This window comes from Cohnella pontilimi, from assembly GCF_005049045.1.
Classification (GTDB): domain Bacteria; phylum Bacillota; class Bacilli; order Paenibacillales; family Paenibacillaceae; genus Cohnella; species Cohnella pontilimi.
In genome coordinates this window covers 517,770-575,226 of the sequence record NZ_SUPK01000002.1, presented here as the reverse complement: position 1 = coordinate 575,226, position 57,457 = coordinate 517,770, and the positions used below count along the sequence as shown (strand labels likewise).

General features: G+C 56.8%; 59 protein-coding genes (1 of these 59 running past the window's edge). 49 read left to right on the top strand and 10 right to left on the bottom strand.

What is annotated here, in order from left to right:
* The 19 genes from E5161_RS06775 to E5161_RS06685 form a co-directional block, all read left to right on the top strand.
* Positions 1-849: the 3' portion of a sedoheptulokinase gene (locus E5161_RS06775; RefSeq protein WP_246042134.1), read on the top strand. The gene continues 492 nt to the left of window position 1, outside the view; the window shows 849 of its 1,341 coding nt (coding positions 493-1,341); its start codon lies off the left edge, out of view; it ends in the stop codon at positions 847-849.
* Positions 850-867: 18 nt separating this feature from the next.
* A complete protein-coding gene (locus E5161_RS06770; protein WP_136776931.1) occupies positions 868-3,021 on the top strand; it encodes a Sip1-related alpha-galactosidase in 2,154 nt (717 codons plus the stop codon).
* 52 nt (positions 3,022-3,073) lie between these two features.
* Positions 3,074-4,288, top strand: a complete 1,215-nt coding sequence (locus E5161_RS06765) for an ROK family transcriptional regulator (RefSeq protein ID WP_136776930.1) — start codon at positions 3,074-3,076, stop codon at positions 4,286-4,288.
* Between the two features lie 296 nt (positions 4,289-4,584).
* Positions 4,585-5,466 (top strand): carbohydrate ABC transporter permease, encoded by an 882-nt coding sequence (locus tag E5161_RS06760; protein ID WP_136776929.1) that lies wholly within the window; start codon positions 4,585-4,587, stop codon positions 5,464-5,466.
* Positions 5,467-5,476: 10 nt separating this feature from the next.
* On the top strand, positions 5,477-6,301 hold the full coding sequence (locus tag E5161_RS06755; RefSeq protein ID WP_136776928.1) for a carbohydrate ABC transporter permease: 825 nt from the start codon (positions 5,477-5,479) through the stop codon (positions 6,299-6,301).
* Positions 6,302-6,434: 133 nt separating this feature from the next.
* Positions 6,435-7,775 (top strand): ABC transporter substrate-binding protein, encoded by a 1,341-nt coding sequence (locus E5161_RS06750; RefSeq protein ID WP_169306591.1) that lies wholly within the window; start codon positions 6,435-6,437, stop codon positions 7,773-7,775.
* Positions 7,776-7,956: 181 nt separating this feature from the next.
* Positions 7,957-8,631 carry an aspartate/glutamate racemase family protein gene (locus E5161_RS06745; protein WP_136776926.1) on the top strand — a complete coding sequence of 225 codons (675 nt, stop codon included), beginning with the start codon at positions 7,957-7,959 and terminating at the stop codon, positions 8,629-8,631.
* Positions 8,624-10,159: an FGGY-family carbohydrate kinase gene (locus E5161_RS06740; RefSeq protein ID WP_136776925.1), complete on the top strand. Its 1,536-nt coding sequence runs from the start codon at positions 8,624-8,626 to the stop codon at positions 10,157-10,159. The genes E5161_RS06745 and E5161_RS06740 overlap by 8 nt, the downstream gene beginning before the upstream one ends.
* On the top strand, positions 10,156-11,073 hold the full coding sequence (locus E5161_RS06735; RefSeq protein ID WP_136776924.1) for a class II fructose-bisphosphate aldolase: 918 nt from the start codon (positions 10,156-10,158) through the stop codon (positions 11,071-11,073). The genes E5161_RS06740 and E5161_RS06735 overlap by 4 nt, the downstream gene beginning before the upstream one ends.
* A 13-nt stretch (positions 11,074-11,086) precedes the next feature.
* A complete protein-coding gene (locus E5161_RS06730; RefSeq protein WP_211246698.1) occupies positions 11,087-12,892 on the top strand; it encodes an MBL fold metallo-hydrolase in 1,806 nt (601 codons plus the stop codon).
* 34 nt (positions 12,893-12,926) lie between these two features.
* Positions 12,927-15,362, top strand: coding sequence for an alpha-mannosidase (locus tag E5161_RS06725; protein ID WP_136776923.1), 2,436 nt, complete (start codon positions 12,927-12,929; stop codon positions 15,360-15,362).
* Positions 15,359-17,926, top strand: a complete 2,568-nt coding sequence (locus E5161_RS06720) for a glycoside hydrolase family 2 protein (protein WP_136776922.1) — start codon at positions 15,359-15,361, stop codon at positions 17,924-17,926. The genes E5161_RS06725 and E5161_RS06720 overlap by 4 nt, the downstream gene beginning before the upstream one ends.
* 15 nt (positions 17,927-17,941) lie before the next feature.
* On the top strand, positions 17,942-18,604 hold the full coding sequence (locus tag E5161_RS06715; protein WP_136776921.1) for a class II aldolase/adducin family protein: 663 nt from the start codon (positions 17,942-17,944) through the stop codon (positions 18,602-18,604).
* A complete protein-coding gene (locus tag E5161_RS06710; RefSeq protein WP_136776920.1) occupies positions 18,601-19,896 on the top strand; it encodes a four-carbon acid sugar kinase family protein in 1,296 nt (431 codons plus the stop codon). Before E5161_RS06715 ends, E5161_RS06710 begins: the two co-directional genes overlap by 4 nt.
* A gap of 26 nt (positions 19,897-19,922) precedes the next feature.
* The gene (locus E5161_RS06705; RefSeq protein WP_136776919.1) at positions 19,923-20,561 is read left to right on the top strand and encodes a D-sedoheptulose-7-phosphate isomerase; all 639 of its coding nucleotides are present in this window, start codon (positions 19,923-19,925) and stop codon (positions 20,559-20,561) included.
* Positions 20,558-21,577 carry an ROK family protein gene (locus E5161_RS06700; protein WP_136776918.1) on the top strand — a complete coding sequence of 340 codons (1,020 nt, stop codon included), beginning with the start codon at positions 20,558-20,560 and terminating at the stop codon, positions 21,575-21,577. The genes E5161_RS06705 and E5161_RS06700 overlap by 4 nt, the downstream gene beginning before the upstream one ends.
* A gap of 41 nt (positions 21,578-21,618) precedes the next feature.
* Positions 21,619-22,890, top strand: coding sequence for a 6-phospho-beta-glucosidase (locus E5161_RS06695; RefSeq protein ID WP_136776917.1), 1,272 nt, complete (start codon positions 21,619-21,621; stop codon positions 22,888-22,890).
* Between the two features lie 5 nt (positions 22,891-22,895).
* A complete protein-coding gene (locus E5161_RS06690; protein WP_136776916.1) occupies positions 22,896-23,906 on the top strand; it encodes an N-acetylglucosamine kinase in 1,011 nt (336 codons plus the stop codon).
* Complete coding sequence (locus tag E5161_RS06685) at positions 23,903-24,934, top strand: SIS domain-containing protein (RefSeq protein WP_136776915.1); 1,032 nt, start codon at positions 23,903-23,905, stop codon at positions 24,932-24,934. Before E5161_RS06690 ends, E5161_RS06685 begins: the two co-directional genes overlap by 4 nt.
* On the opposite strand, the gene E5161_RS06680 is transcribed toward E5161_RS06685, so the two are convergent.
* Positions 24,928-25,935: an LLM class flavin-dependent oxidoreductase gene (locus E5161_RS06680; RefSeq protein WP_136776914.1), complete on the bottom strand. Its 1,008-nt coding sequence runs from the start codon at positions 25,933-25,935 to the stop codon at positions 24,928-24,930. The two genes, E5161_RS06685 and E5161_RS06680, sit on opposite strands and share 7 nt — an antisense overlap.
* A 152-nt stretch (positions 25,936-26,087) precedes the next feature.
* Here E5161_RS06680 and E5161_RS06675 point away from each other — a divergent pair, with 152 nt between their 5' ends.
* From E5161_RS06675 to E5161_RS06665, 3 genes are all read left to right on the top strand, one after another.
* On the top strand, positions 26,088-26,864 hold the full coding sequence (locus E5161_RS06675) for a phospholipase D family nuclease (RefSeq protein ID WP_136776913.1): 777 nt from the start codon (positions 26,088-26,090) through the stop codon (positions 26,862-26,864).
* A gap of 89 nt (positions 26,865-26,953) precedes the next feature.
* Positions 26,954-27,343: a phage holin family protein gene (locus E5161_RS06670; protein ID WP_136776912.1), complete on the top strand. Its 390-nt coding sequence runs from the start codon at positions 26,954-26,956 to the stop codon at positions 27,341-27,343.
* Between the two features lie 149 nt (positions 27,344-27,492).
* Entirely contained in the window at positions 27,493-27,867 is a 375-nt protein-coding gene (locus E5161_RS06665) for a cupredoxin domain-containing protein (protein ID WP_136776911.1), read from the top strand.
* 45 nt (positions 27,868-27,912) lie between these two features.
* Here the strand turns inward: E5161_RS06665 and E5161_RS06660 are convergent, their stop codons facing one another.
* Complete coding sequence (locus E5161_RS06660) at positions 27,913-28,167, bottom strand: hypothetical protein (RefSeq protein WP_136776910.1); 255 nt, start codon at positions 28,165-28,167, stop codon at positions 27,913-27,915.
* Positions 28,168-28,254: 87 nt separating this feature from the next.
* Between E5161_RS06660 and E5161_RS06655 the strand changes: the two genes are divergently transcribed.
* The 4 genes from E5161_RS06655 to E5161_RS06645 all read left to right on the top strand — a co-directional run bounded on the left by E5161_RS06655 (position 28,255) and on the right by E5161_RS06645 (position 29,914).
* The gene (locus E5161_RS06655; protein WP_136776909.1) at positions 28,255-28,542 is read left to right on the top strand and encodes a Dabb family protein; all 288 of its coding nucleotides are present in this window, start codon (positions 28,255-28,257) and stop codon (positions 28,540-28,542) included.
* Positions 28,543-28,552: 10 nt separating this feature from the next.
* On the top strand, positions 28,553-28,690 hold the full coding sequence (locus E5161_RS20715) for a hypothetical protein (protein ID WP_169306569.1): 138 nt from the start codon (positions 28,553-28,555) through the stop codon (positions 28,688-28,690).
* A gap of 17 nt (positions 28,691-28,707) precedes the next feature.
* Positions 28,708-29,133, top strand: a complete 426-nt coding sequence (locus tag E5161_RS06650; protein ID WP_136776908.1) for a DUF86 domain-containing protein — start codon at positions 28,708-28,710, stop codon at positions 29,131-29,133.
* 124 nt (positions 29,134-29,257) lie between these two features.
* Complete coding sequence (locus E5161_RS06645; RefSeq protein WP_211246697.1) at positions 29,258-29,914, top strand: helix-turn-helix transcriptional regulator; 657 nt, start codon at positions 29,258-29,260, stop codon at positions 29,912-29,914.
* A 346-nt stretch (positions 29,915-30,260) separates the two neighbouring features.
* Here E5161_RS06645 and E5161_RS06640 read toward each other — a convergent pair whose 3' ends face one another.
* Together E5161_RS06640 and E5161_RS20710 are read right to left on the bottom strand one after the other, a co-directional pair.
* A complete protein-coding gene (locus E5161_RS06640) occupies positions 30,261-31,190 on the bottom strand; it encodes a transposase (protein WP_136776907.1) in 930 nt (309 codons plus the stop codon).
* A 608-nt stretch (positions 31,191-31,798) separates the two neighbouring features.
* Entirely contained in the window at positions 31,799-31,972 is a 174-nt protein-coding gene (locus E5161_RS20710) for a hypothetical protein (protein WP_169306590.1), read from the bottom strand.
* Positions 31,973-32,191: 219 nt separating this feature from the next.
* On the opposite strand from E5161_RS20710, the gene E5161_RS06635 reads away from it, so the two are divergent.
* From E5161_RS06635 to E5161_RS06605, 7 genes are all read left to right on the top strand, one after another.
* Entirely contained in the window at positions 32,192-32,641 is a 450-nt protein-coding gene (locus E5161_RS06635; protein WP_136776906.1) for a hypothetical protein, read from the top strand.
* Positions 32,642-32,684: 43 nt separating this feature from the next.
* Entirely contained in the window at positions 32,685-33,035 is a 351-nt protein-coding gene (locus E5161_RS06630; RefSeq protein WP_136776905.1) for a YtxH domain-containing protein, read from the top strand.
* Between the two features lie 167 nt (positions 33,036-33,202).
* Complete coding sequence (racE, locus tag E5161_RS06625; RefSeq protein WP_136776904.1) at positions 33,203-34,024, top strand: glutamate racemase; 822 nt, start codon at positions 33,203-33,205, stop codon at positions 34,022-34,024.
* Positions 34,025-34,076: 52 nt separating this feature from the next.
* Positions 34,077-35,288 carry a M14 family metallopeptidase gene (locus E5161_RS06620; protein WP_136776903.1) on the top strand — a complete coding sequence of 404 codons (1,212 nt, stop codon included), beginning with the start codon at positions 34,077-34,079 and terminating at the stop codon, positions 35,286-35,288.
* Positions 35,289-35,395: 107 nt separating this feature from the next.
* Positions 35,396-35,665: a hypothetical protein gene (locus tag E5161_RS06615; protein WP_136776902.1), complete on the top strand. Its 270-nt coding sequence runs from the start codon at positions 35,396-35,398 to the stop codon at positions 35,663-35,665.
* 16 nt (positions 35,666-35,681) lie between these two features.
* Complete coding sequence (locus E5161_RS06610) at positions 35,682-35,984, top strand: iron-sulfur cluster assembly accessory protein (RefSeq protein ID WP_136776901.1); 303 nt, start codon at positions 35,682-35,684, stop codon at positions 35,982-35,984.
* A gap of 19 nt (positions 35,985-36,003) precedes the next feature.
* The gene (locus E5161_RS06605) at positions 36,004-36,225 is read left to right on the top strand and encodes a YuzB family protein (RefSeq protein ID WP_136776979.1); all 222 of its coding nucleotides are present in this window, start codon (positions 36,004-36,006) and stop codon (positions 36,223-36,225) included.
* A gap of 67 nt (positions 36,226-36,292) precedes the next feature.
* Here the strand turns inward: E5161_RS06605 and E5161_RS06600 are convergent, their stop codons facing one another.
* On the bottom strand, positions 36,293-38,257 hold the full coding sequence (locus E5161_RS06600; protein WP_136776900.1) for an LTA synthase family protein: 1,965 nt from the start codon (positions 38,255-38,257) through the stop codon (positions 36,293-36,295).
* A 145-nt stretch (positions 38,258-38,402) separates the two neighbouring features.
* Here E5161_RS06600 and E5161_RS06595 point away from each other — a divergent pair, with 145 nt between their 5' ends.
* Positions 38,403-39,035 (top strand): O-methyltransferase, encoded by a 633-nt coding sequence (locus E5161_RS06595; RefSeq protein ID WP_136776899.1) that lies wholly within the window; start codon positions 38,403-38,405, stop codon positions 39,033-39,035.
* A gap of 10 nt (positions 39,036-39,045) precedes the next feature.
* On the opposite strand, the gene E5161_RS06590 is transcribed toward E5161_RS06595, so the two are convergent.
* On the bottom strand, positions 39,046-40,266 hold the full coding sequence (locus E5161_RS06590) for an MFS transporter (RefSeq protein ID WP_136776898.1): 1,221 nt from the start codon (positions 40,264-40,266) through the stop codon (positions 39,046-39,048).
* 208 nt (positions 40,267-40,474) lie between these two features.
* Between E5161_RS06590 and hemE the strand changes: the two genes are divergently transcribed.
* The 12 genes from hemE to E5161_RS06530 all read left to right on the top strand — a co-directional run bounded on the left by hemE (position 40,475) and on the right by E5161_RS06530 (position 51,604).
* Positions 40,475-41,530 (top strand): uroporphyrinogen decarboxylase, encoded by a 1,056-nt coding sequence (gene hemE, locus E5161_RS06585; protein ID WP_136776897.1) that lies wholly within the window; start codon positions 40,475-40,477, stop codon positions 41,528-41,530.
* A complete protein-coding gene (gene hemH / locus E5161_RS06580; protein ID WP_136776896.1) occupies positions 41,530-42,471 on the top strand; it encodes a ferrochelatase in 942 nt (313 codons plus the stop codon). Before hemE ends, hemH begins: the two co-directional genes overlap by 1 nt.
* Positions 42,468-43,913 carry a protoporphyrinogen oxidase gene (hemG, locus tag E5161_RS06575; RefSeq protein WP_136776895.1) on the top strand — a complete coding sequence of 482 codons (1,446 nt, stop codon included), beginning with the start codon at positions 42,468-42,470 and terminating at the stop codon, positions 43,911-43,913. The genes hemH and hemG overlap by 4 nt, the downstream gene beginning before the upstream one ends.
* A gap of 112 nt (positions 43,914-44,025) precedes the next feature.
* Positions 44,026-44,637 carry a molybdenum cofactor guanylyltransferase gene (mobA, locus tag E5161_RS06570; protein WP_169306589.1) on the top strand — a complete coding sequence of 204 codons (612 nt, stop codon included), beginning with the start codon at positions 44,026-44,028 and terminating at the stop codon, positions 44,635-44,637.
* A gap of 17 nt (positions 44,638-44,654) precedes the next feature.
* The gene (locus E5161_RS06565; RefSeq protein WP_136776893.1) at positions 44,655-45,923 is read left to right on the top strand and encodes a molybdopterin molybdotransferase MoeA; all 1,269 of its coding nucleotides are present in this window, start codon (positions 44,655-44,657) and stop codon (positions 45,921-45,923) included.
* On the top strand, positions 45,920-46,429 hold the full coding sequence (gene mobB, locus E5161_RS06560; RefSeq protein WP_136776892.1) for a molybdopterin-guanine dinucleotide biosynthesis protein B: 510 nt from the start codon (positions 45,920-45,922) through the stop codon (positions 46,427-46,429). Before E5161_RS06565 ends, mobB begins: the two co-directional genes overlap by 4 nt.
* A gap of 28 nt (positions 46,430-46,457) precedes the next feature.
* The gene (locus E5161_RS06555) at positions 46,458-46,784 is read left to right on the top strand and encodes an ArsR/SmtB family transcription factor (protein ID WP_136776891.1); all 327 of its coding nucleotides are present in this window, start codon (positions 46,458-46,460) and stop codon (positions 46,782-46,784) included.
* Between the two features lie 94 nt (positions 46,785-46,878).
* Complete coding sequence (locus E5161_RS06550; protein ID WP_136776890.1) at positions 46,879-48,594, top strand: SulP family inorganic anion transporter; 1,716 nt, start codon at positions 46,879-46,881, stop codon at positions 48,592-48,594.
* 91 nt (positions 48,595-48,685) lie between these two features.
* A complete protein-coding gene (locus E5161_RS06545) occupies positions 48,686-49,918 on the top strand; it encodes a CapA family protein (protein WP_136776889.1) in 1,233 nt (410 codons plus the stop codon).
* Positions 49,902-50,747: a glycerophosphodiester phosphodiesterase gene (locus tag E5161_RS06540; RefSeq protein WP_246042120.1), complete on the top strand. Its 846-nt coding sequence runs from the start codon at positions 49,902-49,904 to the stop codon at positions 50,745-50,747. Before E5161_RS06545 ends, E5161_RS06540 begins: the two co-directional genes overlap by 17 nt.
* A 7-nt stretch (positions 50,748-50,754) precedes the next feature.
* A complete protein-coding gene (locus tag E5161_RS06535) occupies positions 50,755-51,381 on the top strand; it encodes a fumarylacetoacetate hydrolase family protein (protein ID WP_246042119.1) in 627 nt (208 codons plus the stop codon).
* A gap of 37 nt (positions 51,382-51,418) precedes the next feature.
* The gene (locus tag E5161_RS06530; RefSeq protein ID WP_136776887.1) at positions 51,419-51,604 is read left to right on the top strand and encodes a DUF6954 family protein; all 186 of its coding nucleotides are present in this window, start codon (positions 51,419-51,421) and stop codon (positions 51,602-51,604) included.
* A gap of 71 nt (positions 51,605-51,675) precedes the next feature.
* Here the strand turns inward: E5161_RS06530 and E5161_RS06525 are convergent, their stop codons facing one another.
* Positions 51,676-53,007, bottom strand: coding sequence for a TrkH family potassium uptake protein (locus tag E5161_RS06525; protein WP_246042118.1), 1,332 nt, complete (start codon positions 53,005-53,007; stop codon positions 51,676-51,678).
* Between the two features lie 111 nt (positions 53,008-53,118).
* Here E5161_RS06525 and E5161_RS06520 point away from each other — a divergent pair, with 111 nt between their 5' ends.
* Positions 53,119-53,622 carry a DNA-deoxyinosine glycosylase gene (locus E5161_RS06520; RefSeq protein ID WP_136776886.1) on the top strand — a complete coding sequence of 168 codons (504 nt, stop codon included), beginning with the start codon at positions 53,119-53,121 and terminating at the stop codon, positions 53,620-53,622.
* A gap of 66 nt (positions 53,623-53,688) precedes the next feature.
* Here E5161_RS06520 and pepF read toward each other — a convergent pair whose 3' ends face one another.
* From pepF to E5161_RS06510, 3 genes are all read right to left on the bottom strand, one after another.
* Entirely contained in the window at positions 53,689-55,485 is a 1,797-nt protein-coding gene (gene pepF / locus E5161_RS06515) for an oligoendopeptidase F (RefSeq protein WP_136776976.1), read from the bottom strand.
* Positions 55,486-55,710: 225 nt separating this feature from the next.
* The gene (locus tag E5161_RS20705) at positions 55,711-55,887 is read right to left on the bottom strand and encodes a hypothetical protein (protein WP_169306588.1); all 177 of its coding nucleotides are present in this window, start codon (positions 55,885-55,887) and stop codon (positions 55,711-55,713) included.
* Positions 55,888-55,918: 31 nt separating this feature from the next.
* Positions 55,919-56,152, bottom strand: coding sequence for a hypothetical protein (locus tag E5161_RS06510; protein ID WP_136776885.1), 234 nt, complete (start codon positions 56,150-56,152; stop codon positions 55,919-55,921).
* Positions 56,153-56,410: 258 nt separating this feature from the next.
* Between E5161_RS06510 and E5161_RS06505 the strand changes: the two genes are divergently transcribed.
* Together E5161_RS06505 and E5161_RS06500 are read left to right on the top strand one after the other, a co-directional pair.
* Positions 56,411-56,608, top strand: a complete 198-nt coding sequence (locus tag E5161_RS06505) for a cold shock domain-containing protein (RefSeq protein ID WP_027091239.1) — start codon at positions 56,411-56,413, stop codon at positions 56,606-56,608.
* A 181-nt stretch (positions 56,609-56,789) separates the two neighbouring features.
* Complete coding sequence (locus E5161_RS06500) at positions 56,790-57,314, top strand: YebC/PmpR family DNA-binding transcriptional regulator (protein WP_169306587.1); 525 nt, start codon at positions 56,790-56,792, stop codon at positions 57,312-57,314.
* The last annotated feature ends 143 nt before the right edge of the window (positions 57,315-57,457 follow it).

Genomic DNA, 57,457 nt, shown 5'->3' with positions numbered 1-57,457 from the left:
TCCCCGCTAATCGATTCGACGAATGCTGCAGCGCTCGGACTTTTCGATCTGAAAGCGCTCAAATTTGATCAAGCGGCTCTCGCCGCCTGCCGGATCGATCCCGCCATGATCCCCGAAGTGGCAATGTCCGGCTCTGTGATCGGACATACCGCGGACGGCGTTCCGGTGAGCTGCGCGCTGGGAGACAATCAAGCAAGCTTCCTAGGTTCGGTGCAGGACGTACGCAGCACTTTACTGCTGAATATAGGGACCGGTGCACAGCTTTCGGCGTATATCGATGAATACGTATCTGTCGACGGGCTGGATACCCGCCCGTTCCCGGGCGGCGGATATTTGCTTGTCGGAGCTTCCTTGAGCGGAGGGAAATCATACTCGCTGCTGGAACGTTTTTTTCGAGAAGTTTGCTCCATGTTCGTCGGTTATGACGGGGCCGAGCTCTACGAGATCATGAACCGTGTGGCCGAAGAGCAGGCGGACAAAGAGGGGGCCGCGGTCCGCGTAAACACCCAATTTTTCGGAACCCGCCAAAATCCGCTGCAACGCGGATCCATCGCGGACATTGGCCCGGACAATTTTACGGTGCGGAATTTGGTGCACGGATTTTTAGACGGGATGATCGACGAGCTTCACCGATTTTACGAGGCTTTTCCTGCCCCGATTCGGGATCGGATTCGCACGCTGGTTGCCTCCGGCAACGGGATTCGAAGGAATCCGGCGCTGAGGCGAAAGCTGGAACAGGTTTTCGGTTATTCGCCCACGATCCCGGCCAGCCGGGAGGAAGCCTCCCGCGGGGCTGCGCTCTGCGCCGCCGTAGGCTTCGGCAAGTCTGCGGACTTCTTCCACTTATAAATTGAAGGAGAGAGATTGATGTTCCAGGTCCACGAAAATGAGAAACAACTGCACATCCTGTACCGGGAAACGCCGGTGTTGGCCGACATCACGATCTCGGTGCGATTGAACGATTTGTCCGAGCTTCCGCTGGAGCTGCAATCGGTCGTCACGCTGGAACCTTCCGCCTCCACGAAGGGGGCCGTCGAGCAAGTGTTGACTTACTCCGATGCCGGCAGCATAGCAACGGCAACGCTCAATATCCGCAGCGAGTTGTCCGCGGTCCACGTGTCGATGTATGCGGAAGTGAAAAATGAACATCTCTTCGGCAAGCAGCGCTACTTGGCAGGGGAGAACGGCATTATGATCCGGATCGGCCGGACCGTGCCGGTCGACGGCGTCATGGCCATTTACCAGCATAAAGACTGGTGGACAAGGCCCAGCTTCGAACGCGATTTGACGAAGCTCCCCGAGCGCACGCAGTCGATGCTCCTGCAAAGCGGAAATCTCTATTATCATCTGCTTCCGGTCACGAGCGGGCACGTGCGCTCTGATCTCCGGGGAACGCCCGAAGGGCTGCAGGTGGTACTCTCCACTTACCGGGACGGTTTCGACAGATACGATGCGTACGCATTCGTGCTGGCGGCCGGCACCGATCCGTTCGAGCTTACCCGAAGCACGGTGCGTTCCGCTTTGTCCAGGCTCGACGTTCCCGCTTATCACCGGGAGGACAAGGAATATCCGGAAACGCTCGATTATTTGGGCTGGTGCAGTTGGGACGCCTTTTACCACAAGGTGAATGCCGATGGCTTGCGCGAGAAGCTCGGGGAACTGCAGGATATGGGCTTGCCTGTGAAATGGGTCATGATCGACGACGGCTGGTCAGACGTGAAAAATTTGCGTTTGAACGCGTTTGAAGCCGACACGGAGAAGTTTCCGTTCGGGTTGGAGCCGGTAGTGGCCGAGCTCAAACAGCGCTTCGGAGTCCGCTGGGTTGGCGTGTGGCACACCATTATGGGTTATTGGGCGGGCATCGAACATTCCAGCCAGCTGGCGGCGGATTTCAAACAGTACTTGTTCGAAACCTACAACCACCGCATCATTCCTTCCCCGAGCGCGGCTGACGCTTTCGGCTTCTGGAACGCCTGGCATTCGTTCTTGAAGAAGAAAGGCATCGATTTCGTCAAGGTGGACGGGCAAAGCTCGGTATTTAACTTCATGAGGTACTACCGCTCTGTCGGCGAATCCGCGAGAGCCGCCCATACCGCGCTGGAAGCTTCGGTCGGCCTGCACTTTAACCGGACGATGATCAACTGCATGGGGATGGGTGCTGAAAATATTTGGAACCGGCAAATGACGGCCGTTTCCCGCAACAGCGACGATTTCGTACCGCAGGAGGAACGGAGCTTCCAAGAGCATGCCCTGCAAAATGCGTATAACTCGTTGTATCACGGCCAGTTTTTCTGGGGCGACTGGGACATGTTCTGGACGATCAACCCGGATGGGCGTCAGAACGCCGTTCTTCGTGCGGTGAGCGGAGGGCCGGTGTATATCAGCGATCCCGTCGGCCGTACCGACCCCGAGCAAGTATGGCCGTTAGTCTTCCGTGACGGGAAAATCGTCAGAGGAGAGCAGCCCGGTATGCCGACCGCGGATTGCTTGACGATCGATCCGACGGTGGAGCGCGCGCCTCTGAAGGTATGGAACCATTCGAACGGCTCGGGTCTCATCGCCGCCTTCCACGTGAACAAAGATTCGTCGTCTGTGAGCGGCTCCGTACGACCCTCGGATGTGCCGAAGCTTCAGGGAGAACGTTTCGTCGTTTACGATTATTTCAATAAAACCGTGTTCACGCTGGGCCGGGAGGAATCACATCCATTTGAACTGGCGGACAACGGCGTCGCATTGTTTGTTATCGTGCCTGCAGATGCTTTCTTTACCCCGGTCGGTTTGTTGAACAAATATATTCCGTCCGCCGCCGTGCTGAACCATTGGACCTCCGGCCCACGGCATTATGTGCGCTTGAGAGAGGGCGGCGTGTTCGGATTCCTCTCCGAGCGGCAGCCGCAGACAGTTACGGTGAACGGAAGCCTTGCGGAGTTGGTCGTTTTCGATCCCGCGTCGCGGCTATATACGGTCGACTGTTCCTCTGAAATCGGTGAAGTGTTCGTTGAATTTATCTATCAATCATAGTAAGCTAGAAAATGCCCAAAAATAGGAACGGTTTACACCGAAAGAGGTTGCTATGATCGATAACAAAGGCAAAAACATCCGCCACGTCAAAAATATGAACCGGTACGTGATCCTGCAGTGTATTCGGGATCAAGGTCCGATCACCAAGGTGGAAATCGCCGCGCGGACCCATCTGTCTTTCACTGCGATCAATAACCTCGTAGACGAGCTGATCCGGGAGCACTTGATCAGCGAAGCCGGGTTCGACATTTCCAGCGGGGGCCGAAAGCCGATATTGCTGGAGCTCAACCCGGATGCCGTCTACACGGTAGGGATTCATCTGAGTGCATCTACGATCAAAGCGGCGGTCATCAACTTCAAAGGCAGGCCCGTCGTGCAAGAGCAGGCGAAGCTCCGCAGCAAAGAGGACCGCGAGGCGATCGTGGCCCAGATTGTGCATGCCGTCGAATCGATCATGGCGAAGTCCAAATTGCCTCGGGATCGATTCGTAGGCATCGGCGTCGCTTCTCCGGGCCCGCTGGATCCGAGCAGGGGCGTGATCTTATCCCCGCCGAATATTCCGGGTCTGGCTTCGGTGCCGCTTCGCGACATTTTGCAGGAACGGTTCGGCATGAACGCTTCGATCGAGAAGGACGCGAACGTGATGGCGCTCTCCGAGCTGTGGTTCGGAGCAGGCCGCGGATTGAACAACATGATATACGTGGATGCGGACGTTGGGATCGGAAGCGGGATCATCTTTAACCGCAAAATCTATCAAGGCTTCCCTTACGGCGCGGGAGAAATCGGACACGGCACGATCGAGCTGGACGGGCCGCGCTGCAATTGCGGCAACTACGGCTGTCTGGAGGCAGTGGCATCCGGCATGGCGATGATTCGCCGGGCCGGCGAAGAGATTCGCCGGGGGGTTGCCAGCGAGCTGGCTCCGATGTACTTGGACAACGAAGACGCCGTCGATATTCACGCGATTATCGATGCCGCCAAGAAAGGCGATGCGCTCGCCGTGAATTTGTTGAACGAGTCCGCCCGGTACATGGGAATCGCCTTGGCGAACGTCATCAATATGATCACGCCGGAAACCATCGTGATCGGAGGCCTGCTGGTCAACGAAATTCCGGAATACTTCGAGCAGATCAAGGGGATCGCCCAGGCCAGGTGCTTCGCCACTTTCCACAAGGACATCCTGCTTCAGTCGTCGCAGCTCAAGCTCCAAGCGGGTGTCGTCGGTGCGGGAACGCTCGGAATCGAGCAGTATTTGTCGAGCGAGTAAATCGGCTGTCTAAACCGGCTGTCTAAATCGGTCGTCGTCTCATTAGTTTTTGAACATTATTTAAAATGTTTAATCCAATGGTTGCGTTTTCGATAGACAAATCTACCATGTAAGCATTATAATACGGACATAAAGAGATTCCTCCTTGCCACTTTTTAATAATGATTCAAAAAGTGTCATGCATGCGCTTCCAAGGTTATGGATTAATAAGCACCATGAACCTATTTTTATAAAGCCCCATGAAAGCGCTTTTCACCCCGGTGCTTCACGACCGATTCCCGTTAAGGAGGAAGACCATGAAATCTAAGGTGAACAAGTCAGCATACGGTTATCTGTTCATCTCCCCGTTTTTCATCGCCTACGCCCTATTCGGGCTGGTGCCCATTTTGTATACGTTGTACTTAAGTTTGACCAAATGGGACGGATTTTCGGATCCGGTATATGTCGGACTGGCCAACTACGAAAGACTTGTGCACGATTCGTTTTTTTGGCAGACGATCAGCAATACCCTGATTATCTGGATCATGTCGATTGTCCCGCAGTTAATTTTGGCCCTTCTTCTGGCGCTCATACTCCACGAAAAGTTCGTGAAGGGCAAACATTTTTTCCGGGCAGTCTACTACTTTCCCAATCTGATTTCCACGGTCACGCTCGGCGTCATTTTCAGCTTGATGTTCGACTGGCAGACGGGAAGCATCAACAAGCTGCTCATCAATATCGGTCTCATTCAAGACCCGATTAACTGGTTCAACAGCCCTTGGTGGACAAGAGCGATCATAGCTTCGATCACCATGTGGCAATATTTCGGCTTTAACTTGATCGTGTTCGTCGCCGGTCTTCAGTCGATTTCCTCAGAAGTGTTCGAGGCGGCGGAAGTAGATGGAGCAACGAAAACACAGATGGTATTCAAAATCACGCTTCCGCTGTTACGTCCCGTTTTCGTCTTTACCTTCATCACTTCCGTAATCGGAGGGTTGCAGTTGTTCGAAGGACCGCTCGTCATCGGCAACGGCGGGGACGGTCCCGGAAACTCGGCACGAACGATGATCCTGTACCTGTACGAAACCTCGTTCAAAGCGTTCGATTACAGCTACGGGGCAGCGATCGCCTACGGCGTCTTCATCGTCATCATGATCTTCACCGCCATTACTGCCAGAGCCTACAGGCTTAAGGATTAGGAGGATCGACATGAAAGGAAATATCTTCGTCCGGACGATCTGTTACCTGTTCCTCATTGCCGTGGCCATTACGTGTCTGCTGCCGTTTTACAGCATGATCATCACGTCGACCCATAACAACACCGATATCGCGCAAAAGCTGCTTCTTGCACCGGGCGATCAGCTGGCCGCCAACTACGAACGGCTTATGCACTCCGTCAATATTTGGAGAGGGTTGTGGAACACCGCATTTGTTACGGTGGCCGCTACCGCATTGAATGTGTATGCCTCCGCGATGGTAGGATACGGATTTTCCAAGTATAACTTCCGGTTCAAAAATGTGTTGTTTATCGGCCTGCTCGCTACGATGATGATCCCGGGACAGCTTGGGATTATCGGGTTCTACAAATTAATGGAATCCTTCCATATGCTCAATACTTACTGGCCGCTCATCCTGCCGTCGATCAGCAGCGCCTTCGGGGTGTTCATGATCCGCCAGTTCGTCGATTCGTCGGTTCCGACGGAAATATTGGAATCCGGCCGCGTCGACGGTTACGGGGAAGTGCAAATCTTCCACAGAATTATCCTGCCGCTCATGACGCCGGTGTTGGCGACATATGCGATCTTCTCTTTCATCGGAAAGTGGAATGACTTCCTGACGCCGATGATCATTCTGTTCGACAACAACAAGCAGACGCTGCCGGTCATGATCGCGAGCCTCAGGTCCGCGTTCGTATCCGACTTCGGGGCGCAGTACGTAGGGCTTGTCGTATCGGTTGTGCCGATTCTCGTTTTCTTCTCCGCCATGTCGAAACGCATTATAAGCGGAGTGTCGGCGGGTGCGGTCAAAGGTTAAGTTTACATGTCGGACACTTGAAAGGGGTGATGCCTCGACGCTGGTTCTGTTCAGCGTGTCATCGCAAGCGATTGGCAGAAAGAGGCTTATGACCGTACCGTACTACACTTAAACGAAGAAGGGGCGAATGGTTTTGAAGGCAAAAAAATGGTTATCCGGCTTCCTCGCAGCCACCATGATTATCGTACTGCTCGCGGCTTGCGGCAAAGGCAACAGCAATAACGACAGCTCTCCTTCCGCTTCACCGGCGGCATCTCCGAGCGGTTCCGCTTCTGCGGCACCGAGTGATTCCTCGGCTCCTGCTAAGCTGGAAGGCAACCTCGTCGTTTGGACTTATTTCGATCAGGTCAAAATCCTGGCTGAATCTTTCATGGCCAAAAACCCGGGCGTGAAGGTCGACGTACAGATTTTCCCGGGCGACCAGTATGAAACGAAGCTGATGACCGCGCTGCAAACCGGTCAAAACGCGCCTGACATCGTGGACCTGGATAGAGGCTACATCGGCAAATTCCTGGAGTCTCCATACCTTGCCGACCTGTCCGCTATGGGCGGAGACGATGTGGTCAAGGATCATATTCCTTATGTCAAAGAATACGGCAAATCCGCTGACGGCAAGCTCCGTGCCATCTCCGACAACTCTTCGCCGGGCGGCTTCTGGTACGTTCGCGAGAGCGCGAAAAAATGGCTGGGCACCGACGATCCGGACCAAATCAGCGCGATGGTCGACTCCTGGGATAAAATCGTCGACCTTGGCAAAAAAGTCGCGAAAGACAGCGGCGGCAAAGTACATCTGATTCAATCCGCCGGCGGCTTGTTCGACATCATGGCTTACAATACCCAGCCGTGGGTGCAAGACGGCAAGTTGGTTATCGATCCGAAATGGAAAGAAACCTATGAAACGCAACTGAAAATCCGCAATGAAGGCGTAGACGCGAAGCTGGGCTTCATGTCTTCCGGATGGGGCAGCGCGCTCAATAACGGAGACGTCGTCCTGACCTCCATGCCTTCCTGGGCAACGTTCATGATCGACAACAAAGACGGCAAAGCGAAAGGCAAATTCGGCGTGGCCAAGACGCCGGAAGGCTGGTTCATCGGCGGACGCTATGAAGGCATCTATGAAAAATCCAAGAACAAAGAACTGGCATTTGAATTCCTGAAATACGTCGCCAGCCCGGAATGGCAGCTGGAAAACCTGCAGAAGACGGGCAACATGCCGTCCAACGCGCTCGTATTCGATCAAAACCAAGACTCGTTCAAGATGGATATGCTCGGCGATCAATTGATCCTGAAGGCATACGCCGACCAAATGAAGAGCCTGCCTGGCGTTAAGGCGGACAAATACAATGAAGGCGTATTGTCCAAATGGGGCAAAGTGGCCGGCGAAGGCATCAACAACAACACTCCGTATGACAAAGTTGTCCAAGCGTTCAAGAAAGAAGTCAAGAACACGTATCCGGAAATTAAAGTAGAGTAACGTTTTTCGGTCGCACCGGCGCGGGAGATGCCACATCCTCCCCGTCGGTGCAACCTTCATAAGGGCTTTCCAAAAAAACTGTAATTCCGCAACATTGAAAATTCAAGTGGTTCCCCGTTCAAGGACTACTTATCGTATAGATTGGAAAGAAAATGTTTGTTTAGCTGGGAGTGAGCAACGAATGAGCAATCCGAAACTCGCCTTTATCCACACGACGCCGGTCACGATCGACACGTTCAAAGCATTGACGGCGGAGCTCATGCCAGGCTGGGAAGTCATCAACTTCCTGGACGATTCCATTCTTCCGCAGCTTGCGCAAAACGGCGGACGTGTGACCGACGTGTTGGAACGTTGGACTTCGTACGCCAAATTTGCAGAGCAGCAAGGCGCACGCGGTGTGGTCAGCGCTTGTTCTTCAGTAGGCGAGGCGGCCGAAGCGGCTCGTGCAACACTTGGCATTCCCGTCATGCGGATCGACGAAGCGATGGCGGAAGAGGCGGTGTCGAGGGCGAACAAGATCGGCGTTGCCGCGACGCTCGCTTCGACTCTGCAGCCGACGACGCGGTTGATCCAAAGAAAGGCGTCAGAGCGCGGCACGGAGCCGGAAATCAAGCAAGCGCTGGCATCGGAAGCTTACCGTCTTCTGATGAGCGGTGACCGGGAAGGTCACGACCGAGAACTGTCGGCCGTGCTTTTGGAACTGGTCGACGCCGTCGATGTCGTCGTATTGGCGCAAGCCTCAATGGCCAGAGTCGTGTCCGCGTTGCCCGAAGCGCTGCAGCCGAAATTTTTGACCAGTCCGCGGCTGGGCATGCTGCACATCGCTCAAGCGATGGAGGGAGCAGGCCGTGACTGACCGCGGCGAAACCGCCTTGCTCAGCCTGGATATCGGGACAACGCACTGCAAGGCGGCGTTATTTGGAGAGAATGGGCGGCTGATCCGGCTCGCTCGCACCGAGACGGTGAAATACGCCGAGGACGGCTGGGAGTTCTATGATCCGGAGCGGCTGTGGGCCGGAATCGCCGGCTTGATCCGGGAGGCGATGCCGTCGGAACTGGCGAAGAGTATCCGTTGCGTCGGCATCACGAGCATGGCGGAAACCGGTTTGCTTGTCGACCGGCGGACGGGCGCGGCGCGGACGCCGTTCATTCCTTGGTTCTCACCTTGCTCCAAGCCTCAGGCGGAGCAGATCGCCGCTTCGACGGATCCGCTGGAGCAGTTCGCCGCGACCGGACTCCGCAGCAGCTATAAATACGGTTTGGCGAAGATTTTATGGTGGAAGCAGCGCGATCCCGGTTTGTTGAAGGGAGCCGTATGGCTGTCCGCCTCCGACTATGCCGCTTATCGGTTGACGGGTGCGCTGGCGACCGATTATACGCTGGCGGCGCGCACTTATGCGTTCCGCATCGACCGCAAGCAATGGGATGCGGTTTGGATCCGGCATTTCGGGCTCGATACGGAATTGTTTCCGGAGGCGCTTCCGAGCGGAGCCGTGATGGGAAAGGTGAACGAGGAAGCCGCACGTTCGCTCGGTTTGCCGGCCGGTGTGCCCGTCGTCATCGCAGGCCACGATCACGTAGCCGCGAGTTTGGCCGCCGGAGCGGTGAAGCCGGGCCGCGTGATGGATTCGATCGGAACGGCTGAGACGCTCGTCGGCGTCATGCCGGAGCGGAAGCTGGCGGCCGCAGATCTGGACGCCGGCTTGTCCTTCGGCTGTCACCCGATTCCGGGTTTGATGTTCTGGATGGGCGGATTGTCCGCTTCCGGAGGATCGGTGGAATGGCTGAGGGCTGTGTTGTCGGAGCCTGCTCTGAGCTACGACAGGTTGTTGGCCATGTTGGACGAAACGGCGCCGGGCCCGACCGGAATTCTGTATTTTCCTTATTTGTCGGGAAGCGGAGCGCCGCAGCCGGATGCGGAGGCCAAAGCGGCTTTTATCGGTTTGGCCGCCCGTCACGGGCGCGTGGATTTGCTGAAAGCCGTACTGGAAGGCACGGCCTACGAGATGGAATGGATGCGCCGGTCGGCGGAACTGGCTGCCGGATCCGCGATATCGGCCCTGACGGTCACAGGCGGAGGCGTGCAGAACCGGCATTGGCTGCAAATCAAAGCCGACGTGTCGAATTGCCCGCTGGAGCTGTCGGACACGCCGGAATCGGCGCTTCTCGGATCCGCCATGCTGGCCGGGACCGGCTGCGGATTGTTCCGGGATGCGTTCGAGGCGGAAGCCGCGATGGCCGGACACCGGAAGCGATCGGTCATCCGGCCTCAAGCCGATTATCACCATGAGTACAGACGGCTTTTCGAAACGGGATATGTACCGCTTCAGATGCCGCTGCGCCGATATCACCACAACATAGAAAAAGGAGACGGAGCGTTGTGAACCATACAAAACCTAGCCATGTGATTACGTTGAAAAGAGCCTTGGAGCTATCCGAGAAACACGGGTACGCCACTGGTTCGTTTTCTCCCCGGTATACACCGGTAATTTTGCCGGTGCTGCGGGCGGCCGAGAGATGCAAATCCCCCGCTATCGTTCAGATCTCTCATAAAGAATTGCTGCGCTACGGGATTACGCCTGCGGAGTTCGCCGAACAATTTTACTTCCGGATGACCAGCGAGAACATTACCGTTCCCGTTGTGCTTCACCTGGACCATACGAAGGAGCTGGACACGATCGCGCAAGCGATCGAGGCAGGTTTTACGTCCGTCATGATCGACGCCTCCGAGAAACCGCTGGAGGAGAACATCGCCATTACACGGGAAGTCGTGGAATACGCGCATGCCCGCGGCGTCTCCGTGGAGGCCGAGCTCGGCATGATCGGAACGACCGACTTCGTCGAGACGGATAAAGACGAAGAGCTGTATACCGATCCTCAGGAAGCCAAGTATTTTGTGGAGCGGACGGGTGTCGACGCGCTGGCGGTCTCTTGCGGTACGGCACATGGAGTGTACATGGTTCGAGAACCGAAAATCGACTATGCACGACTGCAGGCCATCCGGGCGCTGACTCCGGTACATCTGGTGTTACATGGCGGTTCGGGCGTGCCGGCGGAAATGATGGCGAAAGCGATCGCGCTGCCTGGCGGCGGCGTCAGTAAAGTGAACATCGCGACCGACCTGGAGCTTGCTTTCCTTGGCGGGCTTGGCCGCGAAGAACGATTGACCAACGAGGAATGCCAAATGCTGGACCCGGAGCTGCTGGAAAAAGGCCGGGCCGCAGTGGAGAGCGCCGTGGCCGATAAAATCGAGCATTTCCTCGGCAGCAAAGGGAAAGCCGTTCATTTTAAAGCTTAAGAAGGTGTTTTCCTTGATCATCAAGCTATCCGAAAATTTGTATATGTTCCGCGACATGTGCCATGTTTACGTGTTGAAAAAAGGTGCGGAAGCGGTGCTCATCGACTTCGGAAGCGGAGAGGTGCTGGACCGGCTGGCCGAAATCGGGGTCGAGCGCGTATCGGCGATCCTGATGACGCACCATCACCGCGACCAGGGTCAAGGGTTGGACCGCGCGGCGGAGGCGGGCATTCCGATCTGGGTTCCGCACAACGAACAGGAATTGTTCTCGGAAGTGGACGCGTACTGGCAGGCGCGGGAAATATTGAACAACTACAACGTCCGCCAGGACCGTTTCTCTCTCATTGCGCCGGTGCCGATTGCCGGCACGTTGAAAGATTACGAGAAATTCAGCTGCTCCGGGCTGGAGTTCACGATCGTGCCCACACCCGGACATACGATCGGCTCGATTGCACTGATGACCCGGCACGACGGCCGATGCCTCGCGTTCACCGGCGATTTGATTTCAGGACCCGGCAAAGTTTGGTCGCTGGCGGCGACACACTGGTCTTACAGCGGCGGCGAAGGCTTGGCGCACACCGCGCTCTCTGTCCTCGATCTGAAGGACCGCAAGCCGGATTGGCTGCTGCCGTCGCATGGCCAGGTGATGGAAAAGCCGGACGAAGCGATCGACCTGCTCGTGGAACGGCTGCGGGAGCTCATGTATTTCCGCCGCCAGAACGAACCGCTGCTGCGTCTTCGGGAACAGCCTTTCGTCGAAATTACGCCGCACCTGCTCCGCAACCGCACCAGTTTCGCGTATCACTACGTGCTGTTGTCGGACAGCGGCAAAGCGCTCTTTTTCGACTTCGGGCACGATTTCCTGATGGGCATGCCGGCGGGTACGGAGCGGTCATCGCGCAGGCCGTGGCTGTATACGCTCGGGACATTGAAAAAACAGTACGGCGTGCATCAGGTAGATGCCGTGGTTCCGACGCATTATCACGACGATCACGTGGCCGGCATCAACCTGCTGCGCGATACGGAAGGCACGCAGCTGTGGGCGGCGGAGACGTTCGCGGACATTTTGCGGCGGCCGGAGCATTATGACCTGCCTTGTCTCTGGTACGACCCGATTCCGGTGGACCGCGAGCTGCCGCTCGGCGTACCGATTCAGTGGGAAGAGCACGAGTTCACGCTGCACCCGCTCCCCGGGCACACGCTGTTTGCGGTCGCCATCTCGTTGGAGGTGGACGGCAAAAAGGTGCTCATCTCCGGAGACCAATATCACGGGGAAGAGGGGCTGCTTGAAAATTACGTATATCCGAACCGTTTTCATATCCAGGATTTCGTAAAAAGCGCCGCTCTTTATGGGAAGCTGAATCCGGAAGTCATTTGCACAGGGCATTGGTCGCCGCTATGGGTGACGCCCGGCTATTTCGAGGAGCTCGCGAAGCGGGGCGAGACGCTGGAGAGAATTCACCGGGATTTGCTGACGCTGGAGGATGTGGACTTCGGTGCGGAAGGCATCGGGGTTCGTATGTCTCCGTACCAGACCAAAGTGTGGCCGGGTGAAAGCTTTCGGCTCGAAGCCGAAGTGATGAACCCTTATCAGCGGGATGCACTCGCGGATGTGACGCTGAACGTGCCGCCGGGCTGGAAGGTCGAGCCGGAAAAGGCGGAAACGCCGCTGATGCCGAGCGGACTCGCGCGCGTCGCGTTCCAGGTAACCCCGAATGGACCTCCGAAGCGGCGCGTTCGGGTTGCCGCGGATTTGCGGGTGGACGGCGTGCGGTTCGGCCAGCATGCGGAAGCATTGGTCACCGTGCGCAAGCGATAGATGATAGAGAATTGCATTTTGGGAGGAATAGCGGATGAAAGAGAAGCAGCTGCATATGATCGGCAACGCGCATTTGGATCCGGTTTGGTTATGGCAATGGCAGGAAGGCGTGCAAGAAACGAAAGCGACGTTCCGTTCCGTACTGGACCGGATGAATGAGTATCCGGATTTCGTGTTCACTTCCAGCTCCGCTGCTTTCTATGAGTGGGTGGAAGAGAACGAGCCGAAGATGTTCGAGGAAATTCGTCAGCGCATCCGCGAAGGCCGCTGGCAAATTTGCGGCGGCTGGTGGATTCAGCCGGACTGCAACATACCGGGCGGCGAATCGTTCGTGCGCCAAGGCTTGTACGGGCAACGCTATTTCCACGAGAAGTTCGGCGTTATGGCCAAAGTCGGCTATAACGTCGACAGCTTCGGCCATCACGGCATGCTTCCCCAAATTTTAAAGAAAAGTGGTATGGATTATTACGTGTTCATGCGCCCGATGCCGAACGAGAAAGGGCTGCCCGCCCGCACGTTCCATTGGGAATCCGATGACGGCTCGCGCGTGCTTGCCTATCGTATACCATTCGAATATTGCACGTGGGGCAAAGATTTGGACAAACACGTCGCCCGCTGCATCGACGAGCTGAAAGATCCGGTGAACGATCTCATGGTGTTCTATGGAGTCGGCAACCACGGCGGCGGCCCGACGAAAGAAAACATCGAAAGTATCAAGCGGATGAACAACGACCCCGCATTTCCGAGCTTGCCGTTTACGGCGCCGAATGAATTTTTCCGCAAAGTCGAAGGCTTCGAGCACCCGGTCGTGCACGACGACCTGCAGCATCACGCCAGCGGGTGCTATGCCGTTCATTCGGGCATCAAGCAGTGGAACCGGCAAGCGGAAAACAAGCTGATCAGCGCGGAAAAATGGTCGGCATTGGCCGAGCGCGTCACCGGCCAGCCGTATCCGGCGAACTTCCATCGCGCGTGGAAAAACGTGCTGTTTAACCAGTTCCATGACATTTTGGCCGGAACCAGCATCGAGCCGGCGTACGAGGATGCCCGCAACATGCACGGAGAAGCGATGTCGATCGCCGAGCGCGGACTCAACTACGCCATCCAATCGTTCTCTTGGAATATCGGAATCGAGCAGGAGGAGGGCATGAAGCCGATCGTCGTGTTTAACCCACACGCCTGGGAAAGCCGGGTCAACGTTGAACTCGAAATCACGCCAATCCGCGATCATACGATTTTGGTGGACGAGACCGGCAAGCAAATCCCGTATCAGGTCGTGCAGTCTCTCGCGACGGCGGACGGCCGCTGGCGCATTAGCTTCATCGCGGACTTGCCGCCGATGGGCTATCGCGTGTACAAAGTACGCAGCGGTACCGGAAATCCGGCTAAGCTGGTTATCCCTTCGGTTCAAGCGAGCGATTACACGATGGAAAACGACCGCTTGCGCCTGGAATTCGATCCGGGCACGGGCTTTATTTCCCGGCTGCATGACAAAAAAGCGAACTTCGACGTATTCGGCGGACCGGCCGCAAAGCCGGTCGTCATGGAAGACAAATCGGACACGTGGAGCCATAACGTATTTCATTTCCAGGATGCAATCGGCGAATTCAAGGCCCGCAGCGTCCGCCGCGTCGAACACGGCCCAGTCAAATCGGTCATTCGCGTGACCAGCGAATACGGTCGTTCGATCATCGTGCAGGACTTTACGATGTACCGCGAGCTCGATTATATCGACGTGAAAGTAACGGTCGACTGGCGCGAGCAGTTCAAGGCGCTCAAGCTCGTGTTCCCGGTCAACCTGCAGTTCACCAAACAAACGTATGAAATTCCATATGGTTTCAAAGAGCGCGAGCATAACGGCGAGGAAGAACCCGGTCAAGGCTGGGTCGACTATACCGGCATCATTCGCGGAGACGGCTCCGTGTACGGTCTTTCGCTCATCAACGATGCCAAGTACAGCTACAGCATGATGAACAAAGATTTGGCGATGACTGTGCTGCGCAGCCCGATCTACGCGCATCATGATCCGCGCGTGCCGGATCCGGACGGCCATTATTCATTCATCGATCAAGGCATACAAACGTTCCATTACCGGCTGCTGCCGCACCAAGGAAGCTGGGAGCAGGCCGGTACCGTCAAGCGTACGCTGGAATTGAATCAGCGCCCGACGGCGATTATCGAGACGTATCATGAAGGTCCGCTGCCGCAGCAGGACTCCTTCCTCTCGGTCGACCAGGACAACATCATCGTGAGCGCGGTGAAGAAAGCGGAAGACAACGACGATCTGATCGTCCGCTGCTACGAAGCCACGAAGACCGCCACGCAAGCGGTGCTGACGTTCCCGAAATGGAACCGCAAGGTGGACGTTTCTTTCGGTCCTTGCGAGATCAAAACGCTGCGCATTCCGGTGGACGCCGGCCGCCCTGTGACCGAGACGAACTTGCTCGAAATGGACGGTGACCGGGCTTGACGCAGCGCATCGAGTTAAACGGCAGCGACTGGTGGTACAAAGATTTTGTAGGCGAGGATTGGATATGGCGCGATGCCGAGAAGCCGGATACGAAGGACGTCCGCTGGTGGCGCCAAGGAACCGTTCCCGGTACGGTGCTGCACGACGTATGGAAGAACGGCGAAACGCCGGATCCGTTCTTTGAACGCAACAGCCTGCTCGTGGAGTGGGTGCCGGAGCGTACATGGCTTTATAAAAAGTCGTTTTTTGTGGAGGAGAAACTGCGCGGACAGCGGGTGCAGCTGCATTTTAAAGGCGTCGACTACGAAGCGCGGTTTTTCCTGAACGTCCGGCCGATCGGCACGCATAAGGGAATGTACACGCCGGCGGTGTTCGAAGTGACGGATGCGCTGCTATACGGGCAGGACAATCTTGTTGCCGTCGTCATCGAGAAGGCGCCGGACGAGCAGCCTCAGGTCAGCAAAACGAGCTATGTCCGCACGCACAAAAGCCGGATGACCTACTGGTGGGACTTTTGCCCGCGCATGATTCACCAAGGCATATGGGACGACGTCTATCTGGAAGTGACGGGTCCCGTCCGGCTGGAAGACGTGTATGTTCGTCCCCAGTTGACGGAGGATTACCGGCATGCGCATGTGTCGGTATCGACCGCCTTGTCGTCTACTCGTTCTGCTTTGGTGGAAGTTCGGACGGAAGTACGGTTCCAAGGACGCCCGGTGGCTTCGGCTTCTTCCCGGCATGCGGTGACGACGGGCGAGACGCGGCTGAACACGCTGGTCAAGTTGGCGGAGCCGCAGCTTTGGTGGCCGAACGGGTCGGGCGAAGCGCATTTGTATGAAGCGGCCGTGACGGTGACCGAGGTCGGCGCAGAAGCGGCGTCCGCGGACCGCACCGTGGTGTTCGGCATCCGCGAAGTTCGGTTTGAGGCGAACGAGACGACGGATACGACCGCGAAGCCGTACACGCTTGTCGTCAACGGGGAAAAAACGTTTATCAAAGGCTGGAACTGGGTGCCGATGGACGTCATGTACGGTGTTCCGCAGCCTGAGAAGCTTGAGCGGCTGCTGCAGCTCGCGCGGCGCGCCGGCGTCAACATGCTCCGCATTTGGGGCGGCGGCCTGATCGAGAAGGACGCGTTCTACGAGCTTTGCAACCGTTACGGCATCATGGTATGGCAGGAATTCATCCAATCGAGCTCGGGCATCGCGAACAAGCCGAGCGAGGATCCGGATTTTCTGGCGATGATGGCCGCCGAAGCAGAATCGATTATTCCGCGCAAGCGGAACAACCCGTCGCTCGTGCTTTGGTGCGGCGGCAACGAGCTGCAGGGAGCGGGCGACATTCCGCTCGATGACGACGAGCCGGTGCTGGCGATTTTGAAGGAAGCGGTGCAGCGGCTTCACCCCGGCGCGCTCTGGCTGCCGACGTCGCCAAGCGGACGGCTGTTTATGAACAGTCTGGAAAATATCGCGAACGACCCGACCGGTTTGCATGATGTGCACGGCCCTTGGGAGCATCAAGGGTTGACCGCGCACTATACGCTATTCAACGGCGGCACTTCGCTGCTCCACAGCGAATTTGGCGTCGAGGGCATGACCAATTTGAAGACGTTGAACGCCACCATCGGCGAGATGAATCAATGGCCGGCGGGGAAAGACAATCCGATTTATTTCCACCGGGGTTCCTGGTGGAACAACGAGCAGCTGGTGCAGGAGGCGTTCGGCAGCCGGCTGACGGAGGTGCGGACGTTAATCCGGGCCAGCCAGTTCCTGCAGGCAGAGGGACTCGGCTACGCGTTGGAGTCGAACCGGCGCCGGAAGAAGCAAAGCAGCGGAACGCTCCCGTGGCAATTCAACGAACCGTTCCCGAACGCTTGGTGCACATCGGCGCTCGATTATTACGCGAATACGAAGCAAGTTTACTACGCGGTTGCGAAGGCTTACCGGCAAGTTTCGGTCAGCGCCGGCTTCGACATGATGGCGTGGGAAGGACAGCAGCGATTCGCAGCCGATTTATGGGCGGTAAGTTCGCATAGGGAGACGCTGTCCGGCGTGAAGGCGGTTTGGCGGTTGGTTGGTGCCCGCGGTTCCGTTTACGGGGAAGGGTTGTGGACCGGAAGAGTAGAATCCCGGACTCCGATCAAGTTTTATAAGATCGAGATTCCGATGGAGCGGGTAAGCGACGATCTTTTCTTCCTTGTGCTGGAGCTCTCCGACGCTTCCGGCCGTGTCCTTGCAGACAACCGTTACACTTTCAGCCGCACCGCGGACATGCAGCCGATGCTTGACGCGGCGGACACCGAGGTACAAGCGGTGAAGCGGGAAACGGCGGATGACCGGTGGGAGCTTGAACTGAGCAACGCGGGTGGTTTCGCAGCAGTGCAAGTACATTTGGAAGATGCGCGTCCGTTGGTGGCGGAAGGATATGTGTATTTCTCTGACAACGATCTTTCTTTGCTGCCGGGAGAAAAGAAAACGATCTCCATCGATTGGAGCGGCGTGCCGAAAGAGCAGCGTGCGCTTGAATTGGCGGGTTGGAACATGGCTGTCCAAGAGATTCGATAAGGCGGTGACAATCCGATGACGGACGTCCGGACGATCAGGCGGCAGCTTCAGGATGTGGGCCGCTATATGATGCAATTCGGCTTGGCCTGGGGCAACGCGGGCAACATCAGCGCCCGGACAGGCCCAAATTCCTGCATGATCAGCGCGAGCGGCACCTATTTGGGCGAGCTCGCGGAAGAAGATTTGGTGGAGTGCCGGTTCGACGGGCAGCCGGAGGACCCTGGAGCGAAGAAGCCATCCAAGGAAATGCCGATGCACCGCGCGATCTACGAAAGCCGGCCGGAAATCGGCGCCGTGCTGCACGCTTCTCCTTTTTACAGCACGCTGGCGGCTTGCTCCGGTCTGGACATTCCGTCTTCGTTATTCGTGGAGACGATGTACTATTTGGAGCGCGTGGAGCGGGTGCCTTACCGGCATCCGGGGTCGGTGGAACTTGGCGAAGTCGTACGCGAGAAGGCGAAGCGGGCGAACGTGCTGCTTTTGGAGAACCACGGCGTGCTGGTGTACGATACGACGCTGCAGGAAGCGAGAATGGCGCTGCAAACGTTGGAAATGGCGTGTCGGATGGCCGTCACCGCACAAGCTGGAGGCATCGGCATGAATCCTTTGCCGGAAGCGGCCGTGCAGCACTTCCTCTCGCATTCCGGCTACAAGCCGCGCAGGAGGTGGGAGGAATGATCGGCATTTCGGCCGACGACATCACGGGTGCGGGAGATATCGGCATTATGTTCGCCAAAGCCGGATACGCCTCCCATATCTATCCTTTCACCGCCGGCGGTTCGGCCTATCCTCAAGTGAAAGACGGGGATGTCGTCATTTTCGATACGAATTCACGGTTTGATTCGCCGAAGACGGCTTACGACAAAGTGTTCGCGGCCACGGCGAAGCTGCGGGAGCTGGGGTGCACCCAATTCATCAATAAGACCTGCTCGGTGTTTCGAGGCAATATCGGCGCGGAATTCGACGCGATGCTGGATGCGCTCGGCGAGTCGTTCGCGGTGGTCGTGCTCGGGTTTCCGAAAAACGGGAGAACGACGGTAGACGGCATCCATTATGTGCACGGCAAGAAGCTGGAAGAGTCGGAGTTCCGGCACGATCCGGTCCATCCGATGACGCGGTCGGATCTCGCCGGCATTCTGCGCGGGCAGACGGAGCGCACGGTGGCGCAGCTGGACCATACCGTCGTGGAGCAAGGGCCCGATGCTTTGCGGCAAGCCATCGAAGAGATGAAGAACAGATGCCATTATTTGATTCTTGATGTGACGGACCAGCAAGCACTTCGGATCATTGCGGAGGCGGTGCTGGAGGAACGCGTCTTGTGCGGCAGCTCCGCGCTGTCGGAAGAGCTCGCTCTACTGCGCAAGGCGACCTCGCCTTCCGAGGCGGCGCCTCCGGCGATTCCGGCCGGAAGCGATGCCGGCCTGCTGATCACGGCCGGCAGCCTGATGCCGCAAACCGCGAGGCAAGTGGAGGAGCTGCGGACATGCGGCACGTCGGTGTTCGAATTAGACACGTTGAAACTGCTCGATCCGGAGGGCCGGGAACCATTATTGGCTTCGCTCACGGAACAAATCGCGGCGCTTAATCTAAGCGGCCGGCACGTCCTCGTCCATTCCTCTCATGACGCGGAGCAGGTGCGGCAGACGAAATCGGCCGGATCACAAATGGGCTTGAGCAACACCGACGTTTCCAGGCTCGTATCCGGATCGCTCGCGGAAATTACCGCAAGAGTATTGGCTGCAACCGGGCAGACGCGCGCCATAATCGCCGGTGGAGATACTTCTGCATCGGCATGCGAGCGGCTGGGCGTTCAAGGCATGCGAATCGTCCGGGAAATCGAACCCGGACTTCCTTCCTGCCTCACGTTTGGGGAACGGCCGCTGCTGCTTGTGCTGAAATCGGGCAGCTTTGGCAAACCGGACTTTTTTCAAAAAGCGATCCGCCATTTGATGAATTTATCTCATGAATAACTGCCAGCAGCAAGGAGGGATCCATCATGTATGCGATTCTCGATAAACTTTACGCCAAATATCCGGAGCTGCAGCCGGCCTGTTCGGCGGATATCTTTCAAGCCTTTGAGCTGCTGCGCACTTGTTTCCGCAATGGCGGCAAAGTGCTCATATGCGGCAACGGAGGAAGCGCGGCGGACGCCGAACACATCGTGGGCGAGCTGATGAAAGGCTTCATGCTGCAGCGGCCGGTTCCTTCTTCGTTCCGCGACAAGCTCTCGGCGGTCGATGCCGAATCCGCCGGTTATATTGTGCAGCATTTGCAAGGGGCGCTGCCAGCGATTTCGCTCGTGAGCCACACGGCGCTGTCGACGGCCTTCGCCAATGACGCGGCGCCGGATTTGGTGTTCGCACAGCAGGTCTACGGCTACGGAAAGCCGGGAGATGTGCTGATCGGCATCAGTACGTCCGGGAATTCCGCCAACGTGCTTCATGCGCTAAGGGTCGCCAAGGCGCTCGGCATGGGCACGATCGGTTTGACGGGACGGTCGGGCGGCCGTATGAAAGCGTTGTGCGACGCCGCCGTTTGCGTTCCGTTCGACAGCACGCCGGATATTCAAGAGAGACACCTGCCGATTTATCATGCGCTTTGCATCTTGATCGAAGAGGAGTTTTTCTCGCCATGACACTACTCGGAGGAATGGATATCGGCGGCACAAAATGTGCGGTGACGCTCGGAAGAACGCGGGAAACGGGGATCGAGCTGCTCGTGAAACAAAGCTTTCCGACTCCGCCGACACCGCAGGAAACGATCCGGCGGCTCATGGATACGCTGGAGGAGCTGCTGGCGGAAAAGCATTCGAGCGAACCGCTCGCCGCCGTCGGCATCAGCTGCGGGGGGCCGTTGGACAGCCGGTCCGGCGTGGTGCTGTCTCCTCCCAACTTGCCGGGATGGGATGAGTTCGATTGCGTCACGCCGATCCGGGAACGGTTCGGCGTCCCGGTCGGCCTTCAGAACGACGCCAACGCCTGCGCGCTGGCGGAATGGAAATGGGGCGCCGGCCGGGGCTGCCGCAACATGATTTTCCTGACGTTCGGCACCGGCATGGGCGCCGGGTTGATTTTGGACGGCCGGCTGTATACCGGAACGAACGACATGGCCGGCGAAGTGGGACACATCCGGCTTGACGACAACGGCCCGATCGGATACGGCAAAGCCGGCTCGTTCGAAGGCTTCTGCAGCGGAGGCGGCATCGCGCTGCTGTCTCGAGTCCGCGCGGAAGAAGCGATTGCCCAAGGGAACCCGCCGTCGTTTTGCGCGACGGCCGCGGAGCTGGACGATATTACGACGCAGAAGGTCGGGGAAGCGGCGAAGGAGGGCGACCCGCTCGCGCTGGACATTTTCCGGGTTGTCGGGAACCGGCTGGGACAAGGGCTGGCCATACTCGTGGATATTTTGAATCCCGAGCTTATCGTCATCGGCAGTATCTACGGCCGCCAGCAGTCGATTCTGGAGCCGATCGTGCTGGAGCAGTTGACGAAGGAAGCACTGCCCCACAACTTGCAAGTATGTCGGGTCGTTCCCGCCGGTCTCGGCGAAAGCGTCGGCGACTTGGCCAGCATGTCGGTGGCTTCCGCCGTGCTGGGAGCTGCGCCGGAAGCTGTGCGATCGAAGGGAGAAGCTTCTTCAGCCGCGTATTGAGCCAGCCGTACGAATGGAATAGAGACATGGGAGTGAACAGGATGAGCGGTGTAAAAGTGGCCATTATCGGAGCGGGAAGCTCGTACTCTCCGGAGCTGATCGAAGGTTTCGCCAAGCTCAAGGACCGGCTTCCGATCCGTGAAATTGTACTGATGGATATCGATGAGCAACGATTGGACATCATGCTCGGATTCAGCAAACGGTTCGCGCAGTATTTGAATTTTCCGGTCAACATTCGTGCCACGACGGATCGCCGGGATGCGATCGAAGGAGCCGCATTTGTGAATGTCCAAATTCGTGTAGGCGGGAATGCGGCCCGGATCAACGACGAGAAAATTCCGAACCGATACGGCCTGATCGGCCAAGAGACGACGGGTGCGGGCGGGTTCACCAAAGCGCTCCGCACCATTCCGGCCATGCTGGAGATCGCCCGGGACGTCGAACGTTACAGCCCGGATGCATGGATCATTAACTATACCAATCCGGCCGGTCTCGTTACGGAGGCGGTGACCAAATATTCCAAAGCGAATATGGCCGGCCTGTGCTCGGGCGGCCTGTTCCCGCGGAATTGGACGGCCAAGGCGCTCGGTGTCGATCCGGATTCGGTTCGTTACGACTTTTACGGACTGAACCATCTGAACTACGCGTGGAACATCACCGTAGACGGGCGGTCGCTCACCGACGAGGAATTCGACCTGGCGGCGGACCGGACCTGGAGTTTGGACAAAGAGATGGTGAAGCGTCTGCGGCTGCTCCCGAGCCCCTACTTGCAATATTTTTATCACAAGGGTCTAAGGGTGGCCGAGCAGCTCGAAGCTCCGCTGACTCGCGGAGAGCAGGTGCAGCTGCTCGAAAAAGAAGTGTTCGCCGCATATGCCGACCCTGAGCAGTATGAAAAACCGGCAGCGCTGGCTAAGCGGGGCGGAGGCGGCTATTCCGAAGTCGCGCTCGGCATCATGGATGCGATCTACAATGACCGCAACATGTGGGCGGTTGTAAACGTGCCTAACCGCGGGGCTGTTCCTATGATGCCGGACGACGCCGTGGTGGAGATCGCCTGCAACGTCAACAAGAACGGCATCAAGCCGTTGCCGCTGCGCGATATCCCGACAATCGGGTGGGGACTGGTCAGCGCGGTCAAAAACTACGAGCAGCTGACCGTGGAAGCGGCAGTGCACGGCGACAAAGAGAAAGCGCTGCTGGCTTTGCTCGCTCATCCGCTCGTCGGCGAATATGACATCGCCGTTCCGCTTCTGGACGATTTGCTCGAAGCGAACAAAGTGTATTTGCCGCAATTTTTCGGAAACAGGTGAGCGGGATGGAGTTTTTGCTCGGGGTCGATCAAGGATCGACCAAAACGATCGCCGTCGTCGGAGACCGGAACGGGAACATTTTTGGAATCGGCTATGCGGACGGCGCTTGCCATTCGAGCGATGGACTGGATTTGGCCATGTCCCTCGTAAAGCAGGCATGCGATCAGGCGATACTGCAAGCCGGAATTGCTCCCTCACAGGTCAGACTTCTCGTGGGCGGTCTAACAGGCGCCGACTGGGACCATGAATATCCGTTGCTCCAGGATGCCTTGATTCGGACGATGGGGATTCCTTCCGTCCACGTTCAGAACGATTGCGTGATCGCGCAGCGGGCCGGCACCGACGCGGGTCACAGCGTGGTGCTTTGCGCGGGTACGGGGTTTAATGCGGCGGTGCAAATGCCGGACGGAGGGCGCTTTATCTTCGGATACTATGTGAACGACGATGATCATGGCGGCTATGCGCTCGGTAAAGCGGCGGTCGTCGCCGTCTGCAACGCGCATGCCGGCATCGGTCCCTACACCCGGTTGACCGATGCAATTCTTGCTTATTACGGCCTTTCGTCTGTCGACGACCTGCTGTTTCGCCGGATCCATCAACAATTGGGCCCATATAAGCTGGTCGCTCCGGTTTTGTTTGACATCGTAAGCTCCGGCGATGAGGTGGCCCGCGGGATCGTGGAGAACTACGGCAGATCCATCACGCGGTATGCGTTGGCCGGTTTGCGCAAAATCGGCGATCCCGAGCTGAGGACGGATGTGGTGCTGTCGGGCAGCATTTTCAAGGCGAAAGACCGTTTGCTGCAAAAGGTGATCGGGGAAACGCTCGCGCAACAAGCTCCGCAGGCGGTTTTGGCAGATGCGCTGTATGAGCCGGTTGTGGGAGCTTATTTGTTGGGGCTTGATCGGATTCATGGCGCCAAATATGCATTGCGAAACGAGAATTTGATCGCCAGCGCAGGCCGGTTCGGTTTAATCCGGCTTCCCGCGGAGCACAAGGGGCTGCAAACCACATGAGTTCGAAAACGTTCCAAGAAATACACGGTGCTTATGACGTAAGTTTACAGTTTGCCGGAGCGAGCCGAGAGCAGCTCAACCATTGCCGTGCCGCGCTTGCTGCCTATAAGCAGCTGATCCTGATGGGAACGGGCGCCTCGCTCAACGCTTGCAAAATCGGACAGTACGCGTTTATGAAATACGGCGGGCTCATTCCGCATGTCATACCGGCATCCGATGTCGCGCTGCTCGATCGTAGTTTAGATGAAGACACCTTGGTCATCCTAGTATCGCAATCCGGTCAAAGCTACGAAACCCAGGTGGCGGTCGAGTACCTGAAAAAGCGCGGCGTCACGGTTTGGGGCATCACCAACAATGAGCATTCCGCGTTAGGAACCGGCGCAGACGAAACGCTATTGATGAATGCCGGCGAAGAAGTGAGCTCCGCGACCAAGACGTATGTGGCGACGCTGCTGATCTTATTCACTCTGGCGGCTGGTGAAGAGGCCGGATTCCCGCCTCAGTTGCGGCAGATTCCGGACGCCATCCGGGAGTCGATCCGCCGCAGCGAAGAGCGAATTTCCGAGTGGGCAGCGGCACTTGAGAAGCACGACAACTTTTATCTGCTGGGAGCAGGCGCGTTTGGCGTGACGGCTCAGCAAGGCGCGCTCGTGCTCAAAGAAAAAACCTTCCAGCATGTGGAAGGCATGTCATTGTCCGAATTCCGGCACGGAAACATTGAAGTCATCCGGCCCGGTCTGCCGATCGTCATTTTGGCGGCGGCCGACAGCGTCGACGACTCGCTGAAGCATGCGGAGCATTTGGTGTCGCTGTCCGCTCTCGTATACCTCGTGGTCGACCGCGATGTCCGGTTGCCCTCAATCTCGCAAGAACGTATCATCGTCTTGCCTGGGCAGCCTAACCAGCTGCTGGCGCAGATTTGCGCGGTGCTGCCGCTGATGCTGCTCGCGGAGAAAATCGCGGCGCTCAAAGGGCACGATATCGACGGATTCCGCTATATTTCCAAAGTAGTGGATCAATATCAATAAAGTCCCATAACGTCCGCCAAGATTTCATATGACCGCAGCCGGGCTTGGTGATCGTAAATTTGCGACGTGACGATCAGTTCGTCCGCTCCTGTTTCTTCCAGGACTCTCAGCACTTGTTCACGCACGTTGTCCGAGCTCCCGGCTGCCGTATAGCTCAGTTGCTGAAGGACGATCGCGCGCTCGTGATCCGACCACAACTCGTCCATGTTGTCCACCGGCGGACCTAACTGGCCGGTGCGGCCGCGGATTAAATTCAAAAATTGCATTTGATGAGAGGTGCGCAGCCGGCGCGCCTCTTCTTCTGTATCGGCCGCGAAAACATTTAAGCCGACCATGGCATACGGCTCCTGCAGCGTGTCCGACGGGCGGAAGTTGGTGCGGTAAATCTCGAGCGCAGGCAGTAAGTAATCCGGCGCGAAATGGCTGGCGAACGCAAACGGCAAGCCGAGCTGCCCGGCCAATTGAGCGCTGAAGCCGCTGGAACCGAGCAGCCAGATCGGGATGTCGAACCCTTCCCCTGGAACCGCCCGAACGCCGGGCACGCCGTCGCCTTGCTCAGGATTGAAGTAAGACTGCAATTCGCGGACCATTTCCGGGAAGTCGTTCCCGTCGCTGCCGAGGCCCCGGCGCAAAGCGCGCATCGTGCGCTGGTCGGAGCCTGGCGCTCTGCCCAGTCCCAAATCGATGCGGCCCGGATACAGAGACTCCAGTGTGCCGAATTGCTCGGCGATGACGAGGGGGGCGTGATTGGGCAGCATGATGCCGCCGGAGCCGACGCGGATTTTTTGGGTGCCGGCGGCGACATGGGAAATAACGAGCGACGTTGCGGAGCTCGCGATCCCCGGCATATTGTGGTGCTCGGCCAGCCAGTAGCGGTTGTAGCCCCATTTTTCCGCATGCCGGGCAAGGTCCAGCGTGTTGCGGAACGAATCGGCCGCCGTACTGCCGGCCACGATAGGCGCAAGATCCAATATAGAAACAGGAACATGACGATTGGGCATGAATTCAATTCCTCCTGACCGTTTTTTTAAACCGGTTCTGAAATTATAAGTTTTCCTTTGAGTGTTTGCAAAATCGAATGCCATTAGAACTTGCCCGGGAAACGGCCGACTGCTAGCATAAATCAGGAACATACGTTTTCGGAGGATGGAATATGAAACGTAAATTTTTGCTTTTTGCCTTATTGCCGGTTCTCGTCGCCGGCGGATGTACGCAAAAGACGGATGTCGGGCGTTCGCAAACCAGCAGCGTGGAATGGTCGTTCACCCAAGCGGGACAGCATCCGGAACGGCAGCTTGTCCAGGTGATCGATTCTGCCGAGAAAACGCTGGATATCGCCATTTACAGCTTAACGTATCCCGATATCGTGGACGCGATCAAGCAGGCCAAACGGCGCGGCGTCGAAGTTCGGCTCATCACGGATTACAGCCAATCCAAAGGGAAAACGCAAAGCGAAGCGCTGAAGCTGCTTGGCAGTGCGGGAATTCCAATCAAAATCAACAAGCACAGCGGCCTCATGCACCTGAAAATGACGATTGCGGACGGGAAAATAGGCACCACCGGCTCCTTCAATTACTCCAAAGCCGCCAGTACGGTGAACGACGAGATGCTGATTGTTTTCCGCGAGGAAGAAGCAGCGCGGTCGTTTCACGAGCAATTCGAGCGGATGTGGAACGACACGGAGAACTTCGCGGCTTTGGAAACCCGAATCGCGCAAGGAGCTCCTCAGTCGTCGGCCGAGCCGGAGGAGGAGCCCGCTGCGTCCGTGCCTGCGCCGTGCACGAATCCGCAAATCAAGGGAAATATCAACGCGAGAGGCGACAAGATTTATCATGTGCCAGGCGGTCGTTCTTACAAAGGCACGAAGGCGGAGCAAATGTTTTGCAGCGAGGAAGAGGCGGAGGCGGCAGGTTTTCGAAAAGCGCCGTAAGGAATGGCGCCAATAAGCGCATATCGCCGTTCCCCCCTTGTCCACCCCGAATATATTGCAGAAAAAGTTTTTGCGGGGAGGGAATGGACATGCAGCTTCATGCGGCAAGCGCCGTCGTCATTTTGGGGGGCGCGATCAACTTCGCCTTTGGAATTTGGCCGGAAGCGCTGACGTTATTGGTTTTTGTCATGGGCTTGGATTATATTTCCGGCGTACTCGCGGCAGTCAAGAGCGGTGACGGGCTCAACAGCAACATCGGGTTTTGGGGTTTGGCCAAAAAGGGGCTTACATTGCTCGTCATCATGTTGTCGCATCGGATCGATGTCCTGCTGGGCATGAATTTGGTGATGGGCGGAGCGATCTCGTTTTACCTGGTCAACGAGCTGTTGTCCGTGGTCGAGAATTGCGGTGAACTCGGCATCCCGATCCCGGACAACGTTCGGCGGATCGTGCAAATTTTGCGGGACAAAACCGATTGAGTTGATTTTCAGGTGGGTGCATCGTTCAACAATTTGTCAAAAGTCAAAAAAAGTTGCATGCCCTCTCCGGTTACCTGCTTGAGTTCAAACCGTCATTTTAGGTAATATAAGAGGTAGACATTTCGGATGGAGCAGGGGGAGCAGATTCAATGTACAAATGGATCATGAGTACGATCGTAACGGTCGCCTGTGCTTTGGGGGTATATTTGCTTGCTGCCGGACTTCCGCAGAAGCCGCAAGAGGAAGCGTTGCCGCCCGGCACGGAGCTGCTGAAAATTACCGCAACCAACTTTGAGTTTGATCAGAAAGAATACCATGTCAAGGCGGGCACCACGTATCAAATCAAATTTTCCAACCGGCTGGGCAGCCACGGAGCGGAATTCGTCGGATTGAATCTCAACTTGGATGGAACCCATCCGACCGCTACCTATAAGTTCGATAAACCCGGTACGTACGAAATCCACTGCTCGGTCATGTGCGGACAAGGACATGCGAACATGATCTCGAAAGTTATCGTCTCATAAAAAGGAAAAGGAGCCGATCAGGCTCCTTTTTGCCGTCAGGGTACGTTAGAGGTGCTGCCAAGTCTTGATGCGGGATACCCCCAAATCGGCCAAAAAGCCGATCACCGCCCAGGTGATCACCGTCAGCGCGTACATGACGAACACGTCGACCCGATGAATATCTCCGAACAGCTCGACGAACCAGACCGGAATGCTGAACATAAAAAACCAATGATTATGGGGATCATACCCGGAATAGTTATACAGACTTAACGCCACTGAGAACAGCGTAAAAAACAAAGTAACGCGGTAACGCCGCATGTAGGATCTTCCTTCCGCCGAGTGATGCCCGTAGTATGTGCGGACACCGCCGGAAGGATACCTAATCCGTGGAAAGGGGACAAGCTCATGATTACGCATATCGTTTTGTTTAAACTGAAAGACCGCTCACCGGAGAGCGTGGAACGCACCGCTCAGGTTCTTCGCGACATGGAGGGCAAGATCGATGTCCTGCTCTCGATCGAGGTCGGCGTCGACGTTCTGCACACGGAACGTTCTTACGACATTGCGCTGACGACCCGATTCGCCTCTATGGACGACCTCCAAGCGTACCAAGTACATCCCGTTCACCAAAAAGTGATCGGGCATATGACTGCGGCTCGCGAAAGCTCCGTCAGCGTCGATTACGTGAGCTGAGAGGGACAACATGGTGACGTTAGCGGAAAAGGTGGATATGGGCAATGGCGATTTGTTCGAAATGCTCACGTACTTAGTCGTCATACTCATCAGCGCCGTGGTCATGATTGTTTGGCTGAAACGGCGGGGCAGACGTAAACGGAAATAAAAGGGGGCCCGCGGGCCGTGTATTATGTAAATCGCGAAATTATTTCAGAGCGCCTGGCCTGCATTCCGGATGTTGTACAGGCGCTGGGACAATTGCAGGCCGATTGGACGGCTACCCTCATACAAGGTTTGGCCCAGGAACGCGCCTTGCACTTGGCGATCGAGATCACGACCGACGTCGGCAGCTCGTTGATTGACGGCTTTATAATGCGGGACGCCAGCAGCTACGAAGATATCATCGATATCATTGCCGGGGAAGGCGTTATTTCCGGAGAAGTGGCCGATCCGCTCAGACGTCTTGTCCTGCTGCGCAAACCGCTGGTACAAGACTATACGCGTTGGCCGAGAAGGGAGCTTCATCCGTTAACCTCTGAGCTGCCGCAGCTGCTGAGCAGGTTCGCATCGGAGGTCACCGCTTACTTGGATCGGGAGCTTGGCGGTTGAAAATAGGGGACTAAGCGGCAATTTACGTGCGGAGCGGATTCCGGTACAATGGGAGTCAAACAACGACTCCGTGTCGACGGCAGGCAGCAAGCGCCGGCAGACCGGTCGACCAGGAGGGATGCTCATGATGCCGCAGGAGGAGCTTTCAACCCGCAGCCAATTGTTACATATGCTTAAGGTGCAAGGGTACTGTTCCGTCAGCGATATGGCCAAGGCGATGGGCATCACGGAAATGGCGGTTCGCCGGCATATCCAGACGTTGGAGCGGGAAGGACTGCTTCGCTCCACGCTGGTCCGGCAAGCGATGGGTCGGCCCTCGTACCGATACGCGTTAACGGAATTAGCGGACGACTTGTTTCCGAAAAACTACCTCCAACTGACGCTGGATCTGCTGAACGAACTGGAAGATCAGCCGGGCGGCGACCAAATGATCGACCGAATGTTCGAAGGCCGCCGGGACAAGCTCGAAACCCGATTTCTCGAGCGGATGAAAAACCGGACGCTGGAAGACCGGGTTGCCGAGCTGTCCGCTATCCAGAACGCCGGTGGTTACATGACGGAATGGGAATCCGGCGAAGAAGCCGGCGTATATAAGCTATATGAGTACAATTGCCCGGTCGCTCAGGTGGCGAACCGCTACCGGCAAGCCTGCCAGTGCGAAAGGCAATTATTCGAACGCCTCCTCAACGCCGATGTCGAGCGCACAGAATGCCTAGCCGACGGCGGCTCCCGCTGCGCCTACGCCATTCGCCGTGAACAGACCCACTCCACCGGCTCTTGACTACACAGCCTGCCATCTAACCATCCGCACACCTCGGATGGTTTTTTATTTTATGCCCTATCCCGTTCGCTCAGGACCAGCCTGCCCCAGCACACAACACCGCACCTCCGCCGTAATCCTCGCTTTGTACCCTATCCCGTTCGCTCAGGACCAGCCTGCGTCAGCACACAACACCGCACCTCCGCCGCAATTCTCGCTTTGTACCTTATCCCATTCGCTCAGGACCAGCGCAATTCAGCAGATAGCACCGCTACGACACAATTTAGCACCGTCGCTCAGATACGCCATGAATTTTGCATTTGAGTTTTCTTGCAAACCATCAGCAAAACGAAATGCCTCACCAACCTCACCCGGCTTTCTGGAGTGCGGATTTTTTGTGACGTTGGGGCACATATTGTGCCGGGATGCGAGATGGCCGGTTGATGATTTCTGAGTAAGTTACAGTAGTTGTAACAGCACACCAGGACAGGGAAGCCTGAAACACAGACATTTTGCGCACTGTTTGATTTATTTGAAAACTGAATTGGTCGAGGTAGCTCTGTAAATGTTTAGGCCCGATTCCATGAAACACGGTATTCAACCAGCTTCCCGCAGCCCTTCCCAAACGTTTCAGCGAAGTAGAGTGTTCAAATCGAGCACGGCCGACATCAGACACCACTTCAGATACATCCATTTGAACATGGTTGCGCACAAAATTGTTTTTACCGATTTTGTTCACCGTTTTTCCAACAATTTCGGATTCGGCAACTTGTTTGATCTTTATCTGGGTGATCTGGGCATTCTCATTGAGCGAGGCACCGATCAGCAAAGGATGTTCATGTGTTTCTCGGTAAGAAGAGGAGAGGCACATTCGTCCATATAAAGAAGGCGTGAGCCGGATGAGGCCCGACAATTGCTCTTTTTCGTCGGCTCTGCTGAATGCGTTCCGGATTTTTTGGCCCATAAGCCAGGCGGTTTTGTATGTAACTCCGATCATTTCGGAAAGCTGAGTGGCAGAAATAGCAGAAGGCCGGGTGTGAAGGTACAAAGCCTGAAACCATTTGGAAAGAGGTGTGCGGCTCCCTTGCATAACGGTGCCGGCGATAATCGAAGTTTGATGCCAACAAGAGACACATTCATAAAGAGGCAGTCTGCGGCTCTGGATCGTGGAAGCTTGACTGCAGCCGCAGCGCGGGCAACGATAGCCCTCCGGCCATTTAAGGGTGAATAGAGCCTGAATACAATTTTTTTCCTTTCCATACATCATGCAAACATCTTCAAAACTTCCGATTTCCACGCCGCGCACCCCTCAAACGGAAACAATTGTTCTATTCCCAGATTACCAAACGTATGTTCTTATTTCAAGTATAAAATGGATAAAGCAACCACTTTTTTGTGAACGGCTCTACTTGCTCAGTCACCTGAGCGGAGGGGATAAGCGTTAAAGAGAGGAATCCCGTCTGAGCGAAAAGGTTAAGCGTTAAAAGAGAGGTCTCGCCATGAATCCTGATTGATGGGGATAAGCCCTAAAAGATTAATATCGTGTACGTGACCTGAGTGAAGGGGATAAGGCCAAAAGGGAGTGCCACCACGCGTGACCTGACTGAAGGGGATAAGCCCTAAAAGATTAATATCGTGTACGTAACCTGACTGAAGGGGATAAGGCTAAAAGAGTTCCACCACGCGTGACCTGAGTGAAGGGGATAAGGCCAAAAGGAGATCGCAGCGCCCCATGCTGAGTTTTGACGGTAATAACTCGCCGACGCATGGCAACGGATTGCGTAACCGATGCAGTCGGCCCAAGCACTGGAGCGCCACGAGCTTCAAGTCCATGGCCGAATATTCAGGCAGGTATATGGTGTGCACCGCATCGTCCGGAAGGACGAACTATGCCGATGTCGCGTATTATTTTCCTTTGTAGTGCCGTTTCATCATCAAAGCAACAGTCAAATTGATCAAACCTTCTCCCAGATCTTTGTCTTTGACACGCTGGAAACTTTTTAAGGCTTGATCAACCGGCAGTAACCAGCTTGGTTTGTTAGAGTGTTTTGACTTGCTTCCTTTTTTTGCTTTGCCCATAAACTTCTACCTCCTTTAGGTCCTCACTTTTATTTGATGAACAAACCAAGCGAATGGAAAGGGCTCATGAACTCCGTTGAGGCCCATTTTTAGGACAAAAATATGGACCCCAAAAATGGAGGAGACGATTTTGCCGAACCCATCCAAGCTTCCCGCCATACAATGTGATTAACCGCATGGGCATTCGCCCGGTTGACGGGTAGGTCTGGAGGGATTCGGATGGCATGGAACGTCGCGGCATACGTGTTTGCGGCGGCTGCGCTGATCGCGTCTGTTGCTTTCGCAGCGGTCATGATGCGATTGAGCCGCTCGCTGAGCCGCTGGGACCGCCTGGCGGAGGGAGTCGTCCGGAAAGCGGAAAAGGCGCTGGACGAATCGATTTCGTTCGCCAGAGAAGGCAGGGCGGCGGCTGAGTTGTGCAGAACGACAGTAGGCGGATTCGCCCGGCTGTCGGATGGGGCGCGCGCCGTGGGCGACGCGGCGGAATCCGCAGCCGAGGCGGCTGTGTACATCGCTTCGTTCTGGCGTGATCTGGCGACTTTGGGCTCCGCTCCTCCCGACGAAGAGCTGAACGGAGCCGAATCTTACTGGACGGCCATTGCCAGAACGCTCGCGGAAAACCTGCGTAAAAGCATTTTCGGGCGCGAAGACGGATCATACCGCCCGTGAACCGGGACCGAGTGCGGATCATTCGACAGGAGAGTGACAGAAAATGGCTGAGAAAAAAGCGATCAAAGCGTTTGTGTGGGGTGCGCTGACCGGCGCTGTGACAGGAGCGGTTACCGCGCTGCTGTTCGCACCGAAGCCCGGACGCGAACTGCGCAAAGATATTTCGGTGACGGCGCAGAAGGTAGGCGATAAAACCGTCGAAATCGGCCGCCAGGCCGGCAGCGCGGTGCAAACGCTGGCCAAACGCACGACGGAGTTTGCCTCCGACGCCAAACAAGCGGCCAGCCGCTTCGTCACCGACATTCGTTCCCGCAGTGCGGAGAACGCTCTTGACGAAGAATCCTCCGCCGCCGAGGAATCCAATTTTGAGGAGAAAACGGCTGCCAATTCTTAATCGAAAACGAGAAAATGTAAGCGTGCCGCCCGCTCCCGCCGGGCTGGCGCGCTTTTTGCATCCTTGAACGCTGCCCGCTTATGAGCTAAGATGTAGGTACCTTTTCAGAAAAGGCCTCATAAGGTAACATGATTTGACCTACTTAACAGACAGAAAGCGGTGTTCTCGTGCAGCAGGCGATCGCAGTCCTGGACTCCGGAGTGGGCGGACTGACCGTCGTAAAAGAGGTCATGCGCCAATTGCCCCGGGAGAAAATTGTGTATTTCGGCGACACCGCCCGTACCCCTTACGGCCCAAGACCGGCAGAAGAAGTCATTCGTTTTACCCATGAAATCGTCGACTATTTGATCCAATATCAACCGAAAATGATCGTGATCGCCTGCAATACGGCAACGGCTGTCGCGCTGGAGGACATCCGAAGCCGGGTAGACCTGCCGGTCGTAGGCGTCATCAATCCGGGCGCTCGTGCCGCCATCGGGCGCTCCAAATCCGGCGTCATCGGCGTGATCGGAACGGAAGGGACGATCCGAAGCGGCGCCTACGACTCGGCGCTCCGCAGGCTCTCCCCTCATGTTGAGGTGGTGAGCCGCGCTTGTCCGGACTTTGTGCCTTTGGTGGAAGACGGCAACTTTCGTTCGGAAGAGACGCAGCGCGTCGTGACGAACTCGTTGTCGCCTCTCCGTATGGGGGCGATGGATTGCCTCATTCTCGGCTGCACTCATTATCCGTTTTTGTCCGAGACAATCTCCGAGGTGATGGGACCGGATGTGAGTCTCATCAACTCGGCGGAAGAGACGGCTCGCGAAATCAGCACCATTTTGCAGGACAACAATCAGCTGGCGGGACGGGATGAAGTACCGGAACACGAGTTTTTCTGCAGCGGTGATATCCGCAAGTTCCAAAGCATCGCCCAGGCTTGGCTGGGGGAACGGATCCGGCTTTCGCCGGTCACTTGGCCTGTAGTCGACACAGGAGCTTCGCAGTCATAGGGAAGGGAATTCGAACATAGAGATTATCACCCGTTCGGGAGGAGGAATCCGAGTGAACACGGTGACCTATGCCGCCTGTCCCGGCGATACGCCGCGCCGAATCGCGCTTCGATTCGGCGTATCGTATGCGTCTTTAGTCGCCGTTAATCCGCAGTGGGACGAAGATCCCGCGCTGATCGACGGCGAACTTGTTTATGTGCCGATTGCCAAACCCCGGAGGTATATCGTCCGGCAAGGCGACACTTGGGAGACGATCGCCTGGAAAGCGGATTGCTCTCCCGAACTATTATGCGAAACCAACGGCCTCTCCCCGAATGCGGCGCTCACAGCCGGACAATGGCTGGAACTGCCGGCCGGGCGGTCCGGCCGGATCGTGGCCGCTGAAGCTGAATATGGTCCTATGGAGCTGTCGAAGGATATTACGCGGCTCACCGGGAAGTATCCGTTTGTGACGGCCGGAAGCATCGGCCGCAGCGTGCTGGGCAAGCCGCTGCACGCTTTGCGGATAGGCGGCGGGCCGTTTCGCTGGCATATCAACGCGGCCTGTCATGCCAACGAATGGATCACGTCGCTTCTTCTCATGCGTTTTGCGGAAGATTATGCGAACGCGTATCAAAGGAACGGAACGGTCGGCGGCAAAAGCGCCGCCGCGCTTTTCAGCCGCACAACGCTCTGGATCGTGCCGATGCTGAATCCCGACGGCGTAGAGCTCGTGCAGGACGGATTGGCGCTCAATCATCCGATGTGCCGGGAACTGCTGGAGTGGAATCGCGGCTCCAAGCGGTTCTCCGCATGGAAAGCGAATGCGCGCGGCGTCGATTTGAACGACCAGTTCCCCGCTCATTGGGAGGAAGAACAGGAGCGGCGCCGAATTCCGGGTCCCGCTCCACGCGATTACAGCGGCCCGGCTCCCCTAAGCGAGCCCGAAGCGCTCTCGTTGGCCGAGTGGACCGAGCGGATGGACTTCCACGCCGTTCTCGCGCTTCATACGCAAGGGGAAGAAATCTACTGGAACTATCGTGACCGCGAGCCTCCGCAAGCCGGAGAATGGGCCGCCAGGCTGGCGAGGGCCGGCGGCTACCGGGCTGTGCGGTTGACCGGCAGCGATGCGGGGTACAAGGATTGGTTTATCGACCGTTTTCGCCGCCCCGGATTTACGGTGGAGGCGGGATGGGGACATAACCCGCTGCCGCTCGAAGGTTTCTCCGATATTTATGACGGAGTCTCGAAGCTGCTGGCCGAAGCATTGGATTTGTCGCCCTAGCGTCATGAAATGAAACCGCCGCCGATCCGGCTGCGGTTTCATTCGGAGAGAGGCTGGGTAAACTGGGGGCAACCGCCGGAAAAGTGCCGGAAACGAAGGAGGCCCCTATGCGAAAAAAATCGCTTACCCGTCTTTGGAGCCGTTTGCCGTCCCGCGTCTGGCGCATTATGCGGGCACCGCAGGTGGCCGTAACGGACAAGCTGCTGTTTATAATCCCGGTGGTGCTGTACTGGGTATTGCCGGACTTCATGCCTTTTCTTCCGATCGACGACATCGCGGTGACGGTACTCGCGGCAGGCTGGTTCGCGCAGAGAATGGAGCGCAAATATGGTCTGGAAAACGTCCCAGGAAATCAGTACAATAAAACGAGACCATGACGGGAGTTGGAATACGATGAACTGCAAAATTACCCGCAATGCGGCGAACGTGCTTCGCCGCGAACTGGACAAGCCGGAAAACACCGGCAAAAAGCTGCGCGTCGTCATCACGCACAGCCACGGAGACCATGCCCATTATGGACTGGATTTGGGCGAACCGACCGACAAAGATGAAGTGGTACTGACGGATAAAGGGATTGATGTCATCCTAGCCCGCGGTGAAGATCTGCTGGATGGGATAAAGATCGATTATTTGTACTTCCCGCAGGAAGGTTTCGTCATTACCAATCCGAGCAAGGGCAACCATGGAGACCACTGAATCGAATAAAGGCCGTGCGATGTCCAATGACATCCGCATTTGCGACAAGTGCCGTCATATCCGGGTCAAGACGATGGTCTCCAAGCTGCAAAACATCGCGCCCGGAACCGACGTGAAAGTCGGCTGTAAATCGTATTGCGGACCGTGCTCCCGTTACGCTTTTGTTTTCGTCAACGGGCGTTACATCACCGCGCCGACGGAAGATGAAGCGGTCGAGAAAGCGTGTAAATATGTGAAATAAACGAAACGGGCCGTCCCTAGGGACAGCCCGTTTTGTTAACTTCGAGGGACTTCGATAGAAGTTTTTGTTACTGTTTTTCCGCTTCTTTCCGCAGCGCCGGGATCAAATCGTGATCCACGATCCGGTCGGAGACTTGCAGCTCCAGTCTGGCGTCTTTCGCGCCCGGCTGACAGGCTGCCGGTTCCGCGGCGGTTCCGTTCTTCATGTTGAAACAAGTTCCGCGTCCAAGGACGCCTTCGTTGTTCGGGACGAAATAAACATTCCCGTCGGTAAACCCTCCGTTGCGGAATACGACCGGCTTCGGCACCGGAGACATCATGCTGATGCCCATCTGCTGAAAGTTACCGGCCGGGATGCCGAGCAACTGCAAGATCGTCGGCGCCGTATCCATCTGGCCCACCGCTTTGTCGATCACGCCCGCATGTTCGTCGTGCGGCAGATGAATGAAGAAAGGCACTTTTTTCAGAATCGTGGCCTTTTCAAACTCCGTCACCGGACGTCCGAACAGCGTCTCATAGTCGTTCCAATCCGTGATGGAATTGTCATGATCGCCGTAAAACATGAGGATCGTGTTGTCCCACAAGCCGTTTTGCTTGAGCAGGTCCACGAGCTCGCCCATAGCCTCGTCGACATAATGGGTTGCTTGTATATAGTTGCCCAGCGTTTTACCGGTCAGCGAACCGATGTTCAAATCGTGCTTTCCGATCGTATAAGGGTGGTGACTGGACAGCGTGATCGCCATTGCATAGAACGGTTCGTGGTTCCGAGCCTTGAGCTGCTCGACCGTTTGGCGGAAAAATGACTTGTCGCCGATCGACCAACCGAGTTTTTCGTCGAGGGTGAAATCTTTGATATTGTAAAACTTGTCATACGCCATATTGTGGTACATATTGTTACGGTTCCAGAAGCTGCCGTCGTAAGCGTGGTGCACGGTCGCGCTGTATCCGTTCGCTTTTACCACTTGCGGGAGACAATCGAACGTATGGCCCGCAAAACGGATAAATACCGATCCCGAGGATACCGGATGCAGCGAGCAGCTCGTGGCGAAATCCGCGTCGGACGTACGTCCGTTGGCCGTCTGGTGATAGAAGTTCGGGAAGTAGACGCTTTGCTTGATGAGCTTGTTCAAGTTCGGCGTAATTTCCTGGCCGTTCACCTTTTGGTTCAGCAAAAACGTTTGGAATGCCTCGGCTTGTATGACCAGCACGTTTTTCCCTTTGTAGGCGCCGAAAATCGGTTCCTGCTCGGTCTGCTGCCGAAGCTTTTGCCGCTCTTTCATCCAATCTTTCGTTTCTTTCAGCTGCTCCTCCGTCAAACCCCCGCCAAGCCAGTTTTCTTTGGCGTACCGGTACAAGTCGTAACCGTGGAACCCGTACAGGCCGGTAACGTTATAGATCGGGATGTTCCACCAGTTGCCTTCGAACAAGCCCCGAGCCCAGCCGTTTTTCTGCTCGGCTACAGGCACGGCGATCAATTGGTAACCGAGCACAAACACGAGGATCGCCGTCAAAGCTTTGACCGCGATTCGGATTTTGAGCGGGCCGACCGGCTCAGGCCTGCGTTTGGGGCTATGGCGGCGGAATACGATGATGGCGATCACAATCGCAAACGGCAAGTCTGCAAAATAAAGCGCATCTTTGTAGATGATGAGACTCGAAATGCTGTCTCCGAGGGCCCCGACTTGTCCGGCCTGGAGCAGAACCGGCACGGAAATGAAATCTTTAAAATACCGGAAATAGACAAGGTCTGAGAGAATAATGCCGGACATTAAAAGGTCCACAAGGATCAGAGCGACGATTCGTGCGCGAGGTCCGAGAAAAACGGTCCAAAACGTGGCGAGAAACATGGCGCCGAGGTTGACTTCCCATTTCCAATGATTCATGCCGCCGACGTTCAAATGCCTGTCCAGATAAGCCAGCTTGAGCAGCATGCCGGCGATCATGAGCAGCGCTGCCCAGAAAGGTACATAACGTATTCCGGTCAAGGAAATGCGGACTCCGTTGCGCGCGGCCGTTTGCAGTTGTGTTAACAAAGTCGGACTCCCCTTTTTATATGTAGGAAACAAAAACTAGTATAGCCCGAATGCCAGGCGGTGAAAAGATGATATGCCCACCCATATACGATAAAATGGAAGCATATGTTGCGTTAACGGTTTATTTTCGAAGGGAGAGGTCCTGATGGACGGAAAACTCGAAGCTTACCTCGATTCTTTGTACGCAAAAGATTCCGATCTGGAGCGGGTGCTGGAGGAAATTCGAAGCCGGGGGATGCCCGAAATTTCGGTGGCGCCCGGTTACGGACGGCTGCTGACTTTGCTTGTGTCGCTGAGCCGAGCGAAGCACGTGCTCGAAATCGGAGCGCTTGGGGGATACAGCGGGATTTGTCTGCTGAGGGGCATGCCGGCTGACGGCACCTTGACTTCCCTGGAGCTCCGGGAAGATTTCGCGGCCGTTGCGCGCGCCAATGTGTCGGCCGCCGGATACGAAGACCGGCTGGAATCGATCATAGGGGACGCGTCGGCCAGTCTCACCAGGCTTACGGAAGAGGGCAGACGCTTCGATTTTTTCTTTATCGACGCGGACAAGGAGAACTATCCGCATTATTTGGAGCATGCGATCCGGCTGGCGAACCCGGGTGCGGTGATCGCCGCGGACAACATCCTGCTGCACGGCCGCACCATCGACCCCGAAAAACAGGGGCCTTCCGTGCTGGCCATGCGGGAGTTCAACCGGCGCATCGCGCAGGACCCCCGTTTGACCGGTGTGCATTTGCCTTCGTATGACGGTTTCGCGCTGGCTATGGTGAAATAACGGCTTACGTTTACGCCAGCCGTCGGCCGGCGTTCGGGCTCGCCGCTCTCCGAAGAGCGGTGAACGTCCACACGGCGTTGGCCAAGAGCAGCACCGCCGACAGGAGGAACAAGCCCTCGATGCCGAACGGTCCGGACAATAAGCCGCCGACGACCGGCCCCAGCATGTTGCCGAGGCTCATTGCGCTTGAGTTAAATCCGAACGCGCGGCTCTCCATGCCGTCCGGCGTATTCGCGCGTAGCAGGGAGTTCACGGTCGGAATCAAGCCGCCCATGAAGCAGCCGAGCAAAAAGCGGTACACGAGCAATTCGCCGACCGAAGTGGAGAACGCCTGCGGTACGAACATGACCGCCGAGCCCGCGAGCGAGATGATCAGAATCGTCTTCGCCCCGATCCGATCGCCCAGCCAGCCCAGCAGCGGCGAAAACAGCATGTTGGACAAGCCGGTGACCGCTCCGACCAATCCTGCCCAGAACGCCAAATTGTGCGTCGTCCCATGCAGCTTCTCTACATACAGTGGCATCAGCGCCATCGGGCTGAGCATCGCAAACTGGATGAGCAGCGTGATCGTGAGAAGCACGGGAATTTGCCGAATGACGATGAGCTCCTGAAAGCCCTTGATGATGCTGACCTGCGGCGCCTTCGCAGCCGCGCTGCGGTCGAACTTTTCTTTCACCATCACCCAGGACAGCACCGAAGCGAGGAACATGAGCGTGCCGGTGATATAGAAGATCGGACGAAAGCCGAACGTATCGGCCATCATCCCTCCGAGCAGCGGGCCGAGAATGACGCCGGCCGTTCCTCCCGATTGCAGCGTGCCCATGGCAAAGCCCATGCGCTCCTTGGGCGTGGAGGCGGACACGAGCGATACGGCCGCGGGCTGAAAGCCGGATATGACGCCGTTGAGCATGCGAAGCGCCAGCAGGTGCCAGGCGGTCGTCGCGAATCCCATCAGCACCATGACGAACGCCATGCCGAAGCCCGAGCGCAGCAGCATAATTTTGCGGCCGTACCGGTCGGACAGCCTTCCCCAGATCGGTTGAAACAGGAATGATGTGGCAAAATTCGCTGCGAAAATAAGACCGGCCCATACGCCGATCTCGTGCTCATTCGTCAGTCCGAGATCGGTTTTTAAATAAAGCGCCAAAAACGGGGTAATCATCGTCATGCCCGACATGACCAGAAAATTGCCGAACCATAGAACGGCCAGATTCACTTTCCAACGCTGCATCGATCTCCATCCTCCAGTCCGTCCTAACCATGTAAAGCCAAGTATACCACAAAGCCCCGTCTCGCTTGGCTTTTGTCCTTCGTTTCCTGCGCCGAATGTCATGCAATTGTCATACTCCGGCACGCCGGCCAGGTTGTGGGCGGTTCGGATAAAGGGCATAATGGAAACAAAGAAAGTCAAATCATGACAACTCAAAAGAGGAAACCGAATGCCTTATAACGACCGTTTTTTACGCGCTTGCCGGAAGCAGCCCGTCGACCGGGTGCCCGTCTGGTACATGCGCCAAGCCGGTAGATACGATCCCGACTACCGAAAGATTAAAGAAAAATATTCGCTGCTCGAAATCTGCCGCCAGCCCGAGCTGGCGGCAGAAGTCACGATGTTGCCGGTGCGCAAGCTCGGCGTCGATGCGGCCATCCTCTATTCCGACATCATGAATCCCGTCGCTTCGATCGGCATCGACTTCGATATCGTCAAAGATATCGGACCCGTGATCCATAACCCGGTTCGCTCCGCGGCGGACGTCGACAGGCTGAAGCCGATCGACGTGGAAGGGGATTTGTCCCATGTCCTGGAGACCATCGCGATCTTGGACCGGGAGCTCGAGGTGCCGCTGATCACATTTGCCGGTGCGCCTTTCACACTGGCAAGCTATATCGTGGAGGGCAGGCCGACCAAATCGTACCTGAACACGAAAACCCTTATGTACGGCGAGCCCGCCATATGGCACCGGCTGATGGGCAAGTTGGCCGACATGGCCGCGGTCTATTTGCGCGCTCATGTAAAGGCGGGCTCCAAAGCGGTACAGCTGTTCGACAGCTGGGTCGGCTCGCTGGCGCCACATGATTTTCGCGAGTATGTGCTGCCTCACGTGGAGAGCATTTTCGAGCAGCTCGCGGATCTCGAGATTCCGAAAATTTATTTCCCCGGCGTCAGCTCGGGAGAACTGTTAACGTCATTGACCGGCATCCGCGCGGACGTAATCGGGCTTGATTGGCGCGTCGGATTGAGCGACGGACGGGTCCGGACGGGCGGGCGTTTCGCCATCCAGGGCAATCTGGATCCGTACATGCTGACAGCGCCAGAGACCGTCATTCGCGAGCAGGCTCGCCGCCTGCTGGACGAAGGGATGCAGGAGCCCGGATTTATTTTTAACCTCGGACACGGATTGTACCCGGAAGCTTCGCTGGAGAAGCTGCGGGATTTGACGGCATTCATACATGCATATTCTTCCGAAAGGCTCAAGCCGGAGGTGAAGTCTTGATGGCGGCTGAGGGAAAACCGGTCGGCGTACTGGTCATGTCTTACGGGACGCCGGAAAGCATGGAAACGATCGAAGCCTACTATACGCACATCCGCCGGGGCCACCCGCCCACGGAGGAGCGGCTTGCGGATTTGACCGGCCGGTATAAGTCCATCGTCGGCGGCGTATTTCCGCTGCGCGAGAACACGAACCGCCAAGTGGCGGCCTTGCAGCGGACGCTGGATGAGCTTGCCGGAGCGGGCGCATTTGTGTGTTACCAGGGGCTCAAACATGCACCTCCTTTCATCGAAGACGGTGTTGCCGCGATGGCGGCGGACGGGATTAAGGAAGCCGTCGGTATCGTGCTGACGCCTCAGTACTCGTCCATGAGCGTGGGCGGCTATATCAATCGCGCGCAAGAGGAAGCGGACAAGCGCGGCGTGAAGATGTCGTTCGTCAAGCAATATCATTTGCATCCGCAGCTCATTGACGCGCTGTCCCGGCGTGTGGTGAGCGCATTGGACCGGTTCGGCGACCGCCGTTCGGAGGTCATGGTGCTGTTCAGCGCGCACAGTTTGCCGGCAAAAATTGTGGAAATGCGCGATCCTTATCCGGATCAACTGCTTGAAACTTCCCGGGCCGTCGCGAAAGGCGCTGGCGTGGAACGCTGGCAGTTCACCTGGCAGAGCGCGGGACAGACGGGACAGCCTTGGCTGGGCCCGGATATTCTCGAGACGCTCGACCGGCTGGCGGCGGAAGAGGTGAAGGCCGTGCTGGTGACGCCGGTCGGTTTCGTGTCGGATCACCTTGAGGTACTGTACGACATCGATCTCGAAGCCAAGCGGCATGCGGCGGATCTGGGCATGAAGCTCGAAAGAATCGACATGCTGAACGACGATCCGCAGTACATGGCAGTGCTGGCTGAGTCCGTTATGGCGGCACGTAAGGAGGCCGGGGAATGAAAACGGTATCTGTAAGGAAAGCAGCGGTATTGGGAGGCGGCATCACCGGCCTCACAGCCACTTTTTATTTATATCGCCTGGCCGCAGAGCGGGGAGAACGCATCGAAGTGACGTTGTATGAAGGCGCCGCCAGGCTCGGCGGAAGAGTGAACACGCTGCGCCGAGACGGGTTCGTGATCGAGCGGGGACCGGATTCGTTCCTGGCGCGCAAGCTGCCGATGGTCCGGCTCGCCGAGGAACTGGGGCTGGACGGGCTCCTTGTTGGGACGAATCCGGAGGCGAAAAAAACATACATTGCGCGCGACGGAGTGCTTCATCCGATGCCTGCGGGGTTGAACCTCGGCGTCCCGACGAATGCCGAAGCGTTTCTCCAGACCGGGTTGTTGTCCGAGGAGGGGAAGCGGCGGGCGCTGCAGGAAACGGAAATTCCCGCATCCGCCGGCGACGGGGATGAAACAGTCGGCCATTTCCTCGAGCGGCGTTTCGGCCGGGAAATGGTGCAGCGCATCTTCGAACCGCTGCTGGCCGGCATTCATGCCGGTGATTTGTATGGCCTCGGCTTGGAGGCGACGTTCCCGCAATTCCGGGAGCTGGAACGAGAGTACGGCAGCCTGATTCGCGGCATGCGGGAGAAGAGCAAAGCGGCCGCTCCGGCCGAGGCGGCGGCTGCCGCAGCCAGATCGGTAGGCTCAGCGTTTCTTACGTTCCGCACCGGCTTGTCCACGGTGGTGGAAGCTTTAGAATCCCGGCTGCGCGAATACGGGTGTGAGATTCGGACAAGTGTCCGGGTTACGGCACTCGACAAAGCGGACGGCGCGTTAGGCCGCTACACGTTGCGGACGGATCGGGGCGACGAGGAACAGGCGGACGCCGTCATTGTGGCGCTTCCCGCATCCGGTATCGCCGAACTGTTGGCGCCGCATGTCGATGTGTCGGCCATGACGAATATCCGCTACGTGTCGGTAGCGAACGTCGTTTTCGGCTACGATGCGGCCGGATTCGGTCAGCCTTTGGACGGCTCCGGTTTTCTGGTGCCGCGCGGGGAAGGCCGTCTCATTACGGCCAGCACATGGACATCGTCGAAATGGCTGCATACCGCGCCGGAAGGCAAGCGCCTCATTCGCTGTTACGTCGGGCGGGCCGGAGACGAAGCCGGCGTCGAGCTGTCCGACGACGAGATGACGGCCGGTGTGCGGCGCGATTTGCGCGACCTGATCGATTTGGACGCCGAGCCGGCGTTTGTGGAAATTACGAGACTTCGCCGCTCGATGCCCCAATATCCGGTCGGACACCGGGATGCGGTATCGGCATTCCTGGACCCTATACAGACCTCGCTGCCCGGTGTCGTCACCGCGGGCCAGCCGTTCGGCGGCGTCGGCCTGCCCGACTGCGTCGCACAAGGCCGGGCCGCGGCGGAACAATTGCTGGAAAAGCTCGAATAGCGGCTTTACGCCCTTCACCTCAATCGGACAAGCCTGTCGGCTTGTCCGATTTTGTCATGCTCGCCGACATGCTACAATGGACAAAAAAGAAATGTATCCGGAGGGACGGCCCATGGACGTATCGGCGGTGATTTTGGCGGGCGGCTTGGGCCGGCGGATGGGCGGCCGCAATAAGGCGCTTCTATCGCTGGGAGAGGATCGTTTCATCGACCGGCAGATCCGTGTTTGCAAAGGTTGGACGAGCGACGTGGTGATCGTGACGAACGATGACGGATTTGCTCGTGAAGTGAGGCAGCGATATGAGGTAACCGTCGTCGCGGACCGCTATGCGGGACAAGGCCCGCTGGCCGGCCTGCAAGCAGGCGTCGCGGCTGTGTCCGGCCGCTGCGCCTGGGTGCTCGGCTGCGATCAGCCGCTGCCGAACGTCGACGCGGCGGGCTTATTATACGAACGGATGCTGCAACATGGGACGATGGCGGCATTGCCGGTCATCGAAGGCCTGCCTCAGCCGCTCCATGCCTTGTATCGGAAAGAGGCCTCAGTGGCAGCGGAAGAGATGCTGCGTCAAGGTGAACGCCGGCTCCTGTCGTTGCTGGACCGGATTTCCTGGATCGGCGTAGGCGCGGACGATTTTGAGCACAACGGAATTCCGATCCTTTTCGCCGAAGATGTGGACACTCCCGAAGATTATGAACGGATATGCCGTAAACCCGCCCCATCATGAAGAAGGAGCCAGCCGACATGACTTCTATGGACTCTCATCGTTTCCACCGTCAAGCGGTGTCTCCCGACGAAGCGCGTTCACGCATTCTCCAGCACGTTCGTCCGCTCGGTGCGGAAACCGTTCCGCTCGGAGAAGCCCTCGGCCGCAGCTCCGCCGAAGCGGCGGCCGCATCGCATCCGTTTCCGCCTTATCGTCGTTCGGCGATGGACGGCTACGCCGTCCGCGCCATGGACTTGCCGGACGGAGCCCAGCATGAGCCGGCGGTGCTGGAGGTGCTCGAATCGCTGCCGGCCGGCGAGGTGCCGAAGCGTGTCGTCGGCACCGGACAGGCATCCCGCATCATGACCGGCGCGATGCTGCCTGAAGGCGCGGACACCGTCGTCATGCTGGAAGTGACGGAGACCGAACGAATAAACGGCCGGGAATACGTCCGGATCCGCAAGCCGGTGGCCGAAGGCCGCAATGTGGCGGACATCGGCGGAGAGTTTCAGCCTGGCGACGAACTGTTCCCTACGGGCCGTGTGATCGGCGCCGGCGAAGTCGCACTGGCCGCCGCATTCGGTCACGCCAATCTCCAGGTCATCCGCCGACCGCGCGTAGCCATATTGTCGACAGGCAGCGAGCTACTCTCGGTCGACGAGCCGCTCCGTCCCGGTAAAATCCGCAACAGCAACGCCGTCATGCTCGCCGCGCTCCTCCGGGAAGCCGGCGCCGAACCGGTCCTGCTGGGTCATGCGGCGGACGATGCCGACCGCGCGGAACGCATAATCCGGGGAGCGCTGGCCGAGTGTGATATGACCATTACGACCGGCGGCATCTCCGTCGGCGACCAAGATATTCTCGTGGACATTCTCGCCCGGTGGGAAGGTACCACGTTGTTCAATAAAGTCGCGATGCGCCCGGGCAGCCCGACCACGGCGGCCGTGCTGAACGGGAAGCTGCTGCTGGCGCTGTCCGGCAATCCGGGCGCCAGTTTCGTCGGCTTCCACCTCTTTGCCGTGCCGGCGATCCGCACGATGCTTTGTGCCGAACCGCAGCCCGTCACGATCGAAGCCCGGCTGGCGGAGCCTTTTACGAAAGTGAACGCATTCCCCCGATTCATCCGTGCCCGAACGGAATTCCGGGATGCCGAGATATGGGTCCGGCCGACCGGCGCCGATCAATCCAGCCTGATGAAAACGATCGTCGACGCCGACTGCCTGCTGGTGCTTCCGCCGCTTAAGCAGGGAATAGGGGAAGGGGAGCGGGTAACGGCCATCTTGTTGAAACAGGGAGTGTCGCGATGAAAGTGCTTCAAGTCGTCGGCTATAAAGATGCGGGAAAAACGACACTCGTTTCCGAAATCGTTCGGGAGCTGTCTTCGAGAGGGCTTCTGGTAGGAACGGTGAAACATAACGCACACGACCACGAGCCCGATATCCCGGGAACCGATACGTGGAAACACCGGGAAGCCGGAGCCCACGCCACCGCGATGGTCAGCGAGACCCGCACGCTATGGCGGAGGGAGGTTTCCACTCCGCTGCCCGATCTGATCGCGGCCATGCAATCCGCCGACATGAATGCGGTGATCGTGGAAGGTTTTAAACAATCCTCTTATCCGAAGCTCGTTCTGCTGCGCGGAGACGAGGACGTCGAATTATTGAAGCTGCCGGGCGTAATGGCAGCCGTCATGCAACAATCCGCCACGGAAGCGGAAAGTATGGCGCAGCGCGCCGGTATTCCCGTATTCCGCACGGACAATCGTCAGTTTGATTCCATACTCCGTTTCGTCGCGGATTGGTGTATGATGTAACTTAGCAAACGGATTAGGAGACTTGTCGATGAATCATGAATTGCAGCAGTTCAAAGCGAATTTTTTTAAAGCACTCGCACATCCGATGCGCATCCGGATTTTGGAAGTGCTATCCGAAGGAGACCGCACCGTGAACGAGCTCCAGTCGATTCTCGGCTCCGAAGGCTCCGGCGTTTCGCAGCAGTTAGCCGTTCTGCGGGCCAAAAATGTCGTGTACGGCACGAAATCCGGCACCTCCGTCGTTTACTCGCTGCGGGATCCGCTGATTAAAGATCTGCTGAAAGTGGCGAAGCAAATTTTTGACAACCACCTGGTGGACGCCATTTCGCTGCTCGAAACGATGAGAAAAGAATAAAACAGGGAATTCCCGCCGTTGACAGTCAGGTTCAAGGGGCATATTCTTTTTTATATATTCAAAAAATCAAATATATAAAAAAGAAGGAATATGCATGAAACCTCGGGGCAGATTTGCCGGATACGACACCCTTTCTTTACGCAGGGATCTTGTGTCGGGCGTGGTGGTCGGCATTATCGCCATCCCGCTGGGCATGGCATTCGCAATCGCGGCAGGCGTTGATCCGCGTTACGGGCTCTACACCTCAATTATCGCGGGATTTCTTATCTCGCTCCTGGGAGGCTCCCGTTTTCAAATCGGCGGCCCGACGGGCGCTTTCGTTCCGATCTTGCTGGCGATCGTCCTGCAATACGGGTATCAAGATCTGCTCATTGCCGGATTTTTGGCCGGCATTCTCCTCGTTCTCATGGGCTTGTTCCGGGTCGGGGGCTTGATCCGGTATATTCCGCGTCCGGTAACGGTCGGCTTCACCGCGGGGATTGCGGTCATTATTTTTTTCGGGCAAATCCCAAATTTTCTAGGACTTCGCGGTATTGAAAAGCACGAGAGCTTTATCGAAAACGTGAAAGAATTGCTGGTCCACATCGGCACCGTCAATGGTTACAGCGTGGCGGTGGCGCTTATCGGCTTGGCCGCCATGCTCGCCGCGTCCCGCTGGCGGCCCCGGCTTCCTTCCTCACTGATCGGGCTTGCCGCTTCCGGGTTGGCGGCGGTCTTGTGGTTCCACGGCCGGGTCGCGACGATCGGATCCGCTTACGGCGGCATTCCCCGGGAACTGCCGGGAATCGCGCTGCCCGACTTCAATTGGGCGCATATCACCCATCTTCTGTATCCGGCATTCATGATCGCGATGCTCGGCGGGATCGAATCCCTGCTCTCGGCCGTAGTCGCCGACCGAATGAGCGGAGACCGTCACAACAGCAATCGGGAGCTGATCGGACAAGGAATCGCCAACATGGTGACCCCCTTGTTCGGCGGAATTCCGGCAACGGGTGCGATCGCCCGCACGGCGGCCAATATTCGGTCGGGCGCTTCCGGCCCGGTATCCGGCATGATCCACAGCGCGGCCGTACTGCTCGTTTTGCTTCTTTTGGCTCCGCTTGCTTCGGGCATTCCGTTGGCGGGCATGGCGCCGATTCTGATGATCGTTGCGTGGAACATGAGCGACCGGAAAGAATTCGCCAAAGTGATGAAGTCCAAATCGGGCGATTCCCTGGTACTCGTCCTTACGTTTTTGCTGACCGTATTCACGGATTTAACGACGGCCGTCTTGGCCGGTCTTGCGGCGGCGATGCTGCTGTTTGTCATTAAAACGGGAGGTGCCGTCTCCGTCTCCAAGGTGCTGCCCGATCACGCGGTTTCCCGCGGGAAGGTCACTCCGAACCCCGTCCATCAGGGCCGCAACTGTCCGCAGGTACAAATATACACGGTGGACGGCTCGCTCTTTTTCGGTACGGCCTCCCGTTACCAGCAGACGATCCGGGAAGCGGTCCGCCGGCAGCCGAAAGTTTTGCTTCTCCGGATGGGGAAGGTTCCGTTCATGGATACGACGGCGGAGCAATTTTTGGCGGAGACGGTCAAAGAAGTGAAGAAATATGGTGGACTCGTGCTGATTTCCGGCATTCATCATCTTCCCTATCATATGATGAACCGCTCGGGGCTGCTGGAAGAGATCGGGCCGCAGCATGTGTTCGAGCATACCGGGCAAGCGATCCATTTTGCCTTAACCCGCTTGGAGAAGTCGCAATGCGTGGGCTGTACCCAATATGTGTTTCATGAATGTACGGCTTTAAGCCGCGCGCAAGGTTAAACGGGAATAATCAAGGAGAGGACGGTGATTTTTCGCCGTCCTCTTATGGTATAATGACGGGCAGGAGAAGAAACCGGAGGTACTTTTATCCATGTCCTATTCCCGTTCGGAAACACACCGGGATCGAAAATCCCGTTCCCAACGCCGAATCCGCCGTTTGATTGCTCTCAATTCGATATTGCTCGTTGCGGTCGCCATTGTAGTCGTCTGGCTTTTTGTCGGCTCGAATCCGAAACAAAGCGGATTGGAAGCGGACGCCGCATCGGCACCTCCTTCCAAGGCGGCACACACCCCTGCGTCGCCAGCCGCAAAGCCTTCGCCCCCTGTGGAATCACCGGCACCGTCCGCATCCGCCGGTACGGGGGCCGACAGTGAATTCACTCCCGTGAAGCTTGCTTTTGTCGGCGATATATTGCCTGCGGCCAGCGTGGCCCAGTTAATGAAAAAGAACGGCTACGATTATCCTTACCGGGAGGCGCAAAGCCTGCTGCAGGCGGCGGATATCACCGCGGGCAACTTGGAGGCGCCGATTACGGGCCGGGGTACGCCTGCCGGAAACAAGCAATATTTGTTCCGAGGCCCGGCTGAGGCTCTTCCGGCTTTGAAGGATGCCGGCTTTGACGTCTTCACGCTCGCCAACAACCATACGTTGGATTACGGCTGGGTCGGGCTGCAGGATACGATGGACGCGCTCAACGACCACGGTCTCAAGCATGTCGGCGCCGGTACCGACGCAACCGAAGCCTATACCCCCGTTTACATGGAATCCAAAGGTATAACCGTAGCATACATCGGCATTTCGCGCGTGCTGCCCGAACCATCTTGGAAGGCGGCCGCCCGTCACCCCGGAGTAGCGGACGGCTACAATCCGGCGGGAGCGGAGAAAGCGATTCGCGACGCCAAGAAAAACGCCGACCTCGTGGTCGTTCTCGTCCATTGGGGAATTGAACGGGCAGATCAGCCGAACAAGGACCAGAAGGAACTCGGTCATCGTCTGATCGACGCCGGCGCCGATCTCGTCGTCGGCAGCCATCCGCATGTGCTGCAAGGCTTCGAGTTTTACAAAAACAAATGGATCGCCTATAGCTTGGGGAATTTCGTGTTCAACACGACCGCGAGCCCGAAAACTTCCGAGACGGGGATCCTAACCGCGGCATGCTCCAAGACCGGCAGCTGCTCGCTTGAATTTCAACCGATGAAGGCTGTTAATTCGCAGCCGGCGCCTTTAACGGGGCAAGCCGCCAAGGAGCTGTTAGCCCGGCTGTCCTCGTTATCTACGGCTGCCGTATTTAAGGAGAACGGTCAACTTGTGGCAAAGCATTAAGTACGGATCTAAACGTTTGTGGGACCGCCGGAAACGTTGGCTGAGAGAGAAGGGGTTGTACATAGTGCCGATGACCGAGTTGGAACGCATGTCGCTGCACCCTTGCGTGGCGCATAGAGGGTGGTCCGGTCGCGCGCCGGAAAATACGCTGGCCGCCTTCCGGCTGGCCATGAGCGAACCGGCGGTTCAGTGGATCGAGCTGGACGTTCATCTCTCGCAGGATGAGGTGCCGGTTGTCATTCACGATCCCACGCTCAAAAGAACGACGGGAAGACCCGGGCGGGTATCGCAATTCACTGCCGCACAGCTGGGGGAAATGGACGCCGGAAGCTGGTTCGGTCCCGAATATGCCGGTGAAGGCATTCCATCGCTCGACGAAGTGTTGGCCATTACGGCCGGACGATGCCGCCTGAATGTAGAGATTAAGGGAGAAGACAGCCCTCCGGCGCTGGTTGCCGCCCGAACGCTGGATGTCATCCGTTCCCGGGGCATGGAGCACGACGTCGTCATCACCTCGTTTCATCCTGAGGTGCTGGTAGCCGTCAAGTCGCTGGATCCGCAATTTCCGATCGGCCTTATCATCGACGACAATCCGCCGGGACTCATTCAAACGCTGAAAAGCCTGGGCGCCGGATTCCTGTCGATCGGCTTCCGTCATTTGACCCGCGACCTGCTGGCACAGGCGGGGGAAGCCGGCATCGCAGTGATGGCATGGACGGTGAACCAACCGGCGGATCTGAAACGACTGGCGGACAGGCCTGAGCCGATCATGATCTGCACCAACTACCCGGATCGCTGGCTGGCGGCCGTGAAACAACAGGAGGCTTAATCACATCGTGGACATTCGTAACGTTTATTGTGTCGGACGCAACTACCGGCTTCACGCTGCTGAGCTCGGCAACGAAGTGCCGGCCTCTCCGATGATTTTCATGAAACCGTCGCACGCAGCGGTTTCATTGGACAACGCTCGTCTTCCCGTTACCGGATCGCAAGGGGACGTCCATTTCGAGATGGAGCTTGTGTTTTATGTCGCCCGTCCTTTCGAAAGCGGAATTTCCCCTGACGACTTATTCTCCCATATGACGGTAGGACTCGATCTCACGCTGCGCGGCGTGCAGGACGTGCTGAAAGCCAAAGGACATCCGTGGCTTCCCGCCAAAGGGTTCCGGAACTCCGCGCCTTTGGGACGATGGCTTCCGTTTTCCGGGATGTCCACGCTGGATCAAGCCGACTTTACCCTTCTTTTGAACGGTGTGGAAGCACAGCGGGGAAATGCCGGCGATATGGTGTTCGGCCTGCGCGAATTGGCCGAGTTTGTCGGGGAACGCTACGGACTCGGCGCGGGCGATGTGCTCTTCACAGGTACGCCGGCAGGGGTCGGATCTCTGAAGGACGGAGACCGCTTCGAACTCAGATGGGACGGGCAAACGATCGGAAGCGGACAAGTAAGCTTGGAAGTTTAAACCGACATGCTCCGGCATGGAGGCGGGAGGGGTTCCGGTGTACAAACTGCTCCTTCACATCGGTTTTGTGCTTCTGTATAACTTGGTCATTTTCTTTGGCCTGGGACCGGTACTCATAGCGGACGGTTCCAGCGCCGAACGGCTGTCCACGCTGGCCGTCGTCATCCTGATCATTGCCGGATTAGCTGCCGTACATCGCATACTGAACCGGCTCGTGAAATAACGCACCTTCCGCAACCAACCGAAAAACGCAGCCACACGCTCGTGAGGCTGCGTTTCCCATTTTCGCTGCGTTTAACCGAGAATAATTTTGCCCTCCGGGTAGCGGTAAAGCTCTTTACGGGTTTTACTCCGTAAGGCCATCGCAATCGTGAACGGTCCGAGCCGGCCGGCAATCATGAGCAGGATGATGACCGTTTTGCCGAAGCCGCCCAAATGCTGCGTCACGCCTGCGCTAAACCCGGTGGTGCCGAATGCCGAAGTCGTTTCGAACAGCACGCTTAAAAACGGTTGATTTTCGACCAAGCACAGTGCCATGGTGGCGGATCCGACCAAAAACAACGCGATGAATGTAACCGTGATCGCCTTGTAAACCAGATCTTTCGAGATACGGCTGCGGAACAGATCGACGTCTTCCTTGCCCCGGATCATCGCCAGAACGGCGGCTGCCATAATCGCGAACGTCGTCACTTTGATCCCGCCGCCCGTTGAGCCGGGAGCGGCGCCGATGAACATCATGATCACCATGAAAAATTGGGTGGCCTGCCTGAGCGATTCGATATTCACGGTACTTGTGCCGGAGGAGCGGAGGCTGGTGGATTGGAAAAACGAAGCCAACAGTTTATGTCCGTCGTTCAAAGCCCCCATCGACAGCTCGTTTGTGTATTCGAATATGAAAATAACAACGCCTCCGAGGACCAACAGCAAGCCGGAGAAGGAGAGCACCACTTTACTGTGAAGGGACAGCTTTCGGCTGGCCGGATAATCGATCAAATCGGAGAGCACGATAAAACCTGCGCTTCCGAGAAAGATCAAGACCATGGCCACCGTGTTAAAAAAATAGTCCCCGACGTAAGAAGAAAGGCCGCCGAACAAATCAAAGCCGGCGTTGTTAAATATCGATACCGCATGAAAGAGCCCATGGTAAAGCGCTTTTCCCGCAGGCATGTCCGCCATCCAGTGAACCGCGAACAGCAACGTTCCGGCGGCCTCAATGACCAGCGAATAAAAGAACACTTTTCGGATCAGCCGGACGATGCCTTCGGTACTTTGAAAATTAAACGATTCTTTCAGAATCAACCGCTCTTTGAACGAGATTTTTTTGCCGAAAGCGAGCGCGAACCAAGTCGTCATGGTCATGAAACCGATTCCGCCGGCCTGAATCAAAACCAGGAGCACAAGTTGACCGAACAAAGAGAAATGCCGGCCCGTGTCGGCCACGACCAAACCCGTCACGGTTGCGGCGGACGTCGCCGTAAACAAGGCATCGTGAAAGCTCAGCGAACGGCCTTCGGTCACGGAAATCGGCAGCCATAACAGCAAGGCGCCGACGGCGATTAACAGCGCAAAGCCGGACACCAGTACCTGTTGAGGCGATCTCGCGGATAGATAGGAACGATTTTTCACATCGAACAACCCGTTTCTGCAAGTGAGATGATTGGATAAACCCATTGTAGCATCAAAAAAGCGCGAAAAGCATTTTTCGATCTTTTCCATCGACCGAAGGGAGGGCCGCTTATGATCGTTCATTCGTTTCCGCCCGTCATCGACGAAAATTCCAAGCTGCTCATCCTGGGAAGCATGCCGGGGGTCGTCTCGCTGCGGGCTCATCAATATTATGGGCATCCGCGCAATTATTTTTGGCCGATTCTCTATGAGGTGTTCGAACACCGAGCACCGGACACCGAATACGAGAGGAGGCTGGCCTTCGCATTATCGCACCAGGTTGCGCTCTGGGATTCGATCGCGGCCTGCGAGCGGGAGGGCAGCCTGGACGCCGATATCAAAGACGTCGTGCCCAACGAAATTCCTGCGCTTCTCCGGCGGTTTCCGCAGGTGGAAACCATCGTGTGCAACGGCGGCAAATCGTTCGCGGAATTGAACAAGCATCACGGCAAAACGCACGAAATACAGAGCCGTACCGTGATCAAGCTGCCGTCGACAAGCCCGGTGCCGACCGCGCAATATCGCGGGTTACAGGATCGCCTGGCCGTCTGGAAGGTTATCGAAACGCTTGTCTAGTACGCAAAAAAGCCCCGCGAGCACCTGCAAGCCAGTATGGCGCAGGTACCGCGGGGCTTTCAAATTTTACTTGGCTGCGGTCAGTTGCTCCATTTGTTCGAGTAAGCTCTCGAACACGCTCATCGCTTGCCGGATCGGCTCGGGAGAAGACATGTCGACGCCGGCTTTTTTCAGGATGTTAATGGAGTAGTCGCTGCCTCCGCTCTTCAGGAAGCCGAGATAGCGCTCGACGGCCGGCGCCCCTTCGTCGAGGATTTGCTTCGCAAAGCTTGTGGCCGCCGAAAATCCCGTCGAGTACTTATACACATAGAAGCTGGTGTAAAAGTGCGGGATCCGCGCCCATTCCATCTCGATGTCCTTGTCGACGACCATGCCGGGTCCGTAGTATTGGACATTGAGGTCGTAGTAAATCTTCGACAGCTCTTGCGGGGTCAAGGCTTCACCTTGCTCCGTCTTCTCATGGACGATTTTCTCGAACTCCGCAAACATCGTTTGCCGGAACAAGGTGGTGCGGAACTGGTCGGCATAGTAGGTCAGCAGGTACATCTTTTCTTTCGGATCGGTCGACTTTTTGAGCAAATAATCCATGAGCAGCGCCTCGTTCAGCGTGGACGCCACCTCAGCCAGGAAGATCGTATACTGAGCATCCCGGTACGGATTGTTTTCGTCGGAGTAGTAGGAATGCAGAGCATGGCCCATTTCATGCGCCAAGGTGAACATGCTGTTCAGGTTCTCCTTGTGGTTCAGCAGCACGTAGGGATGCGTACCGTACGCGCCCCAGCTGTAGGCTCCGCTTCGTTTGCCTTCGTTCTCATACACGTCGATCCAGCCATTGTTGAAACCTTCCTGCAGCGCTTTGCGATAGTCGTCGCCAAGAGGGGACAGGCTGTCATAGACGGTTTTCTTGGCATCCTCGTAAGTGATGTCCATATCGAATTCTTCCACGAGCGGGGCGAACAAGTCGTACATATGGAGTTCATCGAGCTTCAGCAGCTTTTTGCGCAGGTCCATATAACGGTGCATCAGCGGCAAAAACTCGTGGACGGTGGAGATCAGGTTTTCATAAACGGACTTCGGAATATTGTCCCCGTACAGCGCCATTTCGAGGGCGGACGGATATTTCCGGGCTTTGGCGTAAAAAAGGTTTTTCGTGATGTTGGCGTTGAGCGTTGCCCCCAGGGTGTTCTTCCACTTCGCGTACGTGTCGTACATCGCTTTGAAAGCGTCCCGGCGCACATCCCGTTTGCGGCTTTCGAGGAATTGAATATAGCGGCCGTGAGAGAGCTCCACTTCTTCGCCTTGTTCGTTTTTGACCTTCGGGAATTTCAGGTCGGCGTTGTTCATCATGCCGAAAATGGTGCTGGGCCCTTGCGATACACTGCCGACTTGCGCGAGAAGCGCTTCTTCGTTTTTGGACAAAATATGCGGCTTTTGCCGGAGCATTTCTTCCAGCGTACGTTTATACTTCTCGAGGCCGGGGGCGGCAATCAGCTTTTTTAGTTCCTCTTCCGAGAGACTGAGAATTTCGGGCGTGATGAAGGACAGCGCCTGGTTCACTTCCACGCTGAGTTTTTTGGATTTTTCGGACAGCGCCTGATACATCGGTTCTGCGGTATCTTCGTGGTGCCGGAGGTTGGCGAAAACGTACAGACGCTCGGTTAGAAGGGACAAATCGTCCTCCATAGCGAAGCATTCGGCGATCGTATCCTGATCCTTCAGCTTACCTTCGAATTTGGCGATTTCACCGAGTTTGCGTTTCAGTTGCTGATACTCTTCATCCCAGGCGGCTTGGTTCGGGTAAAGATCTTCGATCCGCCATACGCTTTCTTTCGGAGCTTCGCTTCGTTTCGGCAGGTTACTCATATGAGTGAATTCCCTCCTCGGCAATATAGGTCGGGCAGCTTCGGCGGTCGCGGCGCGCATCGAGGCGGCTTCGGCCGGCGGCTTCCCGGTGGTGCACAGCAAAGACAACGCCGCCAAGGCGGCGGCGAGCGGCAGGACTGGCGCTTTCATGAGGACAGCCTCCGGCTTGAAGGAAATGGTTGCCGGATTAGTATGTCCCTGCCTATGGGTTGCTAACAGCGGGTATCAGGTACCCGCGGTATACAAGCTGTATACGATGAGAAAAAACGCGAAAGCAATGAGCGCGATCGAGACGATGGCCAGGCTTCGTCTCAGCTGCGGCGGGATTTTTTCACGCATGAAGATCAACACGGCGCCCAATGCGAACGCGGCAATGATGTAAAGCAAATTGCTGCTCGCCATGTAAAGGGAAAACCTCCTCTGCGGGTGCGGTTCAAATCGAGCGCAGCGTATCCATGACCCGCTGCAGCTCTTCCTCGCCGCCGGGGAAATCTTCGGCGCGGAACCTTTTTTGCGCCCAGTCCATGAGTTCGGGGCGACTGAGGAACTTATGCGTTTCCTCGCCCCACTGATCGGAAATTTCCCGTACGACGAGCGTTTTGCCTTGCACTTCGACCGTCAGCATGTTGTAATTGTCGTGTTTGTAAACCGTATGTTTTTCGAACATGAGCTCTCTCCTGAATTGGCAGGCTCTGCCGTTTTTCTCATCATAGAAGAGATGAGCGAAGAAATCAATGCCGTCACAGGCTGCCCGAAAGGACGCGCGTCGGCAGGCCGAAATCCCCCGGGAGGCGTGCGCCGAGAGGGATAAACCGGCCAGGTGAAAAAGGAAACAAACGGCATCAGATATATTGCAACTTACACCGGATTCGGTTATAATTACCTCATTCGCCGATAAACGGCGAGATTTTAGGAGGTTTTTCATTTGAGAGGAACAGTTAAGTGGTTTAACGCAGAGAAAGGCTACGGCTTCATTTCCGTAGAGAACGGCAACGACGTATTCGTTCACTTCTCTGCTATCCAAGGCGAAGGCTTCAAAACCTTGGAAGAAGGTCAAGCGGTTGAGTTCGAAATCACGCAAGGCAACCGTGGACCGCAAGCATCCAACGTGGTGAAACTGTAAGTCTAGCGAAAGCGACGACTTATTTCATATCACGACACGAACAACGAAGACCCCCGGCGCATGCCGGGGGTCTTCTAAGTTTCGGCTGATGTTGCGGACGCCGCTATGGACCGGTTGCTTGAGCGCATGGAAAAACGGTTATAGCTATCGTAACCTTTCCCGTTTTCGGAGGTGCAGCGTCATGCCGAACGTCGAATATGAAGAGATTCTGTACGAAGGCTTCGGTCCAGGCGGAGTCGCCGTGATGGTCAAGTGCCTGACCGACAACCGGGACAGTACCACGGCCAATATTCATGCCATATTTAACAAATACGGCGGCACATTGGGCGAGTCCGGCAGCGCAGGGCCTCTGTTCGTGCAGAAAGGGTTGCTCGTCATCGCTCGAGAGCATAGGCAGCCCGGCGAAGACGCGGTGGTCATGCATGCGCTCGACGCAGGGGCCGAGGACGTCGTCGTGAACGACGGCAGCTTCCAGGTGCTGACGGCGCCGTCCACTTGCGAGACCGTGAAGGCGGAACTCGAAGAACTGAATTATTCGTTCGAGCGCGCGGAAGTCCGCTGGCTGCCGCAAAACACCGTGGTCGTAGAAGGCCAGTACGCGGACAAACTGCTTAAAATGCTCGATGCTTTAGACAACGACGATCTCGTCCAGGCCGTGTACCACAACTTCCATATCCACGACGAAGTGGTGGCCCGTCTGGGCTGAGAAGTATCACAAATCGCCGCCGCGAAAAGGGCCGTCCCGCCAAATCGTATCGCTTGGTGTAGAACATGCGTGAAGCTCAGGCCGTGTGCTCCTAACGGAGCAGACGGCCTTTACTACTTGTACGCTAGTTCCTTTTAGCCTTA

Excerpts from the sequence above, each read along its gene's own strand:
- E5161_RS06755 (WP_136776928.1), top strand. The coding sequence starts at position 5,477 with ATGAAAGGAAATATCTTCGTCCGGACGATCTGTTACCTGTTCCTCATT.
- mobB (WP_136776892.1), top strand. The coding sequence starts at position 45,920 with ATGAAAGTGCTTCAAGTCGTCGGCTATAAAGATGCGGGAAAAACGACA.
- E5161_RS06610 (WP_136776901.1), top strand. The coding sequence starts at position 35,682 with ATGAACTGCAAAATTACCCGCAATGCGGCGAACGTGCTTCGCCGCGAA.
- E5161_RS06705 (WP_136776919.1), top strand. The coding sequence starts at position 19,923 with ATGTATGCGATTCTCGATAAACTTTACGCCAAATATCCGGAGCTGCAG.
- E5161_RS06675 (WP_136776913.1), top strand. The coding sequence starts at position 26,088 with ATGAAACGTAAATTTTTGCTTTTTGCCTTATTGCCGGTTCTCGTCGCC.
- E5161_RS06590 (WP_136776898.1), bottom strand. The coding sequence starts at position 40,266 with ATGCAGCGTTGGAAAGTGAATCTGGCCGTTCTATGGTTCGGCAATTTT.
- E5161_RS06760 (WP_136776929.1), top strand. The coding sequence starts at position 4,585 with ATGAAATCTAAGGTGAACAAGTCAGCATACGGTTATCTGTTCATCTCC.
- E5161_RS06715 (WP_136776921.1), top strand. The coding sequence starts at position 17,942 with ATGACGGACGTCCGGACGATCAGGCGGCAGCTTCAGGATGTGGGCCGC.
- E5161_RS06635 (WP_136776906.1), top strand. The coding sequence starts at position 32,192 with ATGGCATGGAACGTCGCGGCATACGTGTTTGCGGCGGCTGCGCTGATC.
- E5161_RS06725 (WP_136776923.1), top strand. The coding sequence starts at position 12,927 with ATGAAAGAGAAGCAGCTGCATATGATCGGCAACGCGCATTTGGATCCG.
- E5161_RS20715 (WP_169306569.1), top strand. The coding sequence starts at position 28,553 with ATGGTGACGTTAGCGGAAAAGGTGGATATGGGCAATGGCGATTTGTTC.
- E5161_RS06500 (WP_169306587.1), top strand. The coding sequence starts at position 56,790 with ATGCCGAACGTCGAATATGAAGAGATTCTGTACGAAGGCTTCGGTCCA.
- E5161_RS06665 (WP_136776911.1), top strand. The coding sequence starts at position 27,493 with ATGTACAAATGGATCATGAGTACGATCGTAACGGTCGCCTGTGCTTTG.
- E5161_RS06685 (WP_136776915.1), top strand. The coding sequence starts at position 23,903 with ATGAGTTCGAAAACGTTCCAAGAAATACACGGTGCTTATGACGTAAGT.
- E5161_RS06605 (WP_136776979.1), top strand. The coding sequence starts at position 36,004 with ATGTCCAATGACATCCGCATTTGCGACAAGTGCCGTCATATCCGGGTC.
- E5161_RS06680 (WP_136776914.1), bottom strand. The coding sequence starts at position 25,935 with ATGCCCAATCGTCATGTTCCTGTTTCTATATTGGATCTTGCGCCTATC.
- hemH (WP_136776896.1), top strand. The coding sequence starts at position 41,530 with ATGGCGGCTGAGGGAAAACCGGTCGGCGTACTGGTCATGTCTTACGGG.
- E5161_RS06510 (WP_136776885.1), bottom strand. The coding sequence starts at position 56,152 with ATGTTCGAAAAACATACGGTTTACAAACACGACAATTACAACATGCTG.
- pepF (WP_136776976.1), bottom strand. The coding sequence starts at position 55,485 with ATGAGTAACCTGCCGAAACGAAGCGAAGCTCCGAAAGAAAGCGTATGG.
- E5161_RS06565 (WP_136776893.1), top strand. The coding sequence starts at position 44,655 with ATGACTTCTATGGACTCTCATCGTTTCCACCGTCAAGCGGTGTCTCCC.
- E5161_RS06615 (WP_136776902.1), top strand. The coding sequence starts at position 35,396 with ATGCGAAAAAAATCGCTTACCCGTCTTTGGAGCCGTTTGCCGTCCCGC.
- E5161_RS06630 (WP_136776905.1), top strand. The coding sequence starts at position 32,685 with ATGGCTGAGAAAAAAGCGATCAAAGCGTTTGTGTGGGGTGCGCTGACC.
- E5161_RS06710 (WP_136776920.1), top strand. The coding sequence starts at position 18,601 with ATGATCGGCATTTCGGCCGACGACATCACGGGTGCGGGAGATATCGGC.
- E5161_RS06550 (WP_136776890.1), top strand. The coding sequence starts at position 46,879 with ATGAAACCTCGGGGCAGATTTGCCGGATACGACACCCTTTCTTTACGC.
- E5161_RS06655 (WP_136776909.1), top strand. The coding sequence starts at position 28,255 with ATGATTACGCATATCGTTTTGTTTAAACTGAAAGACCGCTCACCGGAG.
- E5161_RS06670 (WP_136776912.1), top strand. The coding sequence starts at position 26,954 with ATGCAGCTTCATGCGGCAAGCGCCGTCGTCATTTTGGGGGGCGCGATC.
- E5161_RS06765 (WP_136776930.1), top strand. The coding sequence starts at position 3,074 with ATGATCGATAACAAAGGCAAAAACATCCGCCACGTCAAAAATATGAAC.
- E5161_RS06520 (WP_136776886.1), top strand. The coding sequence starts at position 53,119 with ATGATCGTTCATTCGTTTCCGCCCGTCATCGACGAAAATTCCAAGCTG.
- E5161_RS06770 (WP_136776931.1), top strand. The coding sequence starts at position 868 with ATGTTCCAGGTCCACGAAAATGAGAAACAACTGCACATCCTGTACCGG.
- E5161_RS06595 (WP_136776899.1), top strand. The coding sequence starts at position 38,403 with ATGGACGGAAAACTCGAAGCTTACCTCGATTCTTTGTACGCAAAAGAT.
- hemE (WP_136776897.1), top strand. The coding sequence starts at position 40,475 with ATGCCTTATAACGACCGTTTTTTACGCGCTTGCCGGAAGCAGCCCGTC.
- E5161_RS06660 (WP_136776910.1), bottom strand. The coding sequence starts at position 28,167 with ATGCGGCGTTACCGCGTTACTTTGTTTTTTACGCTGTTCTCAGTGGCG.
- mobA (WP_169306589.1), top strand. The coding sequence starts at position 44,026 with ATGGACGTATCGGCGGTGATTTTGGCGGGCGGCTTGGGCCGGCGGATG.
- hemG (WP_136776895.1), top strand. The coding sequence starts at position 42,468 with ATGAAAACGGTATCTGTAAGGAAAGCAGCGGTATTGGGAGGCGGCATC.
- E5161_RS06690 (WP_136776916.1), top strand. The coding sequence starts at position 22,896 with ATGGAGTTTTTGCTCGGGGTCGATCAAGGATCGACCAAAACGATCGCC.
- E5161_RS20710 (WP_169306590.1), bottom strand. The coding sequence starts at position 31,972 with ATGGGCAAAGCAAAAAAAGGAAGCAAGTCAAAACACTCTAACAAACCA.
- E5161_RS06700 (WP_136776918.1), top strand. The coding sequence starts at position 20,558 with ATGACACTACTCGGAGGAATGGATATCGGCGGCACAAAATGTGCGGTG.
- E5161_RS20705 (WP_169306588.1), bottom strand. The coding sequence starts at position 55,887 with ATGGCGAGCAGCAATTTGCTTTACATCATTGCCGCGTTCGCATTGGGC.
- E5161_RS06555 (WP_136776891.1), top strand. The coding sequence starts at position 46,458 with ATGAATCATGAATTGCAGCAGTTCAAAGCGAATTTTTTTAAAGCACTC.
- E5161_RS06745 (WP_136776926.1), top strand. The coding sequence starts at position 7,957 with ATGAGCAATCCGAAACTCGCCTTTATCCACACGACGCCGGTCACGATC.
- E5161_RS06545 (WP_136776889.1), top strand. The coding sequence starts at position 48,686 with ATGTCCTATTCCCGTTCGGAAACACACCGGGATCGAAAATCCCGTTCC.
- E5161_RS06645 (WP_211246697.1), top strand. The coding sequence starts at position 29,258 with ATGATGCCGCAGGAGGAGCTTTCAACCCGCAGCCAATTGTTACATATG.
- E5161_RS06695 (WP_136776917.1), top strand. The coding sequence starts at position 21,619 with ATGAGCGGTGTAAAAGTGGCCATTATCGGAGCGGGAAGCTCGTACTCT.